At 40.5% G+C, this 57,671-nt stretch carries 50 protein-coding genes and 1 pseudogene (1 of these 51 running past the window's edge); 22 read left to right on the top strand and 29 right to left on the bottom strand.

Annotation, left to right across the window (positions count from 1 at the left end; genetic code table 11):
* The 16 genes from tssF to BM329_RS08525 form a co-directional block, all read right to left on the bottom strand.
* A protein-coding gene (gene tssF, locus BM329_RS08600; protein WP_092551724.1) for a type VI secretion system baseplate subunit TssF crosses the window boundary here: on the bottom strand, positions 1–1,542 show its 5' portion. The gene continues 333 nt to the left of window position 1, outside the view; the window shows 1,542 of its 1,875 coding nt (coding positions 1–1,542); the start codon lies at positions 1,540–1,542; the stop codon falls past the left edge of the window.
* A 35-nt stretch (positions 1,543–1,577) separates the two neighbouring features.
* Complete coding sequence (locus BM329_RS08595; RefSeq protein WP_092551721.1) at positions 1,578–2,132, bottom strand: type VI secretion system baseplate subunit TssE; 555 nt, start codon at positions 2,130–2,132, stop codon at positions 1,578–1,580.
* A 158-nt stretch (positions 2,133–2,290) separates the two neighbouring features.
* The gene (gene tagH, locus BM329_RS08590; protein WP_092551718.1) at positions 2,291–3,862 is read right to left on the bottom strand and encodes a type VI secretion system-associated FHA domain protein TagH; all 1,572 of its coding nucleotides are present in this window, start codon (positions 3,860–3,862) and stop codon (positions 2,291–2,293) included.
* A gap of 87 nt (positions 3,863–3,949) precedes the next feature.
* On the bottom strand, positions 3,950–4,435 hold the full coding sequence (locus tag BM329_RS08585; RefSeq protein ID WP_092551715.1) for an Hcp family type VI secretion system effector: 486 nt from the start codon (positions 4,433–4,435) through the stop codon (positions 3,950–3,952).
* A gap of 149 nt (positions 4,436–4,584) precedes the next feature.
* Positions 4,585–6,087: a type VI secretion system contractile sheath large subunit gene (tssC, locus tag BM329_RS08580; protein WP_092551712.1), complete on the bottom strand. Its 1,503-nt coding sequence runs from the start codon at positions 6,085–6,087 to the stop codon at positions 4,585–4,587.
* Between the two features lie 10 nt (positions 6,088–6,097).
* On the bottom strand, positions 6,098–6,643 hold the full coding sequence (gene tssB / locus BM329_RS08575) for a type VI secretion system contractile sheath small subunit (RefSeq protein ID WP_092551710.1): 546 nt from the start codon (positions 6,641–6,643) through the stop codon (positions 6,098–6,100).
* Between the two features lie 162 nt (positions 6,644–6,805).
* Complete coding sequence (gene tssA / locus BM329_RS08570; RefSeq protein ID WP_092551707.1) at positions 6,806–7,924, bottom strand: type VI secretion system protein TssA; 1,119 nt, start codon at positions 7,922–7,924, stop codon at positions 6,806–6,808.
* A gap of 48 nt (positions 7,925–7,972) precedes the next feature.
* A complete protein-coding gene (gene tssM / locus BM329_RS08565; RefSeq protein WP_092551704.1) occupies positions 7,973–11,656 on the bottom strand; it encodes a type VI secretion system membrane subunit TssM in 3,684 nt (1,227 codons plus the stop codon).
* A 12-nt stretch (positions 11,657–11,668) separates the two neighbouring features.
* Entirely contained in the window at positions 11,669–12,925 is a 1,257-nt protein-coding gene (locus BM329_RS08560; RefSeq protein WP_092551701.1) for a DotU family type VI secretion system protein, read from the bottom strand.
* A 13-nt stretch (positions 12,926–12,938) separates the two neighbouring features.
* Positions 12,939–14,282 carry a type VI secretion system baseplate subunit TssK gene (gene tssK, locus BM329_RS08555; protein WP_092551698.1) on the bottom strand — a complete coding sequence of 448 codons (1,344 nt, stop codon included), beginning with the start codon at positions 14,280–14,282 and terminating at the stop codon, positions 12,939–12,941.
* Positions 14,279–14,860 carry a type VI secretion system lipoprotein TssJ gene (gene tssJ / locus BM329_RS08550; protein ID WP_092551695.1) on the bottom strand — a complete coding sequence of 194 codons (582 nt, stop codon included), beginning with the start codon at positions 14,858–14,860 and terminating at the stop codon, positions 14,279–14,281. Before tssJ ends, tssK begins: the two co-directional genes overlap by 4 nt.
* A gap of 76 nt (positions 14,861–14,936) precedes the next feature.
* Positions 14,937–15,329 carry a DUF4150 domain-containing protein gene (locus BM329_RS08545; protein WP_092551692.1) on the bottom strand — a complete coding sequence of 131 codons (393 nt, stop codon included), beginning with the start codon at positions 15,327–15,329 and terminating at the stop codon, positions 14,937–14,939.
* A gap of 9 nt (positions 15,330–15,338) precedes the next feature.
* Positions 15,339–15,959: a DUF3540 domain-containing protein gene (locus tag BM329_RS08540; RefSeq protein ID WP_092551689.1), complete on the bottom strand. Its 621-nt coding sequence runs from the start codon at positions 15,957–15,959 to the stop codon at positions 15,339–15,341.
* A 14-nt stretch (positions 15,960–15,973) separates the two neighbouring features.
* Positions 15,974–17,041: a pentapeptide repeat-containing protein gene (locus tag BM329_RS08535; RefSeq protein ID WP_092551686.1), complete on the bottom strand. Its 1,068-nt coding sequence runs from the start codon at positions 17,039–17,041 to the stop codon at positions 15,974–15,976.
* The gene (locus BM329_RS08530; RefSeq protein WP_092551683.1) at positions 17,038–19,635 is read right to left on the bottom strand and encodes a DUF2169 family type VI secretion system accessory protein; all 2,598 of its coding nucleotides are present in this window, start codon (positions 19,633–19,635) and stop codon (positions 17,038–17,040) included. Before BM329_RS08530 ends, BM329_RS08535 begins: the two co-directional genes overlap by 4 nt.
* A 23-nt stretch (positions 19,636–19,658) precedes the next feature.
* Positions 19,659–21,815, bottom strand: coding sequence for a type VI secretion system Vgr family protein (locus BM329_RS08525; RefSeq protein ID WP_092551680.1), 2,157 nt, complete (start codon positions 21,813–21,815; stop codon positions 19,659–19,661).
* A gap of 1,180 nt (positions 21,816–22,995) precedes the next feature.
* Between BM329_RS08525 and BM329_RS08520 the strand changes: the two genes are divergently transcribed.
* Positions 22,996–24,297, top strand: coding sequence for a D-amino acid dehydrogenase (locus BM329_RS08520; protein ID WP_092551677.1), 1,302 nt, complete (start codon positions 22,996–22,998; stop codon positions 24,295–24,297).
* A 17-nt stretch (positions 24,298–24,314) separates the two neighbouring features.
* A complete protein-coding gene (gene dadX / locus BM329_RS08515) occupies positions 24,315–25,382 on the top strand; it encodes a catabolic alanine racemase DadX (protein ID WP_092551674.1) in 1,068 nt (355 codons plus the stop codon).
* Positions 25,383–25,566: 184 nt separating this feature from the next.
* On the opposite strand, the gene gapA is transcribed toward dadX, so the two are convergent.
* Positions 25,567–26,571, bottom strand: coding sequence for a glyceraldehyde-3-phosphate dehydrogenase (gene gapA, locus BM329_RS08510; protein WP_092551671.1), 1,005 nt, complete (start codon positions 26,569–26,571; stop codon positions 25,567–25,569).
* A 339-nt stretch (positions 26,572–26,910) separates the two neighbouring features.
* Between gapA and msrB the strand changes: the two genes are divergently transcribed.
* Together msrB and BM329_RS08500 are read left to right on the top strand one after the other, a co-directional pair.
* Complete coding sequence (msrB, locus tag BM329_RS08505; RefSeq protein WP_092551668.1) at positions 26,911–27,324, top strand: peptide-methionine (R)-S-oxide reductase MsrB; 414 nt, start codon at positions 26,911–26,913, stop codon at positions 27,322–27,324.
* A 55-nt stretch (positions 27,325–27,379) separates the two neighbouring features.
* Positions 27,380–27,661, top strand: coding sequence for a YeaC family protein (locus BM329_RS08500; RefSeq protein WP_092551730.1), 282 nt, complete (start codon positions 27,380–27,382; stop codon positions 27,659–27,661).
* A gap of 83 nt (positions 27,662–27,744) precedes the next feature.
* Here BM329_RS08500 and pncA read toward each other — a convergent pair whose 3' ends face one another.
* From pncA to sppA, 3 genes are all read right to left on the bottom strand, one after another.
* Entirely contained in the window at positions 27,745–28,392 is a 648-nt protein-coding gene (gene pncA, locus BM329_RS08495; protein ID WP_177216230.1) for a bifunctional nicotinamidase/pyrazinamidase, read from the bottom strand.
* Between the two features lie 25 nt (positions 28,393–28,417).
* Positions 28,418–29,437 carry an asparaginase gene (gene ansA, locus BM329_RS08490; RefSeq protein ID WP_092551662.1) on the bottom strand — a complete coding sequence of 340 codons (1,020 nt, stop codon included), beginning with the start codon at positions 29,435–29,437 and terminating at the stop codon, positions 28,418–28,420.
* Between the two features lie 115 nt (positions 29,438–29,552).
* Complete coding sequence (sppA, locus tag BM329_RS08485; protein WP_092551659.1) at positions 29,553–31,442, bottom strand: signal peptide peptidase SppA; 1,890 nt, start codon at positions 31,440–31,442, stop codon at positions 29,553–29,555.
* 167 nt (positions 31,443–31,609) lie between these two features.
* Here sppA and BM329_RS08480 point away from each other — a divergent pair, with 167 nt between their 5' ends.
* The 3 genes from BM329_RS08480 to BM329_RS08470 are packed head-to-tail and all read left to right on the top strand — an operon-like array spanning position 31,610 to position 35,157.
* Entirely contained in the window at positions 31,610–32,161 is a 552-nt protein-coding gene (locus tag BM329_RS08480) for an NAD(P)H nitroreductase (RefSeq protein WP_092551656.1), read from the top strand.
* A gap of 12 nt (positions 32,162–32,173) precedes the next feature.
* Positions 32,174–33,217 (top strand): selenide, water dikinase SelD, encoded by a 1,044-nt coding sequence (gene selD, locus BM329_RS08475; RefSeq protein ID WP_092551653.1) that lies wholly within the window; start codon positions 32,174–32,176, stop codon positions 33,215–33,217.
* Between the two features lie 5 nt (positions 33,218–33,222).
* A complete protein-coding gene (locus BM329_RS08470) occupies positions 33,223–35,157 on the top strand; it encodes a DNA topoisomerase III (protein WP_092551650.1) in 1,935 nt (644 codons plus the stop codon).
* Positions 35,158–35,343: 186 nt separating this feature from the next.
* Here BM329_RS08470 and xthA read toward each other — a convergent pair whose 3' ends face one another.
* The gene (gene xthA / locus BM329_RS08465) at positions 35,344–36,150 is read right to left on the bottom strand and encodes an exodeoxyribonuclease III (protein ID WP_092551647.1); all 807 of its coding nucleotides are present in this window, start codon (positions 36,148–36,150) and stop codon (positions 35,344–35,346) included.
* A 651-nt stretch (positions 36,151–36,801) separates the two neighbouring features.
* On the opposite strand from xthA, the gene BM329_RS08460 reads away from it, so the two are divergent.
* Positions 36,802–37,665 carry a helix-turn-helix domain-containing protein gene (locus BM329_RS08460; protein WP_092551643.1) on the top strand — a complete coding sequence of 288 codons (864 nt, stop codon included), beginning with the start codon at positions 36,802–36,804 and terminating at the stop codon, positions 37,663–37,665.
* A 244-nt stretch (positions 37,666–37,909) separates the two neighbouring features.
* Here the strand turns inward: BM329_RS08460 and purU are convergent, their stop codons facing one another.
* Together purU and BM329_RS08450 are read right to left on the bottom strand one after the other, a co-directional pair.
* On the bottom strand, positions 37,910–38,758 hold the full coding sequence (gene purU / locus BM329_RS08455) for a formyltetrahydrofolate deformylase (RefSeq protein ID WP_092551640.1): 849 nt from the start codon (positions 38,756–38,758) through the stop codon (positions 37,910–37,912).
* A gap of 67 nt (positions 38,759–38,825) precedes the next feature.
* The gene (locus BM329_RS08450) at positions 38,826–39,287 is read right to left on the bottom strand and encodes a YchJ family protein (RefSeq protein WP_177216229.1); all 462 of its coding nucleotides are present in this window, start codon (positions 39,285–39,287) and stop codon (positions 38,826–38,828) included.
* A gap of 153 nt (positions 39,288–39,440) precedes the next feature.
* Here BM329_RS08450 and rssB point away from each other — a divergent pair, with 153 nt between their 5' ends.
* The 4 genes from rssB (at position 39,441) to BM329_RS08430 (ending at position 44,128) form a co-directional block, all read left to right on the top strand.
* On the top strand, positions 39,441–40,463 hold the full coding sequence (gene rssB / locus BM329_RS08445; protein WP_092551634.1) for a two-component system response regulator RssB: 1,023 nt from the start codon (positions 39,441–39,443) through the stop codon (positions 40,461–40,463).
* 354 nt (positions 40,464–40,817) lie between these two features.
* The gene (gene galU, locus BM329_RS08440) at positions 40,818–41,735 is read left to right on the top strand and encodes a UTP--glucose-1-phosphate uridylyltransferase GalU (RefSeq protein WP_092551630.1); all 918 of its coding nucleotides are present in this window, start codon (positions 40,818–40,820) and stop codon (positions 41,733–41,735) included.
* A gap of 24 nt (positions 41,736–41,759) precedes the next feature.
* A complete protein-coding gene (locus BM329_RS08435; RefSeq protein ID WP_092551627.1) occupies positions 41,760–43,103 on the top strand; it encodes a UDP-glucose dehydrogenase family protein in 1,344 nt (447 codons plus the stop codon).
* A gap of 8 nt (positions 43,104–43,111) precedes the next feature.
* Positions 43,112–44,128, top strand: a complete 1,017-nt coding sequence (locus tag BM329_RS08430; protein ID WP_092551623.1) for an NAD-dependent epimerase — start codon at positions 43,112–43,114, stop codon at positions 44,126–44,128.
* A gap of 231 nt (positions 44,129–44,359) precedes the next feature.
* Here the strand turns inward: BM329_RS08430 and hns are convergent, their stop codons facing one another.
* Positions 44,360–44,761: a histone-like nucleoid-structuring protein H-NS gene (hns, locus tag BM329_RS08425; protein ID WP_092551620.1), complete on the bottom strand. Its 402-nt coding sequence runs from the start codon at positions 44,759–44,761 to the stop codon at positions 44,360–44,362.
* A 643-nt stretch (positions 44,762–45,404) separates the two neighbouring features.
* On the opposite strand from hns, the gene BM329_RS08420 reads away from it, so the two are divergent.
* The 9 genes and pseudogenes from BM329_RS08420 (at position 45,405) to BM329_RS08385 (ending at position 55,961) form a co-directional block, all read left to right on the top strand.
* Positions 45,405–46,001 (top strand): thymidine kinase, encoded by a 597-nt coding sequence (locus BM329_RS08420; RefSeq protein ID WP_092551617.1) that lies wholly within the window; start codon positions 45,405–45,407, stop codon positions 45,999–46,001.
* 665 nt (positions 46,002–46,666) lie between these two features.
* Positions 46,667–48,307 carry an ABC transporter substrate-binding protein gene (locus BM329_RS08415; protein WP_092551614.1) on the top strand — a complete coding sequence of 547 codons (1,641 nt, stop codon included), beginning with the start codon at positions 46,667–46,669 and terminating at the stop codon, positions 48,305–48,307.
* A gap of 123 nt (positions 48,308–48,430) precedes the next feature.
* Entirely contained in the window at positions 48,431–50,077 is a 1,647-nt protein-coding gene (gene oppA / locus BM329_RS08410; RefSeq protein WP_092551611.1) for an oligopeptide ABC transporter substrate-binding protein OppA, read from the top strand.
* Positions 50,078–50,162: 85 nt separating this feature from the next.
* The gene (gene oppB / locus BM329_RS08405; protein WP_092551608.1) at positions 50,163–51,083 is read left to right on the top strand and encodes an oligopeptide ABC transporter permease OppB; all 921 of its coding nucleotides are present in this window, start codon (positions 50,163–50,165) and stop codon (positions 51,081–51,083) included.
* Between the two features lie 14 nt (positions 51,084–51,097).
* On the top strand, positions 51,098–52,006 hold the full coding sequence (oppC, locus tag BM329_RS08400) for an oligopeptide ABC transporter permease OppC (protein WP_092551604.1): 909 nt from the start codon (positions 51,098–51,100) through the stop codon (positions 52,004–52,006).
* A 9-nt stretch (positions 52,007–52,015) separates the two neighbouring features.
* A complete protein-coding gene (gene oppD, locus BM329_RS08395) occupies positions 52,016–53,014 on the top strand; it encodes an ABC transporter ATP-binding protein (RefSeq protein ID WP_092551600.1) in 999 nt (332 codons plus the stop codon).
* Positions 53,011–54,012 carry a murein tripeptide/oligopeptide ABC transporter ATP binding protein OppF gene (gene oppF, locus BM329_RS08390; protein WP_092551597.1) on the top strand — a complete coding sequence of 334 codons (1,002 nt, stop codon included), beginning with the start codon at positions 53,011–53,013 and terminating at the stop codon, positions 54,010–54,012. Before oppD ends, oppF begins: the two co-directional genes overlap by 4 nt.
* 269 nt (positions 54,013–54,281) lie before the next feature.
* A pseudogene (locus BM329_RS15365) lies at positions 54,282–54,426 on the top strand (Thoeris anti-defense Tad2 family protein); the annotation flags it as partial.
* A gap of 206 nt (positions 54,427–54,632) precedes the next feature.
* A complete protein-coding gene (locus BM329_RS08385) occupies positions 54,633–55,961 on the top strand; it encodes a tyrosine-type recombinase/integrase (RefSeq protein ID WP_092551594.1) in 1,329 nt (442 codons plus the stop codon).
* 138 nt (positions 55,962–56,099) lie between these two features.
* Here BM329_RS08385 and BM329_RS08375 read toward each other — a convergent pair whose 3' ends face one another.
* From BM329_RS08375 to BM329_RS08370, 3 genes are read right to left on the bottom strand one after another with little or no spacing between them, the layout of a single operon-like run.
* Positions 56,100–56,348 carry a hypothetical protein gene (locus BM329_RS08375; RefSeq protein ID WP_092551588.1) on the bottom strand — a complete coding sequence of 83 codons (249 nt, stop codon included), beginning with the start codon at positions 56,346–56,348 and terminating at the stop codon, positions 56,100–56,102.
* Complete coding sequence (locus tag BM329_RS14710; RefSeq protein WP_177216228.1) at positions 56,338–56,511, bottom strand: hypothetical protein; 174 nt, start codon at positions 56,509–56,511, stop codon at positions 56,338–56,340. The genes BM329_RS08375 and BM329_RS14710 overlap by 11 nt, the downstream gene beginning before the upstream one ends.
* 2 nt (positions 56,512–56,513) lie before the next feature.
* Positions 56,514–56,843, bottom strand: coding sequence for a hypothetical protein (locus BM329_RS08370; RefSeq protein WP_092551585.1), 330 nt, complete (start codon positions 56,841–56,843; stop codon positions 56,514–56,516).
* Positions 56,844–56,932: 89 nt separating this feature from the next.
* Here BM329_RS08370 and BM329_RS15200 point away from each other — a divergent pair, with 89 nt between their 5' ends.
* Positions 56,933–57,064, top strand: a complete 132-nt coding sequence (locus BM329_RS15200; protein ID WP_281245145.1) for a hypothetical protein — start codon at positions 56,933–56,935, stop codon at positions 57,062–57,064.
* On the opposite strand, the gene BM329_RS08360 is transcribed toward BM329_RS15200, so the two are convergent.
* Positions 57,058–57,402, bottom strand: coding sequence for a hypothetical protein (locus tag BM329_RS08360; protein WP_092551579.1), 345 nt, complete (start codon positions 57,400–57,402; stop codon positions 57,058–57,060). The genes BM329_RS15200 and BM329_RS08360 overlap by 7 nt on opposite strands.
* A 12-nt stretch (positions 57,403–57,414) precedes the next feature.
* A complete protein-coding gene (locus tag BM329_RS14705) occupies positions 57,415–57,567 on the bottom strand; it encodes a hypothetical protein (RefSeq protein ID WP_177216227.1) in 153 nt (50 codons plus the stop codon).
* Between the last annotated feature and the right edge of the window lie 104 nt (positions 57,568–57,671).

The raw sequence follows: 57,671 nt of genomic DNA, 5'->3' as shown, positions 1-57,671 counted from the left end.
CTCAGTTCCCTGCTCATCATCTTTATCCATAAAATTCAAATAATTAAGTTGAAGTTGACTGATTAATTTCCAGGGGGTGGAACCTTGTGCCAAGGCAGGATGCGGGATAGTCGGTCTTTTGAGAAATACAATTTTGTCGATGGGGATAGAATCCAGCATGGCAAAATTGTCGAGATCTTGCTGACGCAGCATTGTAGATAAATCACGGTTAGTGCACATAACATCAGCAGTCAGGAATTTTAGTTGATTAGGCCACGGGGAGTGTTGTTCATCAACGATGGAGACAAACGCTTCTGTGCCGATATAGCTGGATCGCGTTCCATAATGATGGGCATTTTCAGATAAGACGCGGGGATCACGATGCAAAGAAAAATAAGCACCATAATTGCCCTTGTCATTGCTGAAAGTAGACCAGAAAGGCCTGAATATTTGCGTCTCTTTGTGTTTGATATCAGCACCGTGCAGGCGTTGTACCGAAAAAATTTCGTAATCCAGGGGGTGCGAGTTATCGACAACTAAATGATATTCATTGCTGCTTTCTTTTACGGTGATACGTTCAGTGACTTTGGGAAATAAATTAATTACAGGTGTACAGTTTAGAGTCAGGTAAGAAATATCCACCAGACTTTCCAGATCGTGATCAGTTTTATTTAAAAGCAAGATCAGCTCAAACTCACTCTTTTCTGTTGTTTGTTTCAGTAAAGAGTCCATGCCACTGATACTGAAGAATTGAAAACGTGCTGGAAATGCAAAATATTCCTGAAGTTGTCGATACCCACTGAAATTACGCGGATCGTTAGGGAGCAACGATTGATCATCATCAAATCCCTCATGATGTGGGGAAATATCAGGTAAGACTTGATATTGGGGCTGATTACCGAGAGTCCTGCACACAATGCCAACAGAGTGCTCCATAATCAGTTCCAGCAATTGTTGAGACTGAATGTCTGGCCCTGAAAGAAAAAACACTAATTTACTGAGATCTAACTCATTGAGGAAAAATTTTTCCTTGCAGCTAAAATGGATGCGTAATGCACTGACGGCACCATGTTGGTTAAGGTTTAATGCCGCCAGTGGAAGATTGGCGGGGATTTTGCCAAGCTCAACATTTTCCAGATGCAAGGGCTGTAAGACAACATTCTGTGTTGTAGCATATTGAAAAGTAATGCCATCCTTTTTTAAGGTTTGGCAGTGCATGAGCATTCCGCGTGGGACTAAAAGTCCGTGGCTGATATCTCCCTTGCTGGTGTCAGGCTGGAGTTCGACAATTGCCATTGAAGGTGTCGGAGACAAATAATTAGGATACAGCATCTCCAGCAATTGCTCAGAAAAACGTGGGAACTCAGCATCCATTTTCAATTGAATGCGGGAGGTCAGAAAAGCGAACCCTTCCATCAGTCGTTCAACATAGGGATCTGCAACATCGATACCATGCATACCCAGACGATTGGCAACTTTAGGGTAACGTTCGGCAAACTCTTTCCCCATTTCACGTAGGTATACCAATTCGCGGTTATAATATTCAAGCAGTTTACTGTCCATGCTTCCCCCCTTAATGTTTGCTTTTTACCTTTACATTAACTGGCTTCTTTTAGTGTGAAATAACCGTTTTCCAGATCGATATCGCTGTAGAATAGAAATTCAAGTGGCCAGGGAACGCACCACAAAAAACCTTTTATCTCTATGGGTAAGGTGTTGTATAAAATCAGCGCATTTTTATCAGCCATGCAGTTCACTTCGAGTCCATCAGGAATGATACGTGGTTCGAATATGTGGATAGTGGTAATGATTCTATGCTGTATATCTTCCCACTCTATTTCTGAGGTACATCTTCCCGCCAAAGGAATCAGGCCAAAGTTATAAACAGATCTGTAAATTTCAGGAAATGGAGTAAGGTCTTGTTCTGATTCACTATTAATACTATTGAGCAACCACTGTAAATCCCTCAGGACATTTTTACGCAATACACTGTGTGACAATAGGTAGTTGTTGATGCTCTCTTGTTTTTTGCCTGGTTCATTATCGGTGAGTTTATCCAACAAAGAAGGCTGCATTTTATCTTTGGTAGTGATACGAGTCGTGTTACTTCGGCTACGATAACCGCCATGCAGCAAAGAGATATTGTCATTCATGGAGCACCTATTAATCATTATGACTATGGAAAATGTAATAAAAAGGTTATTAGCCCAGACACTGTGTTGATAACATCCGGTTATCTATGTTTCCGGGGAATCACTCCTTTGTCCGTCACGCTACATCTCTAAATCCATTGGTATAATTGGTATAAATGCTATTTTTGGGGCGAATTATGGGTGTTTTTATATCGGCTGATTTCTGCTTCATAGGCTTGCAGGAAACTTTCGCCAAACAATGCCGATTTTTTTTCAATTTGTCCGGCTATGTTTTGGTAATATTTAGTGAAATAATCCCACATTGATGCTTTGTATGCTGACGATAATGACAAACGTGGTAAATAACTTTTATCCCCTGCTGTTTGTTCAAGAATAACAGGATTAAATGAGTGTAATAGATCTGCCGCAATAGCATGTATTCCCGCAATCATGCCCAATTGGTGTGCCTGCAATTCAGTCAAAATATCCTGAGTAGCTTCCTCTGATGGCATAAATCCCGGCACATAACCACCAAATATCAGTGCCAGAACCGACTGACCAGAAGGCAAAAGCTTAAATGGATTATACACATCTGACAGAGCCTCATTCATGTCTGCATCTGATTTGCGTTTGAACTGATTGCGTAAGGTATTGAGGGTGATGATTCCCTGGGACAACTGGCTGGCGAATCGACCTAACTGATACATGAGCCGTTCATCAAATTGCAGTCTCTGGAGATCTTTTAGCCCCATACCATCCAGTAAGGCTGCCAGTAATTTCTCCTCTGATTGGGTTCCGGTAGCTTGATAGTTATGGGAGTTATGATGGCGGTTGGCTTTCGACCCCGGTGTCCTGCCGGCTACAGATTCAATAGGCCCGGGTTCAGTCAGTGTGGATTGTGAAGCTGGTGCAGACTGTGGTTCAGGTGTAAACAGAAGTTCAGAAATAGTTGGGTCATTCAGAGGCGTTGGTGGTACAGCATTATCCAGCATTTGGTTTAAGGGATCATCATCCTTGACATATTGTGTATGCTTTTCAGAAAACAAGACTAGCGGGTCAATTTCCTTTTTATCATCTTCTTGATTTTCATGTTTTCTATCGCGTTGTAATAATGTTGTGGGGGTATGATTATGCAGGATATTCTCTTGCTGGACAGTGGTATCTGAATTGAACATGGTCATAGGATCTGTTGACCGTAATTGCAGGGTCTCAAGATCAGTTTCTGGCTTAATTTGTGCCAATGGGTCTATGGGATTTCGTTCTTTATTTTGTTGCTCTTTTACCAGAGGGTTATTGTCGTTTAATTTCTGGGGTGAATGATGCCTTTCTTGAGAGGAGAGGGTATTGGGAACTGCGAAAATCTGTTCAAGATCATCCCAAATCCCATTGGGAATTTCCGATTTTTTGTCGTTAGACTGTGGGTGTGAATTTTTTTCTATATCAGTTATTTTAATCTGATAGCTGCTAATATTCAGCATATCACCATCACGGATTTCAACCTGACGTTCAGGTGCCAGCGGTATCATATTCAGCAAAACCTCAGATGCATGACCTTGATTGTTAATCTGACATCCTCCATCAGAAGAGATAGACACAACGATTTGTAGCCGAGCAATAGCTAATTCTTCATCGGGTAGCACCCAATTATTGTCCGTACTTCGACCGATAGTGCCACCGGGAGGGGAAAAATCATAACTCAGTTGTGATGGCTGGTTTGTGCCAGAGTTTTTAACAATGGAGAATCGCATCATTACGGATACCTATTGTTATTACGGATACCTATTGTTGACGGAATAACCTCTCTAAATTTCAGAGAGGTTATTGAATAAAAAGTTATGTTATTTGTCGTGGGTGTAACCATCCCATTCATAGCTGACTTCAGCGCCTTTACTACCTGACTTATAGTCTTGAGGGAAGTAGCTTTCTTTATGTTTCTGGAAAGCTAAGACGATAGCCGAATAGAAAATACCGCCTCCATATGTCAGCTGGGACTGTGCAACCAGGGCATTTGTCAACACTAATGAATACCAATTCTCTTGTGAGCCTCCTTGTCGGCGTACATTGAGTGTAATGGTATTAATATGTGTTCCCTGAACGATATACTGGCGTAGAGTAATCGCTGCTTTATCGAACGAAAGTTCCAGGCTCAGACCAGAAACCTCGACTATACCAGCGCCTAATCCGGGAGTTTGACTGTTGAAATTAACACGGTTATTCAGTTCAATTGAAAATGATCTGACAGCTGTCCAATCTTTAAACGTTTTGTCACCTGTCTCGCCTTTTATATTAGTAAAATTAATGTATGCATCAATACCTGAAGACATAACTTTCCACCTTAATAGAATTAATTTGATTGAACCCAATAAGTAGATATTGGAATTTTGTGTAGAGGAAATAGATATGTATTGCTATCTAGAGATTAATGAATTGATAAGAGTGGTGAGAAGAATAGTGTTTAATATTTAATATTGAGTTAAGCTCCTTTTAGTGAGGGGAGTTTCGAAACCAGACGTAGAGAAACAGTTAAGCCTTCCAGCTGATAATGAGGGCGCAGGAAGAATTTAGCTTGATAATATCCTGGGTTGCTCTGTACTTCTTCTACCTTAACCTCTGCTGCTGCCAGCGGTTTTCTTGCCTTAGTTGACTGTGATGAGTTGACGGGATCACCATCAACATAATTCATAATCCAATCATTAAGCCAGCGTTCCATATCAGCGCGTTCCTGAAAAGTCCCTATCTTGTCGCGCACAATACATTTCAGGTAGTGTGCGAAACGGCAACAGGCAAATAAGTAGGGCAGACGCGCTGCAAGATTGGCATTGGCGGTAGCATCTGGATCGTAATATTCCGTTGGTTTTTGAAGGGATTGAGCACCGATAAAGGCTGCCATGTCGGTGTTTTTGCGATGCAATAATGGAATGAAGCCATTTTTTGCCAATTCTGCCTCACGGCGATCGCTAATCGCAATTTCAGTCGGGCATTTCATATCCACTCCGCCATCATCGGAGGGGAACGTATAACAAGGCAGGTTTTCTACAATACCCCCGGATTCTACACCGCGGATCGAAGTGCTCCAGCCATAGAGTTTAAATGAACGGTTAACATTGACCGCCATAGCATAGGCGGAATTCGACCAAGTGTAGTTGTCGTGAGTCGGGCCTTCGGTATCCTCCTCGAAATTGAAATTATCAACGGGATTCGTAAGCGCACCATAAGGTAAACGAGAAAGGAAACGCGGAAGTGTTAACCCGATATAACGCACGTCCTCTGATTCACGTAAACTGCGCCAGGGGGCGTATTCAGTATTTTGGAAAATTTTTGTGAGATCCCGGGGATTGGCCAATTCCTGCCAGGATTCCATTTGCATGATACTTGGCGAAGCACCAGTAATAAATGGGCAATGTGCTGCTGCACTGATTTGTGCCATTTGACGCAAGAGTTCAACATCCGGTGCGGTATGGTCGAAATAATAATCACCCACCAGACAGCCAAATGGTTCTCCTCCAAACTGGCCATATTCAGCTTCATAGATTTTTTTGAAAAGCGGGCTTTGATCCCAACTGATTCCTTTGAAACGTTTTAGTGTGCTGCTCAATTCCCTTTTGGAAAGACACATCACACGGATTTTCAGCATTTCATCGGTTTCTGTATTGCTGATCAGATGATGCAAACCACGCCAGGCTCCTTCCAGGGTCTGGAATTCTTTATTGTGCAAGATGTGATTCATCTGCTGAGATATTTTGGTATCAATTTCGGCAATTAATGACTGGATAGTGCGATAGGTATCGGCGGAGATAGTGAGGGTATTTTCCAATGCCTGTTGTGCCAGCGTTTTCACCGCATTTTCGACAGCATGGCGTGTATGATCACTTTGAGGACGAAATTCCTTATTCAACAATGTGCTGAGTTCATCAGGGGTATATTCTTTAGATGCCTGCTCTTGTTGAAGAAAAACGTCTTGTTCAGGTGTACTCATCAATGACTCCTTATTCTTCGGTGCTCTCTTCAGTACTATCTGTACTATCTTCTGAGGCGCTATTTTCAGGATTCGGAGCTTCTGCCAATGATTGCAGCAGGGCGGGGTTCTGCAATATCTCGGAAATCAGTTTCTCTGCCCCGCTTTTTCCGTCCATATAAGACAGTAAATTTGCCAGTTGTATACGTGCTTCTAGTAGCTTGGCCAGAGGTTCTACCTTTTTGGCTATAGCATCGGGTTGAAAATCCTCCATACTTTTAAATGATAAATCGATATTCAATTTACCTTCACCTGTCAGGGTATTTTCAACCTGAAAGGCAGCACGGGGATTAATTGAACTCATGCGTTCATTAAAGTTATCAATATCAATTTCCAAAAACTTACGTTCACTGACATCTGGCAAGGCTTCTATAGGTTTTCCTGCCAAATCAGCGATAACACCCATGATAAAAGGCAATTGAACAGACTTTTCTGAGCCGTAAAGTTCAACATCGTATTCAATTTGTACGCGGGGGGCTCTGTTACGGGATATAAATTTCTGTCCGCTGGATTTCATGGCAAGTTCTCCATTATTGGTTATACCTTTCATTTTTTAAGTTTGGGCACTCAAAAATCTACAGGTAAATTAATATCTCCTTTATCTTCTAGGTTAGGATTATCCGAACAAATATAAGGAAATATGCGGGTAAAGAATCAAATAGATAAAAATAAGAAATAATTAATCCATATCATCATCAGTATCCATGTCATAATTTGGATTAGAAAATAGATTGGAATTGTCTGAACGACCAAAAATGATTCCCAGTTGTCTCAATCCTTCTGGTGCAAGATCGTGAACGATTTTCATAAAATCACAATCAATCAGTCGTTGAATACGCTCAATCATTATCGGAGCAGGATGACTTGGTTCGTATGTGAGAAAATAGATCCTGGCCTTTTCCAGTAACATGCGTGCTTCATCCCGATTAGTGGCTTCAATCGCTTGCCAATAGGACGATGGCTTTCTTTCCAAGGTTGCCGCTTGTTCCATCGAAGTGTCCTGTGTGGTCAGCGATGCCGGATCAAGACGTTCTGCATTGTCTTCATAGTTGTCTTCATAGTTGTCTTCATACCCTGTTTTTGCATCAGGTACGGAACAATATTTAATAATGGTACCCAACTGTTTCAGAAACTGCGGCAGTTCTGGCATATTACCGTCGGGTAAATTATGACGTATGATCTCAATCAGGGCAGTAAGATGATCACGAATAGCTATTACTGCCAGAATTTCAGGATGATCTGGCTTTTGTATTAATTCGTTGATTAATCGGGTTCGCCCGCCGGTATAACTACTCATTTCTGTTACCGTACCACTAAGGAGTGAATAGGCTTCTTGAAATGTCACTTCGTCCGAACCACTTCTTAACAGGATAGAATTCTGAACTTTTATTGTACAAGGCGAGTTATCTTCGATAGCTGCCAGCGTGTTTAAACGTTGTACATAATCGTATTCACCATCAAATTCCAGTTTTGGCCACACATCTGCCCAATAATTTTCCAGAGTCTGGCGGAGTAAGTTCAATCCATCAGCATAACCACATAATCCACGTAGATTTAGCCATGATTGCATAAGCGCTATGATGATATTCAGATTTTTAGTGCGGGAGAGTAAGTGAATAGCCCGCTTTTCTATTTCCCTCCAGTTCGGGGGTTCGGCTGGAATGATGACATCACCAAACTGTTGTTCTGGCTTTTCAATTAATATTTGCTCCAATGTCAGAAATTCATCATCGTATTCCAGATTTTCTCCACAGACAGATTCTGCACTGATTGGGGTAAGTAATTCATCAATATTCATGATATTTGCAGTTTATATTGAAGTAATTGAAGTAATTGAAGTAAGTGATTATGCGGCCAAGTTTTGCGAACGCGGACACGAAAAAACCGGTAGTTTAAATGGGTTGAACACACTGTTAGGAATAAAGTCCAGAGAGAAAGTGTAACCTTTGATATTGAATATTGCCCGCAAGCTCATGTCATCGGTATAAGAGGGATCATCTCTGTTTCTATTGTCGGGCTGTTTTGCAAGATCCAGCAGTCGATTCAGTGCCCAGAAACCTGAAGTTGAGAAATTTTCGGTTGTACCATTGCTCAAATTCAACTGGATGTGAATATGATTTTTTTTAGCCGGGCCAGGCCAACTGATGAGCTGCGAAAATGGCGGCCCGTGGCTGTATTCTAATTTCTGTCCATCTATATCCAGTATCATGCTTAATATACTGTTATCCATGCTGACCGGACGAACCATGACTTTGAATAATGGTGTCGGGGTTCCGCTGGTAAATAACGCATTACGGATAATCTGGGCCTGCTGGAAAGGCCTGAGCAATGCTTCACCTCCGGGCAGTGGTTTGCCGTTAACGCCTGGTATGAAACGCCATCTTTGCAGAGTCGTATCTACTTTCCCCATTAAATTCTTCTGGAAAAAACTGTCCATTAAACCTGTTTCTGGGGCGAACATTCTGGCCATGTCATCAGGCCTGATATCATAGGATGTGTTAGGTGTTAGCGGATATCGATTAGCAATTGCCTGGTTGCAAAAAGTGCCGATTTCTGCGCCGAGGTGTCTGGCAACATTTTTCATTTCGTTGAGCTGGGTATCGTTACTGGCACCAACAGCCAGTGAATAAACCATGCTTCTAAACGGTACCGGCAGGCGTTCAGATGCCGCTTGTAGCTGAGTGATAATATCATTGGGTGGAAAAGGCATCCCGGTTTTGATGGCACTTTGCACAGAAGTAAGATATTGATATAACTCACTAATATTTTTCAACGTATCATCAAAGGGTATTTTCTGATTATTTTTTTTATCTGGATTTTTTACCAAAGCAGTAATTTGTGCAAAATGATTTTTTAGTTCCTGTTCCGGCATCTCTTGCTGATTATCTGGCAATATTTGTTTGGGAACGAGTTGTGATTCAGATGCCAATGGTTGTTTAGAGGCTAATTGAGTGAGCTTATCCGATTGTCTCTTTACTATTTTATTCAGCTGCTTAGCTGCAATGTTATCTTTATTGAGCAGGGTCTTATTTAGTGTGACATTTTTACTGATATTAATAACGAGATTACGCAGTGGTGAATCAGAAGAGGACAGTAATCGGGCAGTATTAGTTCGTTGCTCCAGACTATCGATATTGCTCAAACGGATGTCAGCCAGGAATTGATCCCAATGGAATATGTAATCATTGATATAAAGCTGTTTAACAAAGGACTTAATTTCTTTTATTGCCAGTGTTCTTGCATAAGTACCAAGTACCCAATTGTCTTGCGAGTGCAAAGTCTTAAGAAAAAAATCGAGATCGTTATCCACGCCTTTTTGATAACCTACAGGAGTAAACATTCCCGGTATATAGTTGGTGAATGATGCTCTATTAACGCTTGAGAAAACCAATCTGGCTTGAGGGCCGGCAAGTGTATCCAGATTCACTGGAGCTAAATCTGGATCATCCAGCAATTTACTCTTTAAATAATTGTAGGCACGTTGGGCTGGTGGAATTTTGCTGATTAGCGCCTGTTTTTGTTTGACCAGATTGTTATCAAACATAAATGGTGATGTAACAACCTGATTATCCAATAATTGACTGAGGTGCTCATTAATTTGTTTTAACTGTTTTTGAGTGATATCTACGTCTAAATGGGTTTCCAGATACTGCATTACCCAGTTATGGAGAAACTTGCCATCATAATATTTAGTCTGATACAACATTTGATACGCTTTTAGCGTATTGTAGGTTCTCTCTATATCATCGCCGTCTTCATTATGCAGTTGGTTAGTGATTAGTTTTGCTATTTGTGGCAGCAACAAAGTTTGTAATGCATTATTGTACAGAGAGAGGCTTGCTTTACTGACTTGTTCACCGCTGTATAACCCCATACGATAGGATAATGGAGGGTCATCCAAAGAAAAGTTCTGGTTTTTATCTAAATGAGCCAAACTGTTCAAAAGAGGAAGTAGAGCATAAATATTATCGGGGTTTTTCTTTAATTCACTCCCTTGATTTAGAATGACCGGAATTTTTGATTGTATTTCCATCAAATAATTGTTGTTGTTGTTATAGCTGGTTAAAAATAGTTTGCTTATAAATGCCAATATCGCTATCAGGATAATATATCCTATTCCATCCAATAGGCGTTTCCGGTATATCCACCAACGGTTATAGCCAGCGATCCCGGCTTCCTGAAAAATATTTTCTAATAAACTTTTCAGGAAATAAGTTTGGCGGGCAGGGGCGGCATGTATAATTCCGTTATCATTTCCCCATGACATTAAGTCGCTGTCATTATCTATGGGTAATTTAAGTTTCTGGTTAAACTGCGCCATAACATTGTCAAGGGAAGTTCCTTCTTGTGTTCCACTAGTGAAATACAATCCTCGCGGATAACAGGGTATTTCAAATCCTGATCTCGCGAATACTATTTCAAGATATTGCGCAATGAGTGGTCGTAAGGAAGCTACTTCTTGTGGAAACAAATAACTTTCAGTACATTGCCGTAAATTATGTCCGTTTAAGAGTACATAGGGTAATTCAGCATCCAATCGCAATTGCAATTCATTATATTGTTGTTCAAACACTTTATTCAAATCACATCTCTGCTTATTTTTCCACGGGAAATTAAATCCCCAGATTTGTTCTCGTGATGTTTTGTCAAAGTGGGTGAAATAAGCGGAAAATCCTTTTAATAAATCGCTTTTGGTGATGAGAATATAAATAGGAATCTGTATTTTAAATTTCTCATTCAACTCTGACAGTCGCTTACTGAGTACATATGCTTGTTTATTTCGTGCTTCAGTTGATGGGTTGAGTAAATCTTCCACACTGATTGTTACTATTATTCCATTAACGGGTTGACGAGCACGGTATTTTTTCAACAACAGGATAAAATTTTTCCACTCATTGGCATCTTGATTATGTGAATTACTCTGATTGATATATCGTCCTGCGGTATCGAGAAAGACGGCATTATTGGTAAACCACCAATTAAAGTCATCCATCCCGTGTGTATTATACAGAGTCGATTTTCCAAGATAATCCGCCAATGAAAAATGTAAACCAGAATTTGCCAGAACAGTTGTTTTACCTGAATTCGGGACACCGATAACAAGATACCAAGGTAATTGATATATATACTGGCGACTGAAAAGGTTTGTCCAATGGGGTTTATTCTTATCATACAAGCCGGAAAAATAAGCTTTCTTCAATAATTTTGCAGCATCAGAAAAACGTTCTGCTAATGTAATGTATTTCTCATTCTGTTTAGTTTCCGTTTTTTTATCTTGATTGACTTTTAATTGATTTTCCAATTTTTTATTGAACCATAATCGGTACAATCTGGGAACTAGTCTGCTTAAAATCCATACTAGAAAAAGAGAGGCAATAGTCATTATTCGTATTGTAATAGACTTAAAGGGTACGATGTTTCCGACAGAAATAATGGGACCAAAAAACCAGAGAAGCGTCGAAATAGCCGTTGTTCCAAGCAAACTCCACGTCAATCGGCTGGTGAAGATAGAAATGAGAGCATTCAGCATGTGTTCGTTTCCTTACATTGTTTGATTTAAAGGAGTAACAAACAGTGTGATTTCAACTCGTCTGTTTTTGGCTCGATTGCGATGGGTATTATTTGGTGCTATCGGATCTTTGGCACCTTTCCCTTCTATGTTGATCCTTTCTGGTTGATTGAGATAACGTTGAAACTCTCTTTGTACGGATTTGGCTCTGGCCAGCGATAAAGCATGGTTAGATGAAAAACGAGAACGATGGGAATAAAAAGGTACATTATCGGTATACCCTACGATTAAAATCTTTCCCTGAACGTTATTCATTGCTTTTGCAATATTCCTGATAATGTCTAAATAACTGCGTTTGATCTGAATGGAATTGGTTTTGAATAAACCATCACCTTTTAACGTAATTACATTTCTATCAGGCATATCGGTTACATTTAATAATCCAGCTTCTATTTCGTTCTTTAGCATCTTTTGCAGATTTAACACAGGAGGTGGCGGTGTTGGTGTCGGGATAAATACTTTATTATTGATTGACAGATCCGGTAATTCAGCCTGGTAAATACTTGGTAAATTAGTCTGGTAAATTTTTGTCAAAGTAGAATTGAGGCTATTACTCAATCTCGAATTCAGGCTTATATACAGAACACACACCAAAAAACTTAATAATGCGGCAATAATCCATATAGGCAAGGAAAACCGCCAAGATTTGTTCGGCATTGGAATAACTTGTATGTTTGGTGACAACTCAACGGAGTAACTTCCCCGAATTGAACGTATTAATTGATACAGGCGTTGTTTTATGGTTTCCAACTGGGAACGCCCGTTATCTATAACACGATAGCGTCCTTCAAATCCAAGTTGTAGACAGAAGTAAATGAGTTCTAACAGAAATAGATTCTCTTTGGGATTTTGTGATAATTTAGCTAACAGTTGGAAGAATTTTTCACCTCCCCATGTTTCATTATGAAAAGTCACCAGTAACCCACTGCCGGGCCAGACACTGCGGACCCCCCAGGGGGTGAGTGCAGCAGCTTCGTCCAATGCAGTGCATAAGCAGTAGCGGGCCCCAATGATCACTTCATAAGGTAGCTTTGCATGTTGACATACCACTTCAAAATGCCGGATTTCGTTGATAAGTTGTTGTCGTAAATTTGTTGGATCAGAATGAGCAGTGGAATGCCGGATTTGGGGGATAGTATTCAGTAATCGATTTGCAGCAGAAACCAATGGATTGTAAATAACATCACCAGAAAGCACACTATGTGCAGCTTTTTGTTGTTCTTGCCTCATCAGCTACGTTACCTTACTTTTTGTCCTGATTGCGGACAGCCCAGAATTCTATATTCAGACCGGGAAACTCACCTGCCAGATGTAATGCAAAACCACCGGATTTTTCCATTTGCTTCCACAGCTCACCCTCTTTTTCCAATTCGAAATAGATATAACCTGAATGCCAGGGAATTTGTCTGGGAACAGATGGCATGGCTCTCAGTGGAATGCCCGGTAATTGCAGTTGAACTAATTCACGTATGCGGTCAACAGGGGAAATTTTCATTTGGGCTGGGAAATTGCTCATCAGAACATCATTAGCAACATCAGCATGGACAGCCAGAATAAAGCTGAATATATGTATCATGTTCGAATCAGGTAATGTAGCTATGTTCAGACCATGAGAATATTCTGTTAATGGCAACTGAATCGCATGTTCTTCCAGAATAATTGATAACCCCTGACGCAATTGGAACATGAGCTGGTTGAAACAGCGTGTCAAATTGTCATGGTCATAAAGCGGTAAGCTGTCTTCGGGGATACGATTTGAAGAAAACGTTGCCAATTCCGTGGCAAATTGCAGCCAGTCGCTGAATAACCGTTCAGGATGAAGTAATGACAGATTCTGTATATGGCTCACTTGGCCGCTATAGCGATTCAAAAGTGACAGTAAAAGAAAATCCATGATTTCAGAATCATTATAGCGCCCCAACTGTAACAGACGTTGACTGATTTGCTGGCGGCGCTGTTCCAGCAAACCCTGCATGTCAGTCATAAAACCGACTACTTGCGAACTTGCACGACAGTTGAGCAGGGGAGGAATAAATAACGGGTCAAGGTGGATTTTATTGTCACTCGTTTTATTGACAATATGTGCGATGCTCAATGCAGTCCATTCTGGCGTTAAATCTGATTCCAGCATCAGGCGTAAACGCATTTTGCCAAATTGTATTGCGGCATTACCGACTGACATAGCGTTAAAGTCATTGACTTCAACTTCGAAGCTGACAAAACGTGCCAGAGAATCCTTTTGTTCACTGAAAATGACTTCTTCTTTCCCTCGTTGAAAAACAGGCAGAGCCAGGACAACATTAATATTGGTCTGGCTTTCCGTAAGATGTAAAGGAGTGGGGGCATGAGTTACATTAAAACTAAAAGGGGTTCCGTCAGGAAAAATACCGCTGGCTGAGGAAAGTTTTATTTTATTTTGATTGAGTAGTGCTTGATCTAATTCGAGAGTTAAAAAACCCCAGTAGTAAGGTATTTGTGCTATTCCCCAATTACGAGTATAGGATTCTAAATAGTTCTCTGTCTGTTGAAAATGATGAGGGCGTAAAAACATGCCTTCTGTCCAGATAACTTTTTCTGATCTATTCATTGTTTTTCTTCCGCTCCTGCTGGGCAACTTAAGTAACATTCTTTGATGAGACTTAAGCCGTTGTTAGTCACTTTAACGCACACATGTAGTTCGTCAGGGGAAGAACGCCAGAATTCATAAAAAGCGGGTTTTTCAGGTATAGGAACAGGAAATGAAATTCGCCATCTCTTACCGCTAACCTGATGATACTCTGCAATAATGCCTATATAGTTAGCTTCCGGTAGATTTTCTTTCAATAAGCAATAGGTCGGTTGCGCAGGACGGATAAAAAACTGGTCTTCATTAACTAATTTGTCGCCTAATGAATCCTGAGCGTTCTCCTGCAATGAAAAGAAATCAGCAGACATAAATTTTTCACGCGATTTTAATAAAATAATGTGCATTTTTAGTGGGGCGGAATCATTCACACCAGATGTCGTATCGAAGATGATTTTATAAGGTGGCAATTTTTTGGCTGATGATGAACAACCTGCTACAGCTATCAGAAACGTTGACAGGAATATCCTCTTAAGCAACCCTCGGATTGAATGTAACTTATTTATCGAGATTTTTTTTCTCCGAACAAGATGTATTGTCATCATATTCGCCGAATTAATTGAGATATTGCGGGTTATTTAATATGGCGAAAGTTTAATATGGCGAAAATAAAAAACTTCAGGATGCGGCGATAAGTACTTTTGTTTGGCTTGGCACAATGCGAGAACCCACCGCATTAGTTGAGTTTTGCATAGTCATTCCCGAAAGCCGTGTTGCAGGGCTACCTTTAAGTAAAACAGTATTGGCTCCCATTGAATGACGGGATGGTCCCATTACTGTGCCGGAAGCTATGCCAAGATTAGTGCCGGCATTATCGCCGGTTGTCAAGGGAATGATTGTTGCCAGATTGTGAGCCGGACAACCCATAAATAGGATATTTAACGCATTGCTGACACCTGTCGTTCCTTGCGCTGTGTTGGGGTAAGCAATGGGTACAGGTGTAAACATGGGGGTTAAGCAAATATCGGGAGCCGCCATATCCATACCGCCACCTTGAGTATTGGCAAACATAATTTCCCCTTAGCCGATATGGATCTGTTCAGCATCTATTTTGGTGATAGCTTTTGCTGTTACGATCGTCTGTTGAGCATGTAATCGCGCATAGTTTTCAGCTTGCATATCTAACTGTCCCGCATGAACTTTTTCTGTTTGTGTCGTATGGCGAAATAGCCGGTTGCTCAGTTGTGTCACTGTCTGCCAGAGAGATTCAAACTGATTGCCAACTAAGCGGGTGATTGACACCCATGCAGACAATGACTCTCCACTGTATTGCATTTCACTGATATGGCAGTTCCCGCGGTTGGCTGTGATATTTAATCCATGACTATTCATATTCAGATTACCGTGGGACGTGATAGTCAGATCGCCGGGAACGCTGATCTCTGCGGGTTGTTGCTGTTCAGCCCGTTCTAATATGGCTAAAATCCAGAGTTGATTCTCGACCTGCGTAATGAGTACGCTATCTCCTATATCTGGTGCTAATAGGCAACTGGCAGCGCGCCGACAGTGCCAGCCGCGATTGTGCTGACTTTCCGCTATAAAACTTCCATCCTGATGAATGCTGATGATTTGCCCGGTTATCTGTTGCAATGGTTCGGTCGTAAAGGTATATGAGGAAAGTGCATAAGACGGTTTTGTCATGTTGATTCTCCCGATTAAATCTTATTGTGTTGCATACTCCACTCTTCAGCAGCGAATAACTCAGGATCATTTTCCAGAATGCCTTGCCGGTCAGAAAATAATGTTCCGACTTGTTGGGCACGATGAAAAAGTGTTCTCATAAAATGGGCTGTACGAAAATCACTGTTGTTGATGTTCGCATAAGAAAAATCCGCATAAGGCATATTACAGCCTGTAAACTGAGTATTCTCTGCATGAACTTTGTGCATTATTGCCATTGATAATTGGCTGTGCCGGAAATCGGCAGATTCGAGACATGCACTGACAAAAATGGCTTGTTTAAATACACTGTCTTTGCAACAGGCCCGGGTTAAATTAGCTTCGATAAATAACGCTTGAGTCGCGTCGACATTTGATATTAAGGCATCTTGTAAAAGGGCACCTTTGAAATTGCAATTAGTTAATACTGCGTGGCTGAAATTGACTTTTTCAAGCTGGCTATTGGTGAATTGGCACATTTTAAATTGTTGTTTGTGGTAATTCTGGCCACGGAGATCACATTCAAAAAAAATCACCCGGGTGAATTCGCTGGCAGAAAAATCAGCTTTCCGTAAGTCCTGCCGAAAAAAAGTAACTAGAAAAAAGTGATTGTCACGAAATTTAATTCGCTCCATGAGAGTATCAATAAATGTGACGCGTTCAAAATGACTGTGGCTGAAATCTGCATATTGCAGTGAGCTAGATAAGAACTGGGTATTATTCTGTTTTGTCCCGGAAAATTGTGTTTTATTTAAAACAGACTGATTGAATATGCTGTCTGTTAATATGCTTTTGTTAAAGATTGTGTGAGTGAGATTACATTTCTCAAAAACGCTCTTTTCAAGCGTAGCTGTATTGAAAACAGCCTCTTCTATTTGACATTCGGTAAAAACGGTTTCTTTTATGATAGCCTGAGAAAAATCGGCACTTGATAAATTGACTTCTTTAAAAATTCCTCCGGATAAATCACGTCCGGTTAGTGATATATTCTGTAAACTGATTTTTTCAATAATCTCACCCTGTTTTATTTTATCTACTAATTCATCAGCTGTGAGTGAACTCATATCACTTCCTTATTACGTTTGGGGAAGGTTTTGGTTCGATTAATGTAAGCATTGGTGATTGAGGTTGAATCATCAATAATCGATTGGGACATATCTGTGCGGAATAGGTTGGCTTCCCGCAATTCTGTGTTGTTAAAACTGCATTTTTGCATAAGTGCGCCTGCCAGATTGGCATGATTCAATAAGGCACCCCGAAAATCGGTTCTGGTAAAGATACTGTTTGTTGCGTTCAAATACTGCATATCGGCTGACTGGCAGTTGGACTCACTGAGGTCACTGTTATTCAGGGTTGCTGCGTAGAAATTTGAATTGATCAGGGGCATCTGACGCAAATTACATTCTGTCAATGTGGCATGGCTGAAATCCGTCTGATTAACCTCACTGTTCATAGCAAATGCACAGGTCAATAGCTTAGCTGAGCGAAACCGATTCCTGTTTACTTTCGTTTCCACCCATGAACAGCTTTCCAATTCTGCGTTATCAAAAATCGCTTGATCTAGATTACATTTGATAAATGAAACCTTATCCAGATTTGCATGATGGAAATTGAGTGCAGGAAGTTCAAGTTCCATAAACGTACACTCTTTCCATTGTGAATATGAGAAGTCGCAATGTGTAATAAAGATCGGTTGCAAGAATAGGCCTGTGAATATGGCATGATCAAAGCAACAGCGATCAAACCGTGTTTCCTGTAATTGGGTTTTATTGAAACTTGCAGCAGAAAAGTCACTTTGCTCACATTTAGCCAGTGTCAGGCTGGCTGAATCCAATTTGGCTCCCCGCAGTGAAGCATGGCAGATCTCTGTTCTGGCCAACATAGCTTCACTGAAATTGGCTTCATCCAGCTGGCAATGATTTAAACAGGCGTTTTCTAATAATGTTTGGGAAAAGTTGGCCCCCCGCAGATCCAGATCGGATAAATCCGCGCCGGTAAAATCCATGCCACTGAAATTTCCCCCTTGTCGCATGATATTTTGTACTCGTTTCCGAATAATTTGTGAAAGATTACCGGTTAAACGTAGGGCTGGAGATTGTGATTGTACTGACGAGAGGTACATTGTGTGTATTGATTGTTCTATTTGAGCCAGAGCTTTATCACTGAGTTCCATTCTATTTTGCCGCTGGCGCAGCATATCCCGCATGCGATGCAGAGTTTTCGGCCCTCGAGCCTGGGATTCGTGGGTCAATGTTTCGGTGTCTATGCCTTGTTCTTTAGCTTTGGCAATCATTTCTGTCCGTTTCAATTCAGCTTCAGCATGCTTCTGGGCAATATCCTGTTCGATTTTCTCCACAAACTCTGGTAACTCATCCAGTTTAGTCAGCCTGGAATGAGTAGTTTGCTCTGTTTCAACGGGAAGCAGTGTATTAATATCTTTACCATATTCAGCTAATCGCTCTTGTTGCTGTTCACGCAGGCGTTTTTCACGATTTTGGAAAATTTTCTGCAACGGAGAGTCAATTTGTGGAAGCTCTGTATCCAACCATGAACCAATCGCTTCTTCAGGAATGAGATCCTTTTCCCGAAAAGAGTATAAGGCACCTTTTTCTTTATCCATCCGTTGTTCAAGAACCTGTAGATAATGACTCTCCGAACGGGGCTTATCACGCAATTCCAGTGCCGATATCATTTGTAAGACATCTTTGGCATCATCTTCATTAACTTGTATGGTTCCATGCCAAATTAAAATCATTTGTTCTAAATGGGGAAAGAACCACACTGTTGTATTGCGCATGACGACTTCTTCAACAATTTCTTCGTCAAGGCGCAGTCGTTTGATAAAACATCGTACTTTCCATGATGGCAAACGACCTTCCTGTACAGGTTTTTCCGGGTGCATGTTCCAAATACGCCATGCTGCTTGTTCCGGCAGAGTAGTATTTTCTTCCCACCATTGATCTTTTGGTGCCGCATTGAATAATCGCCAATCAATATCATGAGAAAAGCCAGGGAATTGGTTTTCTAACCACGCTTTGTCGTACTTTTTTCCTATGCGGGTAAAACGATTCGGCCAGATAAAATCCAGGGGACAAAAACTTGCCGGAGCAGGTATTTCCTGTTGTGACAATAAATGCTGTTTTGATTTCAATCGATTGTGCATCATTTCGATATTGGGCAGTCGATGAATTTTCATCCCATCTTCCAGAACTTCTGGTTTGAAGCCGATACCGTGTGGATTATCTGCATAGTCTTTACCACCAAAAGCCCGATCCCAATCCAGGCGCATTTGTTCAAAAGGTTGCGGTTTTGAAGGAATATCATCAACCCAATAACGGTCACCAAAAGCAACTAAGTTTTTTTCTAACTTCTCTATCTGGATACGCGCAGTACATGCAGTTTTATCTGTCTGATGGTGAGTGTAGACATAGCCTGTTGCCAGAAATTCAGCACAGGGTTTAGGTATAGCGAGATCAATAATGCCGTTACAGGTTTTCAACTCATTTTCCGCCAGTTGCCAAAGTTCTGCTTCTGGACGCAAGCGTGGAGTGGAACTCATATCGACCAGCGCCATAGCAGAGATCCCAAGATAATTTTTTTGTAACCAACGATAGGGTCGGTAAAGCATGCTTAAACGCAACGGCTTAATAATTTTCATTGAAATCCTGAGAGAAATATTTTTTAACTGATGATATGTAAAGCGCTGTTTAAAATATTGGCGTTTGATTTCTTTATTGATACATCTGAATCGTTTAATGACATGGTTGCTTTAGCTATCTTTGTATTTGCTTTACTGATAGAGGTATTAGAATCGTTAACATCAAGCAATATTGATGATAAGTTCGTTCCCGTTATATTGGTATTATTTCCCGTCTGGGTGGTTGATGTTCCGGTAATAGATATGTTGGCTGCTATGAAGGAAATAGATAAAACTTTAGCTGACCAAAAAGTTTGAGGGCAATCTATTACTACGTTTGTGTCGCTTTTTATTGTAATAAGATTAGGGCTTGAAATCGTTGTCACTCCTGTAATGTTTTGTACCCAATTCCCATCAATTTTTGCATTCAGATTTCCATTAAGTTTATAAGTGTCTCCACCATCTATTTCTGTTTTTCGCCCATTTTGGATGGTTTCTTGCTGACCACCTTTGATGGTTAATGTATCTTTCTCTTCAATAGTTGTTTCATGGGTTTTTTTATAAATAAAGCTGGCACTGTCTTGCACGGTATCTTTTTGTTGTTTTTTTATCTCAGTTGTGCGATTGCCATCAATTGTGATGTTTTTATCATTTTCCACTGAGATATTCATATCCCGTTCGGCATGCAAATCAAATAACTCTTTGTTTGGTTCATCATCTAAAAAGAGATAGTTTGCCTGCTCATGTTTACCCCCTTTTGTATTTGACATAATACCGACACGGGTTTCATATTTAGGCAGTTCCCAGGGAGGCATATTCTCATTATTGTAAGTACTGCCGATGACTAAAGGCTTGTCAGGATCACCATTGACGAAACTGACAACAACTTCTTCGCCTACACGGGGAACATATATGCTGCCATACCGCCAGCCGGCCCAATGGCTGGCAACACGTACCCAGCAAGAGCTGGTATCATCCTGTTTGTCGTCTTTATCCCAACGAAATTTCACTTTTATTCTGCCATATTTATCAGTCCATATTTTCTTATTCTTGGGACCGGTAACGACAGCAGTTTCAAGACCGTTTGCTTTTGGCCAGGGGGTGATAGCCAAAGGTTTCCAGTGAGTATTGGCAGGAATAGCGTTAAAATCGACAACAATGTTGTCTTCAAGAGTGCCTGATTCTTTCTTAGAAAAATTCGGGAAGGACATGTCGGAGGATTCGTAAAAATCGTAGTGTGCCGCTGTAATTAAATAGTCATTGTGGTTATCACCCTTAATTCCATTAGGTAGTGATAGTGTAAAAGTATGACCCGGAGCTATTCCCACGATACTTCCTTTCCCATCAATCAGTTCACTTTGTGCTTCATGAGCCTGTTGGCGTACCCGGGCGTAAAATTGACCTTGAGCATGTTCTGTATAGTGTCCCGGCCAAATAAATATTTCGGTATTATCAATAGAACTGGCAGCTGTTTGTTGGATGGCTGTATATAATTTAGCGCGTGGTTTGCGAAAATTATAGTCATCTATACTATAAGTGTTCGGGATGGTGATACTACAGACATCCCATTCATAGATATATCCCTGAAAATGCTTATCTAATGAATTATTATATTCCAGTTTATTATATCCGGGCATAGGCTCATGTGATTGGGGTGAATCCACCAAAACCATAGTATGGCTTCCCATATCATGTTTAAAATAGTAATAAATTCCTTCATGCTCCATCAGGCGATGGATAAAATCGAAGTCAGTTTCATTATGTTTAACGCAATATTCCCATGTGCGATATTTTTCAATGAGTTGATTTTTGAAGAGAATTCCTGATTTATTTAATAATTCTGAAATAATATCTGGCACTGTTTTATTTTGCCAAATTCCATAACCTACTTTTTTTTTCAATTCCGATAGCTTAGGCCTGATTGTGGTAGTGTATAAATAAAATCCGCTGTCATTTTTATAAAACGGGGAATAGACTATTTTTTCTATATAACCGCTTAAATATCTTGTTGGTAATGATTTGTTTTTTATTTCTAAAGTCAGTACTGTATTACGCAGAGAAATTGGATCATCTAATCTTTTTTCACTCAATAATTGAACTTCGAATTCATAGGCTTCTGATAATCTTTCAATTCCTTTAAGTGATTTGAAAGACAGGGATTTTTCAGATACTGCGGCGTGGACGATGAAGTTTCTCTTCATAATATTTCCCTTGCGCTTATTTAAGCTACCGTGTAGTCCTTGCAAACCAAGAAATTCACAGGAATTAAAGATATAGCTACCGCATATTTCTTGCAGGCCAAGAAATTCACAAAAATTAAAGGTAAAACTACTGTATATTCCTTGCAGAACAAGAAATTTATATAGATTGGGGATGACATACAGAGTGATTAGTTTCCCAATAATGTTGATTTAAGCATAAAGTTTGCTATTTTCAATTAATGAATTCTGTTTTGTTTAATTTATATATAATTTTGGATTGTTGTTTTTTTCTGAAAATGTAATTATATATTTGTTAAATAAGGATTTTGGTTAAATAAGGATTTTAATGTAAGGGAACTATATTGTGGTCAGAAACATTGTGGTTAGAAACGTGTTTTCAATAAATAGTTAGCTATGCTTCTGGGGATTAATGAAAGGCTCCTGCCTTTCACTGGTGGCCAGCCTTTAGCTGGGCAAATTTGTTCCCGACGAATTTGTCATCCCCTTGCCGTCGCACTGCATCTTAAAATCCATTGGGTATATACCAATTTAACCTCAAGATACTGGTTTATGATGTTAAATAATCGTTTTAAATCAATGCGATAAAATTTATTCGTCATGCACCTTCTGGTTTTTTGAGTATATACGTTATTAAATGCGTTTTAAAACCAGAGTTGATTTATTTTTACCTATTGAAAGTTTTCCTTCAGTGTGGATGAAATCAGTTAATATTGAAACTCTGTTAGATTTTTTATCTTTGTATTTGGGAAACCAATTGTCGTTGTAAATTTATGTAATCTGTATAATTCATTTTTTTAAATTATTATTCTAACTAATCCGTTTCAATGCAGAGCATTATTCTTTAAATTATTTGTTTTTTGGTTTTTGTTGAAATTATTCATTGTGAATGCAATGTTATTGTTTACCGTTATAATCACTTTAACAGATAGAGTTTAAGGGAGTTAATAATATTAATTTTTTCTTTAATTTACTGATTTTAATTGAGTTTAATGTATTCTTCCTTTTTTAAATAAAATGGGTGTTTATATATTGTGATAAAAATGTGATTCAAATCCTATAAATTGACTAATTGTGTTACAGGCTATTATTCTGTATTGGATTTTTATATTCAGCATATTATGCTTGCGAATATTTTTCACCGATATGGATAGGGGGCAGAATGAGGGTCCTGATTTTAGGCAGTGGTGTTATTGGCGTAACTAGCGCATGGTATCTTGCACAGGAAGGACATGAAGTTATCGTAATTGATCGCCAGAATAGTGCTGCTGAAGAAACCAGTGCCGGTAATGCTGGTCAAATTTCTCCAGGTTATGCAACACCTTGGGGGGCACCGGGTATTCCGCTGAAAGCAATAAAGTGGATGTTCCAGCGTCATGCGCCTCTGGCTATTCGTCCAGATGGTTCGCTGTTTCAAATCCGCTGGATGTGGCAGATGCTGCGTAATTGTGATGCAAGCCACTATGCCATGAATAAAAGCAGAATGGTCCGATTGGCAGAATATAGTCGGGATTGCCTTAAACAATTAAGGGCAGATACGGGGATTGAATATGAGGGTCGCCAGGGAGGAACCCTGCAACTATTCAGGACAGCCAGGCAGTTTGATAATGCTGCCAATGATATTGAAGTGCTGGAGCAGGAAGGTGTTCCTTACCGGTTATTGACCGCTGAGCAGTTGGCAACAGTGGAACCGGCTCTTGCTCATGCCTCCCATAAATTGACTGGCGGGTTACAACTTCCGAATGATGAAACGGGGGATTGCCAGATTTTTACCAAGGAACTGGCAAAAATGGCAGAAAATATCGGTGTGAAGTTTATATTCAACAAGCAGGTTGAGCAGATTTTAGTGGACGGAGACAAGATCACGGGTATCCGATGTAATGGTGGTGTCATGACTGCGGATAGTTATGTGGTAGCGATGGGCGCTTATTCGACAAATATCTTGAAAGATCACGTCAACATTCCGGTTTATCCAATGAAAGGTTATTCATTGACCATGCCAATTACTGATGAGTCAAGAGCACCTGCTTCAACTGTGCTGGATGAAACTTACAAGATTGCGATTACCCGTTTTGATAACCGAATTCGTGTTGGTGGTATGGCTGAAGTGGTCGGCTTTAATCTGAATGTTCCTCAGAACCGCTGTGAAACACTGAAAATGGTTGTGCAAGATCTTTACCACAGTGGTGGTAATATTACGGAGGCTTCGTTCTGGACAGGCTTACGTCCTATGACGCCAGATGGGACGCCTATTGTTGGCCCAACCAAATATCCGAATCTCTATTTAAATACGGGTCATGGAACACTGGGCTGGACAATGGCCTGTGGTTCAGGGAAGTTGTTGTCGGATTTAATTTCTGGCAAAAAAACGGATATTGCGGCAGATGATCTTTCTGTATTCAGATATATCAATGGATTCAATATAAAAGCGCTTCCAATGAAGCCTTATTTACATACTGCGTAAACTAAGAAGAGGTCGTCATGCCACGTCCTATTTTGGCAACGATCCATCTCAATGCGCTCCGCCATAATTTGGCTGTTATTCGCCAAAAAACCGATAAGAGTAAAGTCTGGTCGGTGGTAAAGGCGAACGCATATGGGCATGGGTTGGACAGAGTATGGCAATCACTCATGCAGACAGATGGATTTGCACTGCTTGACATGAATGAAGCTATTTATTTAAGGGAACAGGGATGGCAGGGACCAATCCTGCTATTGGAAGGGTTTTTTAAATCGAGCGATGTGCAGATCATTAATCAGTATTGCCTGACAACCGCAGTACATAGTCATTGGCAGCTTGAGGCGATAGAAAAAGCCAAATTGGACAGGCCCATTGATATTTATCTAAAGCTTAATAGCGGAATGAATCGGTTGGGATTCACTCCCGAAGAATATCCACAGGTAGTTTCAATGGCGAAAGGGATTACAAATATCAATTCAGTGACTTTAATGACCCATTTTCCCAATTCGGATAATGAAATCGGTGTTGAAGAACAATTAGCGGTTATTGAACGTTTGCAGATGACTTCTCTTTCTCATTGTCTGGCAAACTCTGGTGCTGTTTTGTGGCATCCTGAGACGCATGGGGATTGGATCCGACCGGGCATTATCCTTTATGGTGCTTCTCCCAGCGGAAAGTGGCGTGATATTGCGAATGTAGGGTTGAAAGCAGCCATGACATTACAAAGTGAAATTATTGCAGTTCACGAGCTTCCCAGCGGGAACAAAATTGGCTATGGCAGCCGTTATACGACTCAGCAGACTATGCGTGTAGGTACAGTAGCATGTGGTTATGCAGACGGATATCCACGGCACGCCCCGACAGGTACTCCCGTTATGGTTGATGGCGTCCGTACTCGGTTATTGGGTGCTATATCAATGGATATGCTGACAGTGGATTTGACCCCATGTCCACAGGCAGACATAGGCAGTATTGTCGAGTTGTGGGGGGAAAACTTACCAGTGGATGAAGTTGCAGAATCCTCAGGAACCATAGGTTATGAACTCTTATGTGCATTAGCGAGGCGTGTCCCTGTTATTGTTGATTAACAGTCTTCTTATGAGTTTTTTCAGGCATTTCTCTTTATCTGAATTGGTAGTTGAACCAAGGTTCAAGAATAGCTCAATCTTTTGAAAATATAAATTTTATAGAGATAAATATAAAAGCCATCTGTGAACAGATGGCTTTTGAACGTGGACCATCCCCTTAAAATCTATTGGGTATAAAACTCAATTAGTTAGAGATATGAGCGATCAGATCCAGAACTTTGTTAGAGTAACCTGTTTCGTTGTCATACCAAGAAACCAGTTTGACAAAGTTGTCGTTCAGGGCGATACCTGCTTTTGCATCAAATACAGAAGTCAGTTTTTCGCCGTTGAAATCAGTGGAAACAACATCATCTTCAGTGTAACCCAAGATACCTTTCAGCTCGCCTTCTGCCGCCTCTTTGATTACGTCACAGATTTGTGCGTAAGTTGCTGGTTTTTCGAGACGTACAGTCAGGTCAACAACAGAAACGTTAGGAGTAGGAACACGGAAGGACATACCAGTCAGTTTGCCGTTCAGTTCTGGAATAACTTTACCCACTGCTTTTGCTGCACCAGTAGAAGATGGAATGATATTTTGTGCTGCACCACGACCGCCACGCCAGTCTTTAGCGGAAGGACCGTCAACGGTTTTTTGGGTAGCAGTTGTTGCATGGACAGTAGTCATCAGACCTTCGATGATGCCGAATTTGTCATTGATAACTTTAGCCAGTGGAGCAAGGCAGTTAGTAGTACAGGATGCGTTGGAAACGATTTCTTGACCTGCATAGGCGTTATGGTTTACACCCATTACAAACATTGGTGTGTCGTCTTTGGATGGGCCGGTCAGAACCACTTTTTTCGCGCCCGCAGCAATGTGTTTACGTGCGGTTTCGTCGGTCAGGAAGATACCAGTTGCCTCAGCAACTACATCAACATCCACTTCGTTCCACTTCAGGTTAGCTGGATCTCTTTCAGATGTAACGCGGATGGTTTTGCCGTTAACAACCAGCTGACCGTCTTTAACTTCAACAGAACCGTTGAAGCGGCCGTGGGTTGAATCGTATTTCAGCATGTAAGCCATGTACTCTGCATCCAACAGATCGTTGATAGCAACGATTTCAATGTCTGAACGTTCTTGTGCAGCACGGAAAACAATACGGCCAATACGACCAAAACCGTTAATACCTACTTTGATAGTTTTGATAGTCATAGTATTCCACCAGCTATTTTTTAGTGAATTAAAAGTTGTTTCTAAAGTTACCAAAATCTTGTCAGCCGTCAAGCGGAATCGTGTCAACAATTGAAAAAGATTAATCAGAATTACTACCGAACGCTTGCTGTACAGCTGTGACAAGCTTTACGCGCACTATTATCGGGGTATAGGGATATATTTAAAGTTACCATAGATTAGATATGTGAGAGTTATCACAATTAGTAAAGTAAATTGCTGTGTTGAATGGGTTAGAATGCATTTTGACATCATGATGTTACTTTTTTGTTGTTTTTGATGATTTTTTATTGAAAATATTGGTCTTCAAAGGTGGTCATTATGGCTAAAAATCAAAATATTCCTCTTTCCATAGAACAGCTTAATGCAATGCAGCATCATGTTACTCAGGAAGCAGGTACTGAGCCGCCATTTTCAGGAAAACTACTGCACAATAAAAAAAGTGGTACTTACCATTGCCTGTGTTGTCGTCAAGCCTTATTCGTTTCTGATACTAAATTTGATTCTGGTTGCGGATGGCCGAGTTTTTACCAGTCGATTGATGATGAATCTATCACTTATCTTGATGATTATTCTCATAATATGCATCGAATAGAGGTGCGTTGCAGCTATTGTCAGGCTCATTTGGGACATGTTTTTCCTGATGGGCCTAAACCAACGGGAGAACGCTTTTGCATTAATTCAGCATCATTGCGTTTTGTTGATAAAGAAACTGGTGATGAAACAGCAGGTTAATGTTATTACTGAAGAAAAATGTTTCAGCGCAAATATAGCCGTTAAGGAAGTATCGATGAAGTTGGATGATTTACTCTCTGCCATGACACCGGAAATTTATCAGCGATTGATTCAGGCTGTTGAATTAGGAAAATGGCAGGATGGTGTACCACTTACGCCCAAACAGAAAGAACATAGCTTACAGGCAGTGATGCTTTGGCAAGCTAAATATAATCATGATCCTGAGCATATGACGATTGGTACAAATGGTGAAATTACCATAAAAAGCAAACAAGAGCTAAAAGCGACCTTCCGCTCTGAAATGGTTGCCAAATTAAAACCTCAGTCAGAAGATTGAATTAAACTGTAGTGAAAGCCTTCCCCTGGCATAAGTGGGGATAGATAATGTCTAGAGCCTAATAGGATAGGTTCTTGGCTTGTTTATAAAAGGGTTATTACTTCACTTTGTGAGATTAATTTGGCGCCTTTTGCGGCCATGTCTTCGAGTGCGTGTTTGCTGTCATTGGCATGAATATTGACACCACGGCAACCATCGACAATCACATAGGTTTCATAGCCCAGCATTAAAGCATCAAGCACAGTAAATTTGACACAGTAATCGGTGGCGATGCCCAACACAAATAGACGCTGTATATTCTGTTCCTTTAACCACCCATGTAAACGGGTTTTGCTTTTATAATCATTATCAAAAAAGGCACTGTAGCTGTCTATCTGAGGATTCTCACCTTTTCGGAAAACTTCTTGGATCGCGGATTGATTTAATGTGGGGTGGAATTCTGCGCCAAATTGCCCTTGTACACAATGAATAGGCCACCACACTTGAGGAATGCCATTGAGTTCGCCCAATTCACCGGTTTTCTGCCCAGAATTTGCCGCAAAACTCATATGGTTGGCTGGATGCCAGTCCTGACTTGCGATAATAGCAATGTTTTCCTGATTAGTGTCTCTCTGACATAGCGCAATGATTTCATTTACAACCTTAATGGCAGTATCACTCTCTTTGACTGCCAATGCGCCTCCGGTACAGAAATCATTTTGCAGATCGATAAGCAATAATGCTGTTTTCATCATATCGCTCGATTTACCTAATTTATTATTCATCGGAATAGCTTAATTCCCCACGCAGATTTTGTTGCATCAGGTGGCGTATGTCTTCAGCTGTATAGGATTGGCTCAATAAATAGTGCAGTTTAGTTAAGGCTGCTTCGAAAGTCATATCATAACCACTGATGATACCTGATGTCGCCAAAAAGTGCCCAGTAGCATAGCCTTCCATATTGACCCGACCAGAAATACATTGTGTCAGATTTACTACGATGATCCCTCGTTCGGTTGCTTCTTTCAATGTTTTTAGCAACGCAGAACACTGGGGCGCATTGCCAACACCATATGATCGTAAAATTAATGCCTTGACGGGCTGCATAAGGATATTTTCAACAACCTGGCTGGATAATCCAGGATAAATGGTCACAACACCAATTGGTTGAGACGTGATGGGTTTTACAACAAATTCTCTGTGGTTGGTTGGTATGGGAGTTGTTTTGAAGGTGCGGATATTGATTCCTGCTTCCATCAGTGGTGAGTAATTAGGGGATGAGAAAGCATCAAAACCGTCCGCGTGGGCTTTGATCGTTCTGTTACCACGAAACAATTTATTGTTGAAAAAAAGGCTGACTTCATTGATAGGATAATTGGCTGCAAGATAGAGCGCATTAAGTAGATTGGTCTGCCCATCAGAACGCAGGGCTTCCAGAGGAATTTGTGACCCTGTCACAATGACCGGTTTGTTCAGGTTCTCAAACATAAAAGAGAGTGCTGAAGCAGTAAAAGCCATGGTATCCGTGCCATGCAGGATAACAAAACCATCATAATCGTGATAATTCTGATAGATATCATCTGCGATGATACCCCAGTCATCAGGATTCATATCAGAAGAATCAATCAGGGGTTGATGCTCACGGATCGTAAATGTTGGCATTTCCGGGCGGTGAAATTCGGGCATTTTGGTGAGCTGTTGTTGTAAATGACCAGAAACGGGAATGTACCCATTGGGGGAGTGCTGCATCCCGATTGTGCCGCCAGTGTAAACAACATAGATGGATTTCTTCTGCATGATCATGCCTCGATAAACATATTTAACCGGATTGGATTATAGGGTGTGTGTAGAATAAAAAAAGCCTGATGGTGAGATCAGGCTTCATTTTTGGTAAAAACGTTGTCAGCTATTTTTAATGAATATCTGCGCAATTCAGGCAGAATGTATAAATATTTTGCGGATCATTCATATTCTTATAAAAAACAGCCTGCTTTTTCAAGCCTTGGGTCATTTTGGGAAGTGGTACCGGAAGCGCGTATTGCAACATATTTGGCAGCAGGGCCTGTGTTGATGCAGTTAGTTCAAACATCATTTTTTCAGAGAACGATAATTCAGGTTGCATCCAGTCCAGTGAGACATTTTTTATGCCTGCTAATTCAGCGGCTTTTTTGACAGCATCATCAAAATCACCTAATTGATCGATTAAACCATGTTTTTTAGCCTCAAGACCGTTCCAAACACGCCCCTGAGCAATACTATCAATTTCATCTACAGATTTATTGCGGGCTTTAGCAACCAGTTTAATAAATTTATTGTAGCCGTTCTCAATAGACAGCTGTATTACGTCTGAGTAATCTGAATTCAATCCTTTGATTGAAGAAGAATCTGCCAGTGAAGAGGTTGAAATCCCGTCTGAGTTTACGCCAATATAATTCAGGGTTTTTTCAAAGGAGTGGATAATACTAAAAACACCGATCGAACCCGTTAATGTGTTTGGGTCAGCAATGATAGCGTTAGCAGGAGTGGAAATCCAGTAACCGCCAGATGCTGCCGCTCCGCCCATTGAAACAACAATAGGTTTTGTATTCTTACCATTATTTTCTTTATCGTCACGAATGGCGATAAGTTCGGCGCGGATAATTTCAGATGCGCTAATACTGCCGCCAGGGCTATTTACCCGTAATATAACCGCTTTTATGTTGGGATTAAGGTGTGCTTCACGCAGCTGTTCTGTGATGGTATCGCTGCCCACAGTGCCTGATAGTTGTTTACCGTCTAAAATCGGGCCTTCCACAATAATGACGGCAATGTTGCCCTTGTTATTGTCTGAGTCTTGTATAGGCTTTTTAGCAATGTAGTCATTAATACTGATATAATTGAAATGTTTTTGTTCTTTATCCCAACCAAAGATATCCTTCATTTTCTTTTCAACTGCGCCGCGCGGCTCAATATGGCTCACCAGTTTGTTTTGATATGCATACAGTGAAAAATCACCACCAGCTTTACGGAATTTTTCGATAAAGTTGGCGGTGCCAGGGAAAACTTGGTCGGCAGGAATATGTCTATTGACGGCAATGGTATTTAAGTAATTGTTCCAGGACTCGTAGACCCAAAGGCTGTCGGCTTCACGTGCTTCTTCTGACATATTATTCCGCAATACAGGTTCTACTGCCGATTTATAGGTGCCTACACGGAAAACATGTGTGGAAATTTTTAGCGAGTCTAATAATGACTTATAGTATAAATGGTCGGTTGAAAAACCATGAATATCTACTATTCCTTGTGGGGACAAGTATATTTCATTCGCGAAGCTGGCTAAATAATATTGTGATTGTGAGTAACTATCATTGATTGCAAAAACAGGTTTACCTGTTGCTTTAAATTCGTTAATGGCTTTACCAATATATTTCATTGAAGGCCAGTCTGCTCCTGCGAACTCATTCAGCTTTAATACCATACCGCTAATTTTAGGATCATCTTTGGCTCGGCGAATACTGTCAACAACGTCAAATAAAGAGGTTTCTTGAGGATTGCTATTGTAAGAGCCAAAAATATCTTTGCCTAATTGTTCAAATGGATTGCGGGCGGATGCACGATCAAGAACAATCCCCGATAAATTGACATATAACGCCCCATGATAACTATCATTGCGTTTAGATTGTTGTTTATAAACAATTAAGCTAATAACAACAATAACAATCAGCAGGATAAAAATAAGGTTAGAAATGAGTTGGCGAACAAAATTTAGCAGTTTCCAACACCATTTAAATAGCGCTGCTATAAAATTCCATAAAGTACGCATATTATCTCCAATGATGGGGTCAAATGAGGGTATCCTAATCAGCTCATCTGTAAATGTCAGCTGAAAATCATGTAAATGATGGAAAAAGTGGTTTCTGTACTTTCATTCGTTAACAAATAAACAGAGAATGTTGAGCCGTGACAGATTATCTTATTCAGGAGAAGAAAATGAATGCTTTGAAACTTTTGTTGAATCGTCGTTCAGCTTCGCGTTTAACGATACCAGCTCCAGAAGGCCATGAACTAAAAAATATTTTGGCAGCAGGGATGAGAGCGCCCGATCATGGGGCATTGCGTCCCTGGCATTTTATCGTGATGTACGGAGAAGGTATTAATAAATTCAGCCAGTTACTTGAGAAAGCGGCAATTGAGGGTGGATTAGGAAAAGAGGTAGAAGAAAAAGCGAAAAATGCACCTTACCGTGCACCTATGATTATCACAGTTATCGCCAAAGTGGTTGAACATACAAAAGTACCTGCATGGGAACAAGTCGTTTCAGCAGGTTGTGCGGTTCATGCCATGCAGATGGCCGCGGTGGTTCAAGGGTTTAATGGTATATGGCGTTCAGGCTCATGGACGGAAGATCCAATCGTCAGAGCAGGTCTGGGATGTGAGGAAAATGATAAAATTGTAGGATTCCTCTATTTAGGCACGCCAGAACTTAAAACACCTGCAAAAGTAGCAACGCCAGATTTGACGAACGTCGTCAGTTACTTTTAACTGGAGTGAGCAATGTCAACTGAAATCCGTCTGACTCAATATAGCCACGGTGCCGGATGTGGCTGCAAAATTTCCCCCAACGTATTGGAAACTATCTTGCATAGTGAGCAGGCAAAATTTTTCGATCCTAATTTGCTGGTGGGTAATGAAACCCGTGACGATGCTGCCGTCTATGATATTGGTAATGGTACAGGTATCATTAGTACTACGGACTTCTTTATGCCGATTGTTGATGATCCGTTTGATTTTGGTCGTATTGCTGCGACTAATGCCATCAGCGATATTTACGCGATGGGAGGAAAACCAATAATGGCGATTGCGATTCTCGGCTGGCCAATTGCTAAGTTGTCACCAGAAATTGCTCAAAAAGTCATTGAGGGTGGGCGGGCCGTTTGCAAAGAAGCGGGTATTTCCCTTGCCGGGGGGCACTCTATTGATGCTCCCGAACCCATCTTCGGTTTGGCAGTGACTGGTGTCATTGATATTGAACAAGTGAAACGTAATAATCAGGCAAAAGCAGGGAGCCTTCTGTTCCTGACTAAACCTTTAGGCGTTGGTGTATTAACTACGGCTGAGAAGAAAGGATTGCTTGAATCTGAACATCAAGGTATTGCAAAAGAAATCATGTGCCAATTGAATAAGTCGGGAACGGATTTTGCAAGAATTGATGGTGTTACGGCGATGACGGATGTAACGGGTTTTGGCCTGTTAGGGCATTTGAGTGAAGTTTGTGCAGGCTCGGGTGTTCAAGCAACGGTCAGATTTTCACAGATTCCAAGATTGCCTGATGTTGATATTTATATTGAAAAAGGTTGCGTACCCGGCGGCACAGGACGCAATTTTGATAGTTATGGGCATTTAATTGGAAAAATGACTGCCCGCCAGCGTCATCTTCTGTGTGATCCACAAACCTCGGGTGGTTTATTACTGGCGATTTTGCCGGAAGCCGTGGAAGAGGCGGAAGCCATTGCGCGGAGCCACAATATCGATTTGGCTGCTATTGGTGAACTGACTGTATCATGTTTAGACAGAGCACTTATTGAAGTTATTGAATAAATTCCATGCGTCTTTTTATTGCAGAAAAACCTAGCCTCGCGAGAGCTATAGCGGATGTTTTACCGAAACCCCATCGACGTGGGGACGGGTTTATCGAATGTGGGAATAACCAGTTTGTTACTTGGTGTGTCGGTCATCTATTAGAGCAGGCTGAGCCAGATGCTTACGATAGCCGTTATGCCCGCTGGGTATTGGCTGATCTACCTATCATTCCTGAAAAATGGCAGTTAAAGCCACGGGCTGCCGTGGCAAAGCAACTCAATACGATTAAATCCCTGTTGGAAAAGGCGAGTGAAATTGTCCATGCAGGAGATCCCGATCGTGAAGGGCAATTACTGGTAGATGAGGTACTGGATTTTTTGGATCTGGATGCCGAAAAAAAACAGAATGTTCAGCGTTGTCTGATAAGTGACCTGAATCCTCAGGCAGTCATAAAGGCAATTGAACGTCTGAGGAGTAACCGAGAATTTGTTCCTTTATGTGTTTCTGCATTGGCCAGAGCCAGGGCTGATTGGCTTTATGGCATCAATATGACCCGTGCTTATACGTTATTGGGACGGAATGCAGGCTATCAGGGCGTATTATCAGTTGGACGTGTTCAGACCCCGATTCTGGGGTTGGTCGTTCGTCGTGATGAAGAAATAGAGCATTTTGTGCCGAAAGATTTCTTTGAAGTCAAAGCGCATATCGTTACACCAAGTGAAGAACGATTTACGGCTGTATGGCAACCAAGTGAGTCTTGCATTGATTTTCAGGATGAAGAAGGGAGAATTATTCATCAGCCACTAGCAGAACACGTCGTAGCACGAATCACTGGACAACCGGCCATTGTCACTGCGTATCAGGATAAGCGCGAATCCGAAACAGCACCGCTGCCATTTTCGCTCTCTTCTTTACAGATTGAAGCGGCTAAGCGTTTTGGCTTGAGTGCTCAGGAAGTGCTTGATATTTGTCAACGACTCTATGAAACCCACAAATTGATCACTTATCCACGTTCCGATTGTCGTTATTTACCGGAAGAGCATTTTGCAGGACGTCATGCGGTTTTGAAGGCTATTTCGATTCATTCATCACTTTTATTGCCACAAAATTCATTGGACACGGAGAAAAAGAATCGTTGTTGGGATGATAAGAAAGTTGATGCACATCATGCGATTGTTCCTACTGCGCGTAGCAGACCAGCCAATCTGACACAGAATGAAAGCTACATTTATAATTTGATTGCCAGGCAATATCTGATGCAATTTTTCCCTGATGCAATATTTCGGAAGTGTACGATTGAGCTTGATATTGCAGGTGGAAAATTCATTGCCAAAGCACGCTTTCTGGCAGAAGCGGGTTGGAGAACCTTGCTTGGCAATAAGGAACGTGATGAGGAAAATGAAGGTACTCCATTACCTGTTGTCGCTAAGGGAAATGAGCTGTTGTGTGAGAAGGGGGAAATGGTGGAAAGGCAGACGCAACCACCACGCCCTTTTACTGATGCAACATTATTATCTGCCATGACAGGAATAGCGCGATTTGTGCAGGATAAGGCTTTGAAAAAGGTATTGCGGGCAACTGACGGGCTGGGGACCGAAGCAACCCGAGCAGGAATTATTGAACTGCTGTTCAAGCGAGAGTTTTTGTACAAAAAAGGGCGTTATATCCATGCTACACCTGCGGGTCGGGCTTTGATCCATGTATTGCCGGATATGGCCGTATTACCCGATATGACGGCTCATTGGGAATCTCGTTTGACGCAAATCAGCGAAAAGCAATTTCGTTATCAGGATTTTATGTTGCCTCTTCAGGAAATATTGCAACAATTAATCTGGCAGGCAAAACAGTATCGTAATCTAAAAGCGTTTAGAGACTTACCTCCTGTTCCAGTAAAAGGGAAAAAGGGAAAACAGGCGAAATCCGGTAAGAATAAGTCGAAGACAGCTAAAGCCGATTAGATATATACCCAATGGATTTCAAGATGCAGCACGACGGCAAGGGAATGAACCCCCAGGAGCATAGCTAACTATGTGACTGGGGTGAGTGAGCGCAGCCAACAAAGCTGCAACTTGAAAGACGACGGGTATAACCGAAATGAGAAACACAGTACCGTCAATGACCGTGCTGTGTTTCTTGTCTGGTAATTATATTTCAAATGTTGTCCAAACAGGGGCATGATCGGACGGTTTTTCCATGCTGCGGATAGCATAATCGATACCAGAAGAGATACACTTTTTAGCCAATGGCCGACTGGCAAGCAGTAAATCAATGCGTAATCCACGATTATCGTCAAAACCTTTTGAGCGATAATCAAACCAGGAAAATTGATCATTGGTTTCAGGATATTGAACCCGGAAAGTATCGACGAAGCCCCAGTTTTTAAGGCGTTCCATCCATTCCCTCTCTTCAGGTAAGAAAGAGCACTTTCCAGTTTTTAACCAGCGTTTTTGATTATTTTCTCCGATCCCAATATCAAGATCGCTTGGGCTGATATTCATATCCCCCATAATCAGGATGTTTGATTCTGGAGAGTGATTATTTTCTAGATAGGATTGTAGATCCTGATAGAACTTCTCTTTTGCAGGAAATTTAATCGGATGATCACGGCTTTCACCTTGTGGAAAATAACCATTGATGACAGTTAATAAACCGAGCGGTGTTTCGATATCGGCCATAATAATACGGCGTTGAGCATCACCATAGTCAGTAGGGAAACCTTTACGAACATCGATCGGTTTTTCGCGGGTAAACAGGGCGACACCATAGTGTGATTTTTGACCATGATAGAAGACATGATAACCCAGCTTGTTTACCTCTTCTAGGGGAAACATTTCATCATGGACTTTTATTTCTTGTAATCCGATAACATCTGGTTGGTGTTGTTCGACAATGGCAGCAAGTTGATGAGGACGTGCTCGCAACCCATTAATATTGAATGAGACAAATTTCATATCGTTATAATCACCTTTGGAATATGCTATATTTTAATATTAACAGATATAAGTAAAACTGTAACTATTTATTAAATAATAAAATTTACCTAATTATCTTGATATCTGGCTATTTTACTCTTATATATAATACTATATTGAGTATAATACGCTAGTTATCCAAAAATTTGAGTGACGAATCGTTTTTAAATAATAAAAATCACAAAATAAATAAGTGATAAATTAATGAATATATAACAATTCACTAGTCATAATCTGTTATATTAAATTCCTGATATTGTAATTTTATGTAAGGGTTTTTATCCTTTTAATTTATTTTATGTCATGTGTTATAAAAATTAATTAATGAAAAAGTAGAAGAGTTAATCAATCTCTGATAGAAATTTGAACTTGTAGGCCAAAGTTATATTTACTCATGGTTTGCAATCACGGTGGAATATTCATCATGATATAGGTGGATAATATAAGTCCATCTAAACCGCATTATTGCATCAGGGACTGGCATTTTATATAAATGTCATTTGAAAAATATCTATTTTTATTGTACAAAATTATACCTTCACAATATCAAGTTTGATTTAGCGGTTACCTGATGAGAAGGCCATTTCAAGGAAATTATTTTAGCCACAAGTTACATAGGAACGGTGAATTATGTTTTTTTCTCGTAAATTAGAAGCATTCATGGCGGTGGTGGAAATGGGTTCTTTAAGCAAGGCGGCAAGAGTGATGAACCGTACGACTCCCCCAGTCGCTAAATCAATTAAAGACTTTGAAGCGACGTTAGGAAAGCGCTTATTTAAAAGGGAGAAGTTTGGGATGATTCTGACCAAAGACGGGGTGGAGTTATATAATGACCTGAAAGAGCTCTATTTGAAAGAGAAAGAAATTACAAAAAAACACATTAGCGGGAGTATTTGTAATGTTGTAAATATATACCATGATTGGGGTAAGAAAAAGCACCTGATTTCGCTTTATAAAGCAGCGGACCGAAATAATGCTCAGGTTAATATATTACGCTTCAGTTATGATAACATTGATGAAATAGTTGATTATGAGGGCAATACGATAATTTTAAGTTCAGAAAAAATACTTAGTGACCGATTCAGTCTTGTACGGAAAATTGATGGACCAAATTTGGGGATCTGCTGCCGTAAAGAATTATTGGGCGAAGTGAATGGAGACTTTATTCAATTGCTGAAAAAGAGAACATGGTTATGTGATCCAGTGCTTTATAAAGGCAATTTGATAAAGAGCCTGGAAGAGGAAATGGTAAAAAATGGGGAGAAAGTTAATATCCGACAGATGGATAATATAGAGTGTTGCCTTAATTTTATTCAGTCATCTGATTATATTTTTATTACTGATTCCCACTCCGGAGCATTGGAAGAGGGAGAGAGTTTAGGCTTTATGCCAATCCCACGACCTGATGCCATTAATCAGTGTTATGTCTACAAATCAAAATCTCATTCAAGCGTGTTAAATCGTTTTATCGACTCTGTCAGCGATATGGAGTAACCGGTTGCATATGGTGGTTAGTTTCGACAATTGATGTGAGCAATAGATTGGTTGTTGTGTTCGTAATGCGTTGAGAGCTTTGAATAGATTTTTGATGGTGGTGAGGAAAAATGACTTGTCATTTTATTCCTCACCTTGGCATAAATAATATCCCATTCTTCTTCGTTATTTCACTCTGCTCTCTTTGACCGCTCGGGAAACCCTCCAGATCAACAAAACTGCAACTTAAAAGACGACGGGTATATCAAAGAATAACGGTGCGGTTACCATATACAAAAACTCGCTGGGAAAAGACCCAGTGCAATGCCTGACTCAATACATTCTTTTCAACATCTCGTCCTGCCCGCATCATCTCTTCGGCAGTATATGTATGATCTACATTTATTACGTCCTGAGTGATAATTGGGCCTTCATCCAAATTATCATTTACATAATGTGCAGTAGCACCAATGATCTTCACCCCTCGCTCATAAGCCTGATGATAAGGGCGTGCACCGATGAATGCAGGCAAAAATGAGTGGTGAATGTTGATTATCTGATTTGGATAATGTTGAATAAATGCTGGTGTCAGGACACGCATATATTTAGCGAGTACAACATAATCTGGTTTATACCGTTCAATCTGAGCCATCAATGCTTCATCATGCTGTTTACGAGTTAAACCTTCATGGCTGATGTAATGGAATGGAATGCCGAATTGTTCAACTAATTGTTGCAGGATCGTATGGTTTCCAATAACAGCTGCAATTTCAACATCTAATCCACCATAGGCACTTTTTACCAAAATATCACCAATACAATGTGCTTCTTTCGTCACCATGAGAACGATACGGCGGCGACCCGCCGCATTGAGTTCACGGCTCGAACCTATGGGTAAAGCATCATCCAAATCGGCCAGAAGTGTTTCATCATTGAAAATACCTTCCAGCTCTGTACGCATAAAAAAACGTCCAGTGTGGTGATCTACAAATTCATTATTTTGAACGATATTTAATTGATGCTTGTAGCAGATGTTTGTGATCTTTGCGATTAATCCTTTGGAGTCAGGACAAATTGTACGCAAGATTTTTTTTTGTATGTTTGCGTTTTGCATGGATTGCGCAATCCTTAAATTTTCTTAACTGTGTGTGAATTGTTATGTTTGATATTCAGATACTGATTTAACCACAGCACTTCTTGTATTTTTTGCCTGAACCACACGGGCAAGGGTTATTACGACCTATCTGAGGACGAATACCATCAATATAAAACCAGTGTTGGTCAATGCGCAAAAAGCGCGAGCGCTCATGAATCAATTGATTATCTTGCTTTCCCTGTTCAATAAAGCAAGCTGAAAATTCGACATAAGCTTCGTTATTATGTTTGCCTTGATTTGTTTCTAAGACACTTAATCCCAGCCATTGTACACCAGCAAAACTTTGTTCTATTTCTGAACGCCAATTTTCGGCCTGACAATCAGGATGCCAGGTTGCGATTAGATAATCTACATCGTGTATGACATAAGCACTATATCTGGAACGCATCAAAGATTCGGCATTTGGAGCAGGATAATGATTTTCGAGATAGGGGCCACAACAATGAGCAAAAAGCAAGTCACTGCCGCAGGGACACATTTTTGTCAAAATAACTCCGATTATTTAAAGTAGTTGCTGTTAATATGAGCGATATTGCAAAGATATGTAGAGTATAAATAGTTACAGGCCTGTTGAGATATCATCGACTGATGATACTCGAATATAGGCAATGGTCGCAATGCTTGGTAAGAGGCCTCTGTTATGGAAAAGGTATTGAGAGGAAAGAAAATATTAGTTGTAGAAGATGAACCAGTTTGTTGCTCTTTATTAGTAAATTATTTGAATTCTTTGGGAGCAGTAACGATGTGTGCATCGAATGGAAAAATAGCATTACAGAAGATAGCGACGGAGATAGAACCCGAACTTATCTTTTGTGATTTGAATATGCCGCTCATGAATGGCCTTGAGTTTATTAGCCATATGGCGAAGAAAGGGTTGACTATACCCATTATTATTGTTTCTGCAACAAAGAATATGATGAAAATAGATGACGCGCTGCGTCTGGGAGCTAAAGATATCTTGTTAAAACCGATACTGAATCTTAATGAGATAAAGAAAGTTGCATTGAATTACTTGTATCCTCAATTATTTTCTTCTGAGGCTATAGAACGCAGTAGCTTGGTTCAGGAATTAACAATATTAAAACAAAATACCATCGCTACATGGAAGGTATTAAAACAGCTACAGCCGCCAGTTTCCCAGATTATCGCTAACTGTAGGGTAAATTATCGTTTGTTGAATACTGCGGGTAAAATAGGATTGGTCTTCGATATTGCCGCAATTTCTGAGAAAGAAATGATGTTCTACTGTTTTGATGTTAGTCATTTAAAAGATAGGAGTGCTATTTCCGCACTATTATTGAAAGTAGCTTTTAATAATATCTTGAAAAAGAGATATTTTTATAAAAAAAAGGGCTTACCCGGCATGCAGAATATTATGAATTGGTTGAAACAGGTAGTGAGTAACGGGAAGGAGACTGAACCACTTTCGCTGTTGGTGGGGTATTATGATACACATAATAAGACAATTTTATTGTCATCAGCTGGATTAGATGCACATGTTAAATCCGACGATTATCAGAAACAGCTAGATAATGGGATACCATTTCGAACGTTGGAAGTTATTCATGCTGATCATGACAGTAAACGCAGCGCATTTTGGCAATGCAGAATATGGAATAATAAAAATCAAATAAAATTGATGTTTTCTCCATCATTTTATTAATGATTTTGTAGCATTTATGTATCATTTTACTGCCATGTTAAACATAAAATCATATAAATATGAGCAAAAAATAGTGCACTTATACCCAATAAATTTCGAGTTGCAGTACGATAGCAAGGGAATGAGTCTTTGAGCATAGACAATTATGCGACTAGGGTGAGCGAGCAAAGCCAACAAAGCTGCAATTGGAAAGACGACGAGTATATATCAGGTTGAATTAACTGGTATACTCGTGTGCGTTATTTTTTATGAATACGGTTTTCTTCACACATACGATTTTTTTAGAGAGCTAGTGCTATTTAAGCTAACTGTATAGGTTTTTTCAGTGACAACATGGCAGTAGGAGACAATGTAATGTCAGCAATAAACAAAAAGGTAAAAAAAGCTGTTATCCCTGTAGCTGGTTTGGGAACAAGAATGTTACCAGCCACTAAAGCTATCCCTAAAGAAATGCTCCCTTTGGTGGATAAACCGCTTATTCAGTATGTTGTCAATGAATGTATTAAAGCTGGCATTAATGAAATTATTCTGGTCACACATTCATCCAAGAATTCTATAGAAAATCATTTTGATACCAGTTTTGAGCTGGAAGCAATCCTTGAGAAAAGGGTCAAACGTCAGTTATTGGATGAGGTACAGTCTATCTGTCCGAGCCATGTGACGATAATGCAAACTCGGCAAGGAATTGCAAAAGGATTGGGGCATGCGGTCTTATGTGCTAAGCCACTTATTGGTGATGAACCGTTTGCTGTTATTTTGCCAGATGTCATTTTAGATGAGCATAGTACCGACCTGTCAAAATATAATCTGAGTGAAATGCTATCGCGTTTTAATAGCAATGGAACCAGTCAGATTCTGGTAGAACCTGTTCCTAAAGAAAGTGTCTCGGATTATGGCATTGTAGATTGCTTAGGCGAAGAGCTACAACCCGGTGACAGTAAACCTATTGTCCGTGTTGTTGAGAAACCGAAACCAGAAGAAGCGCCATCCAATCTTTCTATTGTTGGGCGTTATGTATTATCTGAAAAAATTTGGCCATTGCTGGCAAAAACGGCACCAGGGGCAGGTGATGAAATTCAATTAACAGATGCCATTGCCATGCTGATGGAAAAAGAGCCAGTAGAGGCTTATCACTTGCAGGGCCGTAGCCATGATTGCGGTAATAAACTGGGCTATATGCAGGCATTTGTAGAATATGGCATGAAACACAAGGAACTGGGTAAATCATTCATGGATTGGATCATGACCTTGCAAAACCAGATTGAAAAATAATCTATTAGTCATTTAAGGTGTGATATGAAAGTTACTGTATTTGGTATTGGCTATGTAGGCTTAGTTCAAGCGACCGTATTTGCGGAAGTTGGGCATGATGTACTTTGTGTTGATATTGATGCAAAAAAGGTGGAAAACCTAAAAAATGGTCAGATCCCTATTTTTGAACCTGGCTTGGCACCTCTGGTAAAGAAAAATCATGTTGAAGGGCGTCTGAATTTTACAACAGACGCCAAAGCCGGTATTGCTCATGGCAAATTACAGTTTATTGCAGTAGGAACACCACCGGATGAAGACGGCTCAGCAGATCTTCAGTATGTCACTGCCGTAGCGCGAACCATAGCAGAAAATATGGATGGCTACAGAGTCGTTGTTGACAAATCAACCGTGCCAGTAGGTACGGCTGATAAAGTTAGAACAGTGATGCAGGCAACACTGGCACAACGTAATGTTGAGTTTCCGTTCGACGTTGTTTCCAATCCTGAGTTTTTGAAAGAGGGAGCCGCTGTTGCTGATTGTATGCGCCCAGAGCGCATTATTATTGGCTGTGATAATGACGGTGTAGTTGATGTAATGCGCGAGCTTTATGAGCCATTCAATCGTAATCATGATCGTATGATAGTTATGGACATCCGTAGTGCGGAGCTAACTAAATATGCAGCTAACTGTATGTTGGCAACGAAAATCAGTTTTATGAATGAAATTGCTAACCTGGCAGAAATGTTGGGAGCAGATATTGAAAATGTACGTCAGGGAATTGGCTCCGATTCACGAATCGGATATCACTTTATTTACCCCGGGTGTGGATATGGCGGTTCATGCTTCCCGAAAGATGTTCAGGCATTGATTCGTACTGCTGAGCAGATTGGATATATTCCTAAAATTCTTCAGGCAGTCGAACAAGTTAACGAAAAACAAAAAGGTAAATTGCCGGCTTTTGTTAAGCATCATTTTGGTAATGATTTATCCGGCAAAACATTCGCTATTTGGGGATTATCGTTTAAACCTAATACAGATGATATGCGTGAAGCATCAAGCCTTGTATTAATGGAAACATTATGGAAATGTGGTGCTAAAGTGCAGGCATATGATCCAGAAGCGATGCAAGAAGCTCAGCGTATTTATGGGCAGCGTGATGATCTGTCCTTAATGGGGACAAAAGAGTCTGCATTAAAAGGGGCTGATGCTTTAATTATCTGTACAGAGTGGCAAAATTTCAGGGCACCTGATTTTGATGTGATTAAAAATTCATTAAAAACTCCAGTGATTTTTGATGGCCGCAATCTTTATGATCCTGAGCGTATGCAATCGCGTGGGTTTACTTATTATGGTATTGGCCGTGGTTCCTCTATCAATCCAGTTATTTGAGTAATGATATGAAATTTTTAGTTACAGGTTCTGCTGGTTTTATTGGTTTTCATGTCAGTCAGCGGTTATTGAATATGGGTTATGAGGTTGTCGGTATCGATAACCTCAATGATTATTATGATATTAATTTGAAGCAGGCGAGATTAAATTTATTACTTCCTTTTTCAAATTTTAAATTTGAAAAATTAGATCTAGCTGACAGAATTGCTATCCCGGAATTGTTTGCTAAACACCAATTTCAGCGCGTTATCCATTTGGGAGCTCAGCCGGGTGTCCGCTATTCAATACAAAACCCAATGGCATATATTGATGCCAATATCATCGGTCATATCAATATTCTTGAAGGATGTCGCCATAATCATGTAGAACATTTATTATATGCATCTTCTAGTTCAGTATATGGATTAAATAAAAAGCAGCCTTTTTCCACGGATGATTCCGTTGATCATCCTGTCTCTTTATATGCGGCAACGAAAAAAGCTGACGAGTTAATGTCTCACAGTTATTCTCATCTTTATCAACTTCCTACTACTGGACTGAGATTTTTCACCGTATATGGGCCGTGGGGCCGTCCTGATATGGCTTTATTTAAATTTACCAAAGCTATGTCAGAAGGTAAGTCAATTGATGTTTATAATCATGGCAACATGGTGAGGGATTTCACATATATTGATGACATTGTTGAATCTATAATCAGATTGCAGGATATCATTCCTGCTTCCAATAAAGATTGGTCAGTTGAAAATGGACAGATATCTGCCAGCTCTGCGCCATACTGTATTTACAATATAGGTAATGGGCAGCCGACAAAACTGGGTGATTTTATTGAAGCGATTGAAGTTTCACTGGGAATAGAGGCGAAGAAAAACTTTATGGAAATTCAGGATGGTGATGTATTGTCAACGTGTGCGGATTCCAGTGCCCTTTACAATAAGATTGGGTTTTTGCCCAATACTCCGGTAAAAGAAGGCGTGAAACGGTTTATTGATTGGTATTTGGATTTTTATCAGAAGTCAGTGCAATAAAAACAAAGAAAAAGGAGCGTGTAGCTCCTTTTTTATAAAATAATGTTAATAAAAAACTAAGTTGGTGTTAAATTCTTCTTTATCACGTTGAGAATATGAAGTCGTTTTCGCCATTAATATAACTCTCAGTGTCTCTACATCAGCTCGTAATTAACCTAACTAGTTATATTAATCATAAAATAAAAATACCCTTGATAGGGTATTTTTGTTATTGAGGTTACAAAAAACTGATTAGATCAGAAAATCTTCAAGTTTTTTGCCTTCTTCTTCAATTGCTTTCTTGATTACAGCAGGTGTACGGCCTTGACCAGTCCAAGTTTTAGTTTCACCTTCATCGATGTATGAATATTTAGCTGGACGTGCAGCACGTTTAGATTTACTGGTAGCTTTACCACTTAAAGCATCCACTAAATCGCTTAATTCAATACCGTCTTTCTCCAGCATTTCGCGATATTCTTGAAGCTTACGTGTACGCTCTTCTATTTGCGCGCGAGCTTGGCTTTCTTCTTCACGACGTTCTTCAACAACAGTTGTAAGTTTTTCCAGCATTTCTTCTAAAGTGGTAAGTTCACATTCTCTTGCTTGTGCGCGCAAGGTACGGATGTTATTTAAGGATTTTAAATTTTCGCTCATTGTCCTGGTCTCAAATTATAATGATGATAGCTGATGTAGGGATAATAATAGAATGCTATTTTATTTTCTGCAATAGTGAATTTACTTTCTCAGGCTAAAATAGGCCATTTTAAAATGCAATTTTTTTGATAATCGATATATTGCATTTTAATCCTGCTATTGATTTTGTCATTTCACAATAAGAATTGAGGTAGATTACTGTAAAGTTGAGTAAGGCATAAACTGTGATGTATAAAACTAATTTATGGTCAATTTGTAAGGAATGTTAACTATTTTATAGAAATAAGTTGAAGAGCAAGTGCGAAATGAAAGTTTTTTATGGGTAATCGATTAGTTATGATTATAGAGAGATAAATTGAACAAAAGTAAACCGCTATGATTATTAATATGCAAAGGATGGAAAGGAAATAACTATTTCTTTTGTTATTGAGTTTGTTCATTTGTCATGCAGCAAGCGCTTTCGGTGTTGATTTTATATGCACAAATGTGATGATTATCATGGAAATAACCTTCTTACATTCGTTCTAATTTGTTTCTGCCACATCACATTAGTCAATAACAGGAAGTAAACTTGGTCAAAGTGTGTGATAAACTTACCGCGATATATCACCTGATTAAATTTGACTAGAGGATGGACGGGCCAATGGCTCAGCTTTATTTTTATTATTCTGCCATGAATGCAGGGAAATCAACTTCTTTATTACAATCTTCCTATAACTATAACGAAAGAGGAATGAGAACGCTGATTTTTACAGCAGAAATTGATACTCGTTTTGGTAAAGGAAAGGTGAGTTCTCGTATTGGCTTATGTGCTGAAGCTTTGTTATTTTCACCAGAAACAAATATTGCTGAGCTTATCAGAAGTGAAAATGGGTCTGAAAAAGTCCATTGTGTTTTGATTGATGAATGTCAATTCTTATCAAAAGAACACGTCAAGCAGCTTTGTGAAATTGTAGATTATGATGATATTCCTGTTCTCTGTTATGGATTAAGAACGGATTTTCAGGGAGAGTTATTTAGTGGAAGTAAATATCTTCTCGCTTGGGCAGATAAATTGGTGGAGTTGAAAACAATCTGTCATTGTGGGAGAAAGGCCAGCCATGTCCTGCGTTTTGGAGGCGATGGTAACGTTGTTTACGATGGTGCCCAGGTTGTCATTGGTGGCAATGAAAAATACGTCTCTGTGTGCCGTAGACACTATACTGACGTTATTTGTGATGCCAGGGCAAAAAAGGTTTAACGGACTTCAACCTGAATTAGTAGCGATTTCTTCCAATGCTATGGGGAGAGAACCGCGTCGGAAATAGATTGATTTTGGAAGTTTATGCTACAACATATCGTTAATGTAAGAAGATGAAATTTTCCACTTATTAATAAGAGGAGTTAATTAACTCAAATCCAGCCAATCAAAAAATGGTTGGCTATTAACACCATTTCTGAGTAATTCTTTTAAAAACGATTGCTTATGTTTTATTCTTACTTAGTCTACTACTCCCTCAAAATCATACTGTAATTTTTCACACTATTTTCCTTTCCATAATTTTAACAGACTGGTGTCTTGCTTGGGCATTTTGTGATGGAGGTGGATTTTTACTCTGTGGTGATTGCATTTTGTTAAAATAATGTTTATTTTCTCTTTCAATGGTGTCTTATGATTTTTATATTGAAAGAGTAAAATAAAATCTATTGTTTTCAGCTTGTTGTGTTTATTTTATAAGTGGAGTTTATACAAAAATAACAGATTTATTTTAATTCCTTAATAAATCGATTATGGATATTGTATAACAATTATTATGTTCGCGTTATTTTTTAACATATTAAATACTATGTGTTAATGAAATAAATAAATTACAGAGTTAACAGATTAAAAACGATCCATGTGCGGTTGATAATTTGGAGCAAAAAATGAAGAAGCAATCATCAAAATTGGGGAAAATAATTTCAAGTATCGTTTTATCATCATTACCTGCTGCCCAAAGCTTTGCTGCGGTTATTCCCGCGGGAGTCACATTAGCCGAAAAACAAGAAATAACCATTAATAATGGAGTTGAGGTGACTTCATTGGATCCTCATAAAGTAGAAGGTAATCCAGAAACTGTTGTGATTCGTAACCTACTGGAAGGACTGGTAACGACAGGGCCAAATGGTGAAACGGTGCCCGGAGTAGCAGAAAGATGGGAAAATGAAGGTCATAAGATTTGGACATTCTATTTACGTGAAGATGCTAAATGGCGCGATGGAAAACCGGTAACTGCACAGGATTTTGTCTATAGCTGGCGTCGCCTTGCTGATCCGAGCACCGGTTCTCCTTATACCAGTTATTTACAATATACCCATGTGCAGAATGCCGATGATATTTTGAACGGAACAAAAGCACCGGACCAATTGGGTGTCAAGGCGTTGGATGAACGTCGTTTCCAGGTAACACTCAGCCTGCCTGTGCCTTATCTGATTGATATGTTAAGTCATACAGCGATGAAACCTGTCAGGCAAGATGTGGTAGAAAAATGGGGCAGTAAGTGGACATTGCCGGCAAACTATATTGGCAATGGCGCTTATATATTGAAAGACTGGGTAGTCAATGAGCGACTTGTTTTAACGCGTAATTCACAGTATTGGAACAATAAAGAGACCATCATTGAAAATGGCACTTTCCTGCCTGTCGTTTCAGGGATCAGTGATGTTAACCGCTATCGTAGTGGGGAAATAGATATTACTAACAGCGCTATTCCCCCTGATCTGTACCAAAAAATGAAACGGGATATTCCCGATCAATTGCAAGTTTCACCTTTTTTGTGCACGTTTTATTACGAAATTAATAACCAAAAACCATTGTTTAAAGATGAACGAGTACGTGAGGCCATAAAACTGAGTCTTGATCGCGATATCATCACTGAAAGAATTATGGGGCAGGGGCAAATTCCAGCGTATGGCTTTACGCCAACCTATATTGGTGGTGGTTTGTCCATTAATCCAGAATGGGCGAATTGGACACAAGAACAACGTAATCAGCGGGCAAGGGAATTGTTAAAAGAAGCCGGTTTTGATGCCAGCAATCCCCTAAAGTTTACTTTGTTGTACAACACGTCAGAACAGAATAAACAACAAGCCATTGCTGCGGTTTCTATGTGGCAAAAAAATATTGGTGCAAAAGTCACATTGCAAAATCAGGAATGGAAAACCTCTCTCCAGAACCGCCATGAAGGACATTATGATGTTGCGAGAGCGACATGGTGCGGTGATTACAACGAACCTTCCTCTTTTTTGAATATGTTATTGTCAACTAGCAGTAATAATACCGGTTTCTATCAAAGTGAGGCGTTTGATAACTATCTTCGTCAGGCACTTGTCGCAAAAGATGACGCCACCCGCAAGGAATTTTATCAACAGGCTGAGGCTCAACTTGATAAGGATTCAGGAATGATCCCTGTTTATTATCGTGTCAGTGTACGTCTTATTCGCCCTACTGTTGGTGGAATGATAGGTAAAGATCCTCTTGATTATGTCGATCTAAAGAATTTATACATAAAAAAAATTGATAAGTGATCTTTTAATAAAATATTGTCCTGCTTTAAGCAAAATAGTTCCTTTTTAATGCATATAATAACCATCCCAATATGTATATATAGCTCTAACGAGTCAGATGATATTAATTGGAGTAACAATAAGATGATAAACACAACAAAGAAAAAACTGGCTGCCGGAATTACGGCAGCCCTGGGTATGATGATGGGCTGGCAGGCCTTTGCTGCGCAAGTACCCGCGGGTGTGCAACTCGCAGACCCTGCAAAACAGGTGCTAGTCCGCAACAATGGCTCGGAACCCCAATCGTTGGATCCGCATAAAATTGAGGGTGTGCCGGAATCCAACATTGCTCGTGACTTATTTGAAACGTTGGTGATTAATGACCCTGACGGCAAAATTATCCCCGGTGTAGCAGTGAGTTGGGACAGTCAGCAGGATTTCAAAGTTTGGACATTCCATTTACGCAAAGATGCAAAGTGGTCTAATGGTGACCCTGTCACTGCGCAGGATTTTGTTTATAGCTTTCGCCGGTTGGTAGACCCAAATACTGCATCTCCTTACGCAAGTTTTATGCAATATGCTCATATTGTTAATGTTGATGATGTCATTAGCGGTAAACAAAAACCCGAAACTTTGGGTGTGAAGGCATTAGATGATCATACATTACAATTAACACTGAGTGAGCCTGTTCCTTATCTGGTCAGGTTGTTTGTCCATACAAGTACATCACCAGTCCACCGTGCAACTGTAGAAAAATATGGTGATAGATGGACGCAACCCCAGAATTTTGTGGGTAATGGTGCTTATAAAGTGAAAAGCTGGGTAATCAATGAACGCCTTGTTTTTGAACGAAATCCGGTCTATTGGGATGATAAAAATACAGTTATCAATCAAGTCACTATTTTACCAATTTCTTCTGAAATCACGGATGTTAACCGTTATCGTGCTGGCGAAATTGAGATGAGTTATGACAACTTACCGGTTGAATTGTTCCAAAAGCTGAAAAAAGAGATCCCCGAACAGTTGCGTATAAATCCGAAATTGTGCACTTACTACTATGAAATTAATAACGAAAGGATGCCATTTAACGATCCAAGAGTACGTACCGCACTGAAATTGGGAATGGATCAAGCTCTTTTAACTAATAAGGTAAAAAATCAGGGAGATATACCTGCTTATGGTTATACCCCACCATATATTGCTGATTTTAAAGATGAGAAACCAGACTGGTACGTTAAATTAAATCAGCAACAACGTAACGAAGAAGCGAAAAAACTTTTGGCAGAAGCTGGATTTACCAAAGATAATCCTTTGAAAGTAAAATTACTGTACAACACTTCTGACCTACACAAAAAATTAGCTATTGCTGCTGCTTCCGTTTGGAAAAAGAATATCGGTGTTGACATTTCTCTTGAAAACCAAGAGTGGAAAACGTTCCTCGACTCCCGTCATCAGGGCAATTATGATGTAGCCCGCGCCGGATGGTGCGCTGATTATAATGAAGCTTCTACTTTCTTGAATCCTATGTTATCCCACAGTAGTAACAACACTTCTCATTATAAGAGTAAAGAATTCGACGAGTTAATGAAGCAATCTCTTCAAGCAAAAACTGATGAAGAACGTGCTGAAATTTATGCCAAAGCTAACGCTCAATTAGATAAAGATTCCGCTATCGTGCCAATCTATTACTACACAAATTCCCGTTTATTAAAACCCTATGTAGGGGGTTATACCGGAAAAGATCCATTGGATAACTACCACACTAAAGATCTATACATAATAAAACACTAGGAATCAGTAGGTGGTGCTATTAATGGCACCATCTGAATTCAGATTATTTTAAGGCCACGGTTTGGCTAAACAATAGGAACGGGCAATGCTTAAATTTATTTTACGCCGCTGCTTAGAGGCGATCCCGACACTTTTTATTCTCATCACAATTTCGTTTTTTATGATGCGGCTTGCACCGGGTAGCCCATTTACAGGAGAAAGGAAGTTACCGCCGGAAGTGATGGCAAATATTGAAGCGAAATACCACCTGAATGACCCTATCTATAAACAATATTTCAATTATTTAATCCAACTTTCCAAAGGGGACTTTGGCCCTTCATTTAAATATAAAGACTACAGTGTAAATGATCTGGTTGCAGAAGCGTTGCCTGTTTCTGCTAAATTGGGTTTCGCTGCCTTTATTATGGCAGTGATATTGGGTGTCAGTGCGGGGGTTATTGCGGCATTAAATCAGAATACAAAATGGGACTATACGGTTATGGGATTTGCCATGACGGGGGTTGTCATCCCCAGCTTTGTAGTGGCTCCTTTATTGGTTCTGATATTCGCCATTACATTAAAATGGCTGCCGGGAGGAGGCTGGAATGGCGGGGCACCTCAATATATGCTCTTGCCAATGGTTGCACTTTCCCTCTCTTATATTGCCAGCATATCCCGTATTACTCGTAGTTCCATGATAGAAGTTTTACATTCCAACTTTATTCGCACTGCCCGGGCCAAGGGGTTACCACTGCGAAAAATTATCCTGCGCCATGCGTTAAAACCAGCCTTATTACCCGTAATCTCTTATATGGGTCCTGCATTCGTCGGCATCATCACCGGTTCAATGGTTATCGAAACCATCTTCGGTTTACCCGGATTGGGCCAGTTATTTGTTAATGGTGCATTAAACCGAGATTACTCATTGGTACTCAGTCTGACGATTCTGGTGGGTGGATTGACCATTATGTTTAATGCCATTGTTGACGTCTTGTATGCTGTCATTGATCCGAAAATTCGTTACTAAAACTGGAGCACGCAATGTTACTGAATAAAAAAAATAGCGAAGCTCTGGAAAATTTCTCCGAGCAATTGGAAATTGAAGGCCGTAGTTTGTGGCAGGATGCACGCCGTCGTTTTATACATAACAAGGCGGCGGTTACGAGTTTATGTATTCTGCTTGTAATTACATTATTTGTCATTCTGGCTCCAATGCTGTCGCAATTTGCTTACGATGATACCGATTGGAATATGATGACAATGCCGCCGGATTTTGAATCCAGCCACTATTTTGGTACTGATTCATCAGGACGGGATCTGTTGGTACGTGTTGCCATTGGCGGGCGTATTTCACTGATGGTCGGGGTCGCCGCAGCTTTGATTGCCGTGTTGTTCGGTACTTTGTACGGCGCGACATCAGGCTATCTTGGCGGCAAAGTTGATATGGTCATGATGCGCTTGCTGGAAATTCTCAACTCTTTCCCATTTATGTTCTTCGTTATCCTTCTGGTTACTTTCTTCGGTCAAAACATCCTGCTGATTTTCGTTGCGATAGGTATGGTATCGTGGCTAGACATGGCGCGTATTGTCCGAGGACAGACATTGAGCTTAAAACGCAAGGAATTCATTGAAGCAGCATTGGTTGGTGGGGTTTCTACCCGTCATATCGTTCTGCGCCATATCGTGCCAAACGTCTTGGGTATTGTGGTGGTTTATGCTTCATTACTTGTACCCAGTATGATCCTGTTTGAATCTTTCTTGAGCTTTCTGGGTTTGGGAACTCAGGAGCCGCTCAGTAGTTGGGGTGCTTTACTAAGTGATGGTGCCAACTCAATGGAAGTGGCTCCTTGGTTACTGTTATTTCCGGCAGGCTTTCTGGTGATGACCCTGTTTTGTTTTAACTTTATTGGTGACGGCCTGCGAGATGCCCTCGATCCAAAAGACCGTTAAGGAGAGTCTATGAATAGCCTGGAAACTTCAAAAAATGATGAATTTCTATTATCAGTCAAAGATCTGAATGTCGTGTTCAGCACTCCTGATGGCAACGTAACTGCCGTAAATAAACTGAATTTTGATTTACAGGCGGGAGAAACGCTGGGGATCGTGGGAGAATCTGGTTCTGGTAAATCACAGACAGCATTTGCATTAATGGGATTACTGGCCAGTAATGGTTCTGTCAGCGGTTCTGCTACCTTTAACCACAGAGAAATTCTCAATCTGAAAGAAAAAGAGTTAAACCGGATGAGGGCAGAAGAGATCTCGATGATATTTCAAGATCCCATGACGTCCCTGAATCCTTACATGCGGGTGGGGGAGCAATTAACTGAAGTGCTGATGCTGCATAAAAATATGGGCAAAGGAGCAGCTCGTCAAGAGTCTATCCGAATGCTGGATGCGGTTAAAATGCCAGAAGCCCGTAAACGCATGAGAATGTACCCGCATGAATTTTCTGGTGGTATGCGCCAGCGTGTCATGATTGCGATGGCACTATTGTGCCAGCCTAAACTGCTTATTGCCGATGAACCGACAACTGCACTGGACGTAACGGTTCAGGCACAGATCATGACATTACTCAACGAATTGAAAAAAGAGTTTAACACCGCCATTATCATGATCACCCATGATTTGGGTGTGGTGGCCGGCATTTGTGACAAAGTGTTGGTCATGTATGCTGGAAGAACAATGGAATACGGCACTGCACGTGACGTGTTTTACCATCCTACGCACCCATACTCCATCGGATTACTGAATGCAGTTCCGCGTTTGGATGGTGATGAAGAGATATTGACGACCATTCAAGGCAACCCTCCTAATTTATTGCGTTTACCGAAAGGATGTCCATTCCAGCCGCGTTGTCAGTTTGCTATTGAGCGTTGTGCTCAGCAGGAACCGCAGTTGGAAAGTTTTGATCTTGGGCGCTTGCGTGCCTGCTTTAAATGCCAGGAGGAATTAGTATGAGCGAAATAGCTGAAAAACGTGTCCTGTTGGAAGTCAATGACCTCAAGGTTTATTTTAATATCAAAGATGGGAAACAGTGGTTCTGGCAGCCGTCGCAAACCTTAAAAGCGGTGGACGGAGTCACACTCAGGCTCTATGAAGGAGAAACTCTGGGGGTTGTAGGGGAGTCTGGCTGCGGAAAATCAACATTTGCCAGAGCAGTGATTGGATTGGTGAAGGCTTCTGGTGGCTCGGTTACTTGGCTCGGACAAAATCTACTGGAGGTAAATGATAAACAGTGGCGGGATATTCGTAACGATATCCAAATGATTTTCCAAGACCCTTTGGCATCACTGAATCCGCGTATGACCATCGGTGACATCATTGCAGAACCGTTAAGAACCTATTATCCCAAAATGAAAGTCATGGAGATCAAAGAAAAAGTTAAAAAAATGATGATGCGGGTAGGGTTATTACCTAACCTGATAAACCGTTATCCCCATGAATTTTCAGGCGGACAGTGTCAACGTATTGGTATTGCCCGGGCTTTGATTTTGGAGCCTAAATTAGTTATCTGTGATGAACCTGTTTCAGCGCTGGATGTTTCCATTCAGGCGCAGGTTGTTAACTTGTTGCAGGAGTTACAGCGTGAAATGGGGCTTTCCCTGATATTTATCGCTCATGATCTGTCGATAGTGAAACACATATCAGATCGCGTATTAGTGATGTATTTGGGAAATTCGGTGGAACTGGGAACTTACGATGAGGTTTATCATAACCCGCTGCATCCTTATACGCGTGCACTCATGTCTGCTGTACCCATTCCTGATCCGGACAAAGAACGTAACAAGCATATTGAATTGTTGGAAGGAGAACTCCCTTCACCGATTAATCCCCCGTCTGGCTGTGTATTCCGCACTCGTTGCCCAATGGCTGATGCTGAATGTGCCAAAACCCGGCCATTGCTAGAAGGCAGCTTTAAACATGCGGTATCTTGTCTTAAAGTTGATCCGCTATAACCACTAGCATAGAAAGAACCATTAGCGTAGAAAAGTTCTAATGTGACACTGTCACCAAAGGTAAGCTTAAATGCCTTCATCATGAGGGCATTAGCAAACTTTGAAAATACAACTCAACAAACAAATTAACTACCCTATGTTAAATTATGTTGATAATTACATAAGGAGGCTTGATTGAGCCAATAGCCTAGCTTAAGTAAAATTTTTTGGTGGTTTAGCCGCAGGATTAAATGATCTTGAACTTTAATAAAATAATAAGTGAGGGATTTATGTCTGAAGTTAATCAGCCAGAAAGTAAAAAAACCTGAATATGAATGCCAGATTAACCCCGATCAGTACAAAATTGACACCGTAACCGCCCCGACTGGCTCTTGCCCGTGGGCAATCATTCAGGTTTATTTAGGGAATAAATTATTTTTGCCAGTCATTCATATTCATTAATGATCATGTATAGTCACGTTTATTATTATAATATTTTGATTTTAAATAATAATTTAATTATTTTTTGTTTATTGTAATCAGTCATAGTCATAAATTATCATCTGGAGTCATGAAAAAAATGTACACATGGGTGTACATGATCTACATTAAAAGCAATGTTATTTTTCGAGGAAGGTAATATGGCTATCACTGATTCATGGCTCCGCTCTACCAATGGCAAGCCCCAAGAAAAAATGATTACCAAATCAGACAGGGATAGCCTGTCTGTTCGTGTCACTCCCAAGGGAAAGATCATATTCCAATTTAGGTATCGCTGGAACGGCAAAGGGGATCGGATTGACATCGGTACTTATCCGGCAACCAGCCTAAAAGATGCGCGTGATTCAGTGATTTTTTATCGAGGAGAACTGGAGCAACACCGCAATCCTAAAATCGTTAAGCGCGTTCGTAAAGAATCAGCTTTGAATGCGGTTACCGTGGAAGGGCTTATCAGGGGCTGGTGGGGGACAACAATGCAGGGGGCAAAGATTAAAGCGGATGAAATCCTGCGCTCTTTCGAGATTCATGTTTTCCCGAAAATTGGGAAATTACCCCATGATGAGGCGATACTTCATGTGTGGCTTTCTTTAATTGAAGATATAACCAAGCAAGTACCGACAATTGGCACGCGCATATTAACATATTCCAAGACTGCGCACAGATGGGCAGTTCGGCGAGGTATAACCAATTTTACTCCGCTGTCTGATGTAGAAAGAAGTGACTTAAGTAAAAAAAATGCAGATGATGACACTGAACTTGATAATGATATAGGCGGTAGGATATTAAGCGAAGAAGAGTTAGTTGTTCTTTTTCAAATTATAAACTCCCCCAAATATAACCCGCGTAATGCACTAATAGTAAAGTTGTGCTTGTTGTTTGGTTGCCGTATCGGTGAGCTATTGAAAGCTAAGGTTCCTGATTTTGATTATGAAAATAATATTTGGATTGTCCCCCCGAAAAATCACAAAACAGGCAGAAGATCCAAAAAGCCTATAATCAGGCCAATTATCCCAGAAGCCAAGAAATTAATTGAGCAGGCAAAAGAATTAAGTCATGGGAGTGAATACCTCTTTACTGTATCTGGTGGCAAGCCATTTACACAGAACTCACATAGCTCAATGATTATAAGATTAAATAAAAAAATGGCTTCTTACTTGCCTGATTATGAAAGCTGGTCAATCCACGACTTACGCAGAACCATGCGCACCGGTGTTTCTGAACTGACTGCGCCTCACGTGGCTGAAATTATGGTAGGGCACAAATTACCGGGAGTATGGCAGGTGTACGACAAGCACACCTACCTGAATGAGCAGAGAGAGGCATATGAGCGCTGGTGGGATAAGCTGACTAGCATTCTTAGTTGGGAACTGAATAACATTATTTTTGAAGCGACATGGAGTGATAAGGTGACACCGGCGGGAGTGGCGAAGGTGATCTTGAAGAGCGGATATCAGAAAGGGGGTGAATGATGACAGAATCACCTTATATCAAAACTCAGGAACTGGCAGACCGATACTGTGTAAAACCACATACTATAAGGTTGTGGTGTGGCAATGGGAAGCAAAGGCGTAAAGGCTTCCCAAAACCCAAATTTTTATCTGACCAGCTTAACTTTTTACGGCAGGATATTCTTGACTGGGAGAACGGCAAACAATGTCCTCCAAATTTTTTGGTCTTAAGTTGTAGGGCACCTCATCGGGCACCCCTTCCATAATGTCGATAGTCAGCTCAGCGATTTCCTTTTCTCCCCGTTCTGGCTTACGGTATCCGGCTTGCCAGATTGCCTCGGTGATGTCGGAAGGATCACCCCATGCGGATTTGATAACCTGTGTTAGGTGGAGTGAGTTATTGGACATTTCTAGCTCTCCATCCCGCCGAAAAAAGTTGAAAATATTTTTTAGTGTAACTGCTAAAATATTCACCACTTTTATACTTAACCAATAAATTGCTATCAAACTGAGGACTATCGGTGATAAATTTTTCAAACTCTTTTCGACATAAATCTGAGTTATTATTCATCGTTACTTCCCCTCTGTTATTGGCGCAGGGATATCATCCATATAGCACCAGTGGGTGACTTCATCGTTTTCGTGCTCCTGCCATTGGTTTATGTCGGTGTCCCAGTAGTCATAACCGGCACGAGAGATGGAGCCGAACGTCACATAAACCAGACACAGAGGGGGGTAGTCATCGATATCTACTGGCATTCTGTCCTTAACGCTGACCCACGGAATCCCCTGTGTTTTCCTGACCTCATTCGCTTTCTTCAATAACCAATCTGCCCACTCGCGCCCGTCGTCAATGAATTCGGATAAACCAATTTCATTCTGTGCGTTATCGATGCTTATCATTATTTCTTTCCTCGATTGCCTTTCTTAATCGGTGTTAACTTCACGGCTGCCACTTTCGGTGCGGGTGGCAGGGGAGGGCAAACGCCCTCGTGAATGTAAAAGTTATGATTCATGTGGTGGATAATCTGCTGCGTGTAGTCCCTGCCGTCATCAATGTGGACTACCGTTCTGACAATGATGTCATCAATGTCCGCCATCTGGCGATGTTCCTCAGTCATTGAAACGCCCCCTTGGCTGCCAGCATGTCGCTCATGTCATTGATCATGCTCTGCCATATCTCGCGTCCGTGTCCCGTCAGACAGCCATTGACCACGCATTTTTCCATCAGGTTAATGGCGATTACCTCCCATGCCGGGTAATTCTGCTGTAGTGCTTCCAGTGCGTAACTGTCCACCAGTTCACGAATGCCTTTTACACCATCGACAATAGCGACATTAATTTCTGTTTTGCCGACTTGCATCGTGAAGTGATCGCCGCCGTTACGGGTTGTTACGTCGTGATAGATAGCGGCTGCGTAAGTGTTCGCCAGTGCGTTGAGGCGAAAGTTTTTCGTTATCATGTGAACCTCTTATCAATGAATGACGGGTATAGTGTTAAACTCGCCAGCCTCTACCGCTTTGATTAAGTCATCGTGCAGGATAGAAAGCCCTTCACGCCCTTTCTCAGATAACCAGTTGCCGCTCTCTGGCTGCTGATTGATAAACTCCATATATAGCAGAATCATAATACTGTGTCATAATACCTAAATCCCAATGACAAGGTAGAATTGAGATGGGTTACAGTCTAGATTTTCGAAGAAGAGTACTGGCATACAAAGACAAGCATGCA

It is taken from the genome of Xenorhabdus koppenhoeferi (assembly GCF_900116635.1).
Taxonomy (GTDB): Bacteria; Pseudomonadota; Gammaproteobacteria; order Enterobacterales; family Enterobacteriaceae; genus Xenorhabdus; species Xenorhabdus koppenhoeferi.
The sequence above is the reverse complement of the archived record's forward strand: the minus strand, read 5'-3'. Positions and strand labels throughout refer to the sequence as shown.

Coding starts and splice junctions, on each gene's coding strand:
- BM329_RS08595 (WP_092551721.1), bottom strand. CDS start 2,132: ATGAATGACAATATCTCTTTGCTGCATGGCGGTTATCGTAGCCGAAGT.
- tagH (WP_092551718.1), bottom strand. CDS start 3,862: ATGATGCGATTCTCCATTGTTAAAAACTCTGGCACAAACCAGCCATCA.
- BM329_RS08585 (WP_092551715.1), bottom strand. CDS start 4,435: ATGTCTTCAGGTATTGATGCATACATTAATTTTACTAATATAAAAGGC.
- tssC (WP_092551712.1), bottom strand. CDS start 6,087: ATGAGTACACCTGAACAAGACGTTTTTCTTCAACAAGAGCAGGCATCT.
- tssB (WP_092551710.1), bottom strand. CDS start 6,643: ATGAAATCCAGCGGACAGAAATTTATATCCCGTAACAGAGCCCCCCGC.
- tssA (WP_092551707.1), bottom strand. CDS start 7,924: ATGAATATTGATGAATTACTTACCCCAATCAGTGCAGAATCTGTCTGT.
- tssM (WP_092551704.1), bottom strand. CDS start 11,656: ATGCTGAATGCTCTCATTTCTATCTTCACCAGCCGATTGACGTGGAGT.
- BM329_RS08560 (WP_092551701.1), bottom strand. CDS start 12,925: ATGAGGCAAGAACAACAAAAAGCTGCACATAGTGTGCTTTCTGGTGAT.
- tssK (WP_092551698.1), bottom strand. CDS start 14,282: ATGAATAGATCAGAAAAAGTTATCTGGACAGAAGGCATGTTTTTACGC.
- tssJ (WP_092551695.1), bottom strand. CDS start 14,860: ATGACAATACATCTTGTTCGGAGAAAAAAAATCTCGATAAATAAGTTA.
- BM329_RS08545 (WP_092551692.1), bottom strand. CDS start 15,329: ATGTTTGCCAATACTCAAGGTGGCGGTATGGATATGGCGGCTCCCGAT.
- BM329_RS08540 (WP_092551689.1), bottom strand. CDS start 15,959: ATGACAAAACCGTCTTATGCACTTTCCTCATATACCTTTACGACCGAA.
- BM329_RS08535 (WP_092551686.1), bottom strand. CDS start 17,041: ATGAGTTCACTCACAGCTGATGAATTAGTAGATAAAATAAAACAGGGT.
- BM329_RS08530 (WP_092551683.1), bottom strand. CDS start 19,635: ATGAAAATTATTAAGCCGTTGCGTTTAAGCATGCTTTACCGACCCTAT.
- BM329_RS08525 (WP_092551680.1), bottom strand. CDS start 21,815: ATGAAGAGAAACTTCATCGTCCACGCCGCAGTATCTGAAAAATCCCTG.
- BM329_RS08520 (WP_092551677.1), top strand. CDS start 22,996: ATGAGGGTCCTGATTTTAGGCAGTGGTGTTATTGGCGTAACTAGCGCA.
- dadX (WP_092551674.1), top strand. CDS start 24,315: ATGCCACGTCCTATTTTGGCAACGATCCATCTCAATGCGCTCCGCCAT.
- gapA (WP_092551671.1), bottom strand. CDS start 26,571: ATGACTATCAAAACTATCAAAGTAGGTATTAACGGTTTTGGTCGTATT.
- msrB (WP_092551668.1), top strand. CDS start 26,911: ATGGCTAAAAATCAAAATATTCCTCTTTCCATAGAACAGCTTAATGCA.
- BM329_RS08500 (WP_092551730.1), top strand. CDS start 27,380: ATGAAGTTGGATGATTTACTCTCTGCCATGACACCGGAAATTTATCAG.
- pncA (WP_177216230.1), bottom strand. CDS start 28,392: ATGAAAACAGCATTATTGCTTATCGATCTGCAAAATGATTTCTGTACC.
- ansA (WP_092551662.1), bottom strand. CDS start 29,437: ATGCAGAAGAAATCCATCTATGTTGTTTACACTGGCGGCACAATCGGG.
- sppA (WP_092551659.1), bottom strand. CDS start 31,442: ATGCGTACTTTATGGAATTTTATAGCAGCGCTATTTAAATGGTGTTGG.
- BM329_RS08480 (WP_092551656.1), top strand. CDS start 31,610: ATGAATGCTTTGAAACTTTTGTTGAATCGTCGTTCAGCTTCGCGTTTA.
- selD (WP_092551653.1), top strand. CDS start 32,174: ATGTCAACTGAAATCCGTCTGACTCAATATAGCCACGGTGCCGGATGT.
- BM329_RS08470 (WP_092551650.1), top strand. CDS start 33,223: ATGCGTCTTTTTATTGCAGAAAAACCTAGCCTCGCGAGAGCTATAGCG.
- xthA (WP_092551647.1), bottom strand. CDS start 36,150: ATGAAATTTGTCTCATTCAATATTAATGGGTTGCGAGCACGTCCTCAT.
- BM329_RS08460 (WP_092551643.1), top strand. CDS start 36,802: ATGTTTTTTTCTCGTAAATTAGAAGCATTCATGGCGGTGGTGGAAATG.
- purU (WP_092551640.1), bottom strand. CDS start 38,758: ATGCAAAACGCAAACATACAAAAAAAAATCTTGCGTACAATTTGTCCT.
- rssB (WP_092551634.1), top strand. CDS start 39,441: ATGGAAAAGGTATTGAGAGGAAAGAAAATATTAGTTGTAGAAGATGAA.
- galU (WP_092551630.1), top strand. CDS start 40,818: ATGTCAGCAATAAACAAAAAGGTAAAAAAAGCTGTTATCCCTGTAGCT.
- BM329_RS08435 (WP_092551627.1), top strand. CDS start 41,760: ATGAAAGTTACTGTATTTGGTATTGGCTATGTAGGCTTAGTTCAAGCG.
- BM329_RS08430 (WP_092551623.1), top strand. CDS start 43,112: ATGAAATTTTTAGTTACAGGTTCTGCTGGTTTTATTGGTTTTCATGTC.
- hns (WP_092551620.1), bottom strand. CDS start 44,761: ATGAGCGAAAATTTAAAATCCTTAAATAACATCCGTACCTTGCGCGCA.
- BM329_RS08420 (WP_092551617.1), top strand. CDS start 45,405: ATGGCTCAGCTTTATTTTTATTATTCTGCCATGAATGCAGGGAAATCA.
- BM329_RS08415 (WP_092551614.1), top strand. CDS start 46,667: ATGAAGAAGCAATCATCAAAATTGGGGAAAATAATTTCAAGTATCGTT.
- oppA (WP_092551611.1), top strand. CDS start 48,431: ATGATAAACACAACAAAGAAAAAACTGGCTGCCGGAATTACGGCAGCC.
- oppB (WP_092551608.1), top strand. CDS start 50,163: ATGCTTAAATTTATTTTACGCCGCTGCTTAGAGGCGATCCCGACACTT.
- oppC (WP_092551604.1), top strand. CDS start 51,098: ATGTTACTGAATAAAAAAAATAGCGAAGCTCTGGAAAATTTCTCCGAG.
- oppD (WP_092551600.1), top strand. CDS start 52,016: ATGAATAGCCTGGAAACTTCAAAAAATGATGAATTTCTATTATCAGTC.
- oppF (WP_092551597.1), top strand. CDS start 53,011: ATGAGCGAAATAGCTGAAAAACGTGTCCTGTTGGAAGTCAATGACCTC.
- BM329_RS08385 (WP_092551594.1), top strand. CDS start 54,633: ATGGCTATCACTGATTCATGGCTCCGCTCTACCAATGGCAAGCCCCAA.
- BM329_RS08375 (WP_092551588.1), bottom strand. CDS start 56,348: ATGTCCAATAACTCACTCCACCTAACACAGGTTATCAAATCCGCATGG.
- BM329_RS14710 (WP_177216228.1), bottom strand. CDS start 56,511: ATGAATAATAACTCAGATTTATGTCGAAAAGAGTTTGAAAAATTTATC.
- BM329_RS08370 (WP_092551585.1), bottom strand. CDS start 56,843: ATGATAAGCATCGATAACGCACAGAATGAAATTGGTTTATCCGAATTC.
- BM329_RS08360 (WP_092551579.1), bottom strand. CDS start 57,402: ATGATAACGAAAAACTTTCGCCTCAACGCACTGGCGAACACTTACGCA.
- BM329_RS14705 (WP_177216227.1), bottom strand. CDS start 57,567: ATGATTCTGCTATATATGGAGTTTATCAATCAGCAGCCAGAGAGCGGC.